The organism is Pseudomonas sp. HOU2, from assembly GCF_040729435.1.
Classification (GTDB): Bacteria; Pseudomonadota; Gammaproteobacteria; order Pseudomonadales; family Pseudomonadaceae; genus Aquipseudomonas.
The window spans coordinates 1,664,606-1,722,276 of the sequence record NZ_CP160398.1; the positions used below are offsets into that span (position 1 = coordinate 1,664,606).

Below are 57,671 nucleotides of genomic sequence, written 5' to 3' on the forward strand. Positions count from 1 at the left end.
TCCAGTGCGCCGGCGTCGACACCGCCGCCCTGCGCCATGTCCGGACGACCACCGCCCTTCCCGCCCACTGCCGCAGCAGCCTGTTTCATCAAATCACCGGCTTTGAGTTGGCCAGTCAGGTCCTTGGTCACGCCTGCAACCAGTACGACCTTTTCCTCATGGACACTGCCGAGCAGGATCACTGCGCGGCCGAGTTTGTTTTTCAGCTGATCGACCAGCGCCAGCAGCGCCTTGCCGTCCTGACCATCCAGACGTGCGGCCAGAACCTTCACGCCTTTGACGTCGACTGCCGAGTTCGACAGATCGTCGCCCGCGGCGCTGGCGGCCTTGGCCTGCAACTGCTCGAGTTGCTTTTCCAGCGCGCGGTTGCGCTCCAGCACAGCCGACAGCTTGTCGATCAGATTGTCGCGGCTACCTTTGACCAGGTTGGCCGCTTCCTTGAGTTGTTCTTCAGCAGCGTTCAAGTAGGCCAGTGCCGCAGCACCGGTGACTGCCTCGATACGACGCACGCCCGATGCCACACCGCCTTCGCTGATGATTTTCAGCAGGCCGATGTCGCCGGTACGGTTGGCGTGGATACCGCCACACAGCTCGACGGAGAAATCGCCGCCCATGCTCAGCACGCGCACGTTGTCGCCGTACTTCTCGCCGAACAGCGCCATCGCGCCTTTCTGCTTGGCGGTCTCGATGTCGGTCTCTTCGGTTTCAACCGCGGAGTTCTTGCGGATCTCGGCGTTGACGATGTCTTCCAGCGCCTTGATCTGCTCAGGCTTGATCGCTTCAAAGTGGCTGAAGTCGAAGCGCAGACGCTGGCTATCCACCAACGAACCCTTCTGCTGAACGTGCTCGCCCAGTACCTGACGCAGCGCAGCGTGCAGCAGGTGCGTGGCCGAGTGGTTCAGCGAAGTCGCGTGACGCACCTCGGCATCGACGTGGGTTTCCACTGGCGCGCCGATGGTCAGGCTGCCCGAATCCAGCACGCCGTGGTGCAGGAACGCGCCGCCGGTCTTGGTGGTGTCACGGACGTCGAAACGCGCGCTGCCCGCCTGGAGGAAACCGCAGTCGCCGATCTGACCGCCGGACTCAGCGTAGAACGGCGTCTGGTTCAGCACGATCACCGCCTCTTCGCCTTCATTCAAGACGTCGACCGACTGGCCATCTTTATAGATGGCGACGATTTTTGCCGAACCACTGGTGTCTTTGTAGCCGGTGAACTCGGTGGCCACATCCACCTTGACCAGGGTGTTGTAGTCCAGACCGAACGAGCTGGCGGAACGCGCACGAACACGCTGGGCTTCCATTTCACGTTCAAAGCCGACCTCGTCGACGGTCAGGCCGCGCTCGCGAGCGATGTCAGCCGTAAGATCCATCGGGAAACCGTAGGTGTCGTAGAGTTTGAACACCACGTCGCCCGGCACCACGGTGCCTTTGAGTTCCAGCAGATCCTGCTCGAGGATCTTCAAACCGTGCTCCAGGGTCTTGGAGAACTGCTCTTCTTCAGCCTTCAGTACGCGCTCGATGTTGCTCTGCTGCGACTTCAGTTCCGGGAAGGCTTCGCCCATCTCGGCGACCAGCGCCGCGACGATCTTGTAGAAGAAGCTGCCGGTAGCGCCCAGCTTGTTGCCGTGACGGCAGGCGCGACGAATGATCCGGCGCAGCACATAACCGCGACCTTCGTTGGACGGCAGCACGCCGTCGGCAATCAGGAAGCCGCAAGAACGGATGTGGTCGGACACCACTTTGAGCGACGATTGATCGCCATTTTCGCAACCGATCGCTTCGGCCGAGGCCTTCAGCAGGTTCTTGAACAGGTCAATGTCGTAGTTGGAATTGACGTGCTGCATCACCGCACTGATCCGCTCCAGGCCCATGCCGGTGTCGACCGACGGCGCTGGCAACGGATGCAACACGCCATCGGCGGTGCGGTTGAACTGCATGAACACGTTGTTCCAGATCTCGATGTAACGGTCGCCGTCTTCTTCCGGCGAACCCGGTGGGCCGCCCCAGATGTGGTCGCCGTGATCGTAGAAAATCTCGGTGCACGGGCCGCACGGGCCGGTATCGCCCATGGTCCAGAAGTTGTCGGACGCGTAAGGCGCACCTTTGTTGTCGCCGATGCGGATCATGCGCTCGACCGGCACGCCGATCTGCTTGGTCCAGATGTCATACGCTTCGTCGTCGGAGGCGTAAACGGTGACCCAGAGTTTTTCCTTCGGCAGTTTCAGAACGCCGGTCAGGAAGGTCCAGGCGAAGGTAATCGCGTCGTGCTTGAAATAGTCACCGAAGCTGAAGTTACCGAGCATTTCGAAGAAGGTGTGGTGACGAGCGGTATAACCGACGTTTTCCAGGTCGCTGTTCTTGCCACCGGCACGCACGCACTTCTGGCTGCTGGTTGCGCGGGTGTACGCGCGCTTTTCCTGGCCCAGGAAGCAGTCCTTGAACTGGTTCATCCCCGCGTTGGTGAACAGCAGGGTTGGGTCGTTGCCCGGAATCAAAGAGCTGGAGGCTACACGGGTGTGGCCTTGCTCTTCGAAGAAGCGAAGGAAGGCTTCACGGATTTCTGCGCTTTTCATTAGGTTCTTCCACGGAGGCTGCGGCCAAAGGCCTGTACGAAACGTCAACAGACGAAACGACGGCAAAGGGCCGCATTATATCGGCCCTTCGCGCGGGGTACAGCGTGTTTATACGATAGTAACGGTCAATTGGACGGCTAACGCTGTCACTTGCGCGAAAACTCGACGAATGTCGCGATCACTTGCTCGATTTGCGAGCGACTGACGTCCATGTGCGTGACCATGCGCAAGCGCGCCGCGGCGCTCAACTTGATCCCGCGTTCGGCGGCAAACGCCTTGAGCGCTTCAGCCTGATCGCCCATTTGCACGTAAACCATGTTGGTCTGCACCGGCTCGACGCTGAACCCGGCTTCGCGCAAGCCTTCAGCCAAAAACTGCGCGTTGGCATGGTCATCCGCCAGGCGCTCGACGTGGTGATCCAGCGCATACAGCCCCGCCGCTGCCAGCAACCCGGCCTGACGCATGCCGCCGCCGACCATTTTGCGCAGGCGGCGGGCCTTGCCAATCAGTTGCTCAGTGCCACACAGCACCGAGCCGACCGGCGCGCCAAGCCCCTTGGACAGGCACACCGACACCGAATCAAAATGTTGCGTGATCTCGCGGGCATCGACGCCCAGCTTGACCGCCGCGTTGTACAGGCGCGCGCCGTCGAGGTGCAGTTGCAAGCCTTTATCCTGAGTGAATCGGCGCGCTCGGGCCAGATAATCCAGCGGCAGCACTTTGCCCTGCATGGTGTTTTCCAGCGCCAGCAGCCGGGTACGGGCGAAGTGGAAGTCATCGGGCTTGATCGCCGCAGCGACCTGATCCAGATCCAGCGAACCGTCGGCCTGCACCTCCAGCGGTTGCGGCTGGATCGAACCGAGTACCGCCGCGCCACCGCCTTCGTACTTATAGGTGTGCGCCTGCTGGCCGACGATGTATTCGTCGCCACGTTCGCAGTGCGCCATCAGTCCCAGCAGATTGCTCATGGTGCCGGTCGGCACGAACAGCGCGGCGGCGAAACCCAGACGCTTTGCCAATTCCGCCTCCAGACGATTGACCGTCGGATCTTCGCCGTACACATCGTCACCGGTGGCCGCCGCAGTCATCGCGTCGAGCATGGCAGGAGTCGGTTGGGTGACGGTGTCGCTGCGAAGATCGATAACGCTCATGAACCTGGCCTCGGAGTCAGCAGGGGAAATCCCTTTTCGAAGGTGAATTACTGCGGTCATGGCGCGGATTAATCAACCCTTGAGCGAGTAAAAAGGCACTTATTCCTTGAGAGGGCACAACCCTGTGGGAACGCCGCCCGGAACAAGCCCGCTCCCACATGGTTCTGTGCAAGGCCGGAAAATATGTGATAAAAACGCTGCGCCGCCCGACAAAGGGCGGCAAAAACGTTCTCAGGGCGGGGTGCAATTCCCCACCGGCGGTAATTGCGCGCAATGCGCATAGCCCGCGAGCGCTTGGCGACGCGCACGGCAAAGGCTGTGATCGGCGACAAGGTCAGCAGACCCGGTGTGATTCCGGGGCCGACGGTCATAGTCCGGATGAAGAGAGAACGGGATTGACACCAAAGGGCCGCCTGCGCACTGCTGTGCTCGCGCGTACCCTTGAAATCCCTTTCGATTCATAACGCCCTGTTTTTCACACAAACAGGAGTCAGAACATGCAACCCACCGCTATCGACAGCAAAACCAAACACCCTCACGGCGAGCGCGTTGCGTTCATCCAGGCCTGCTGGCACAAGGAAATCGTCGACCAGAGCCGTAAAGGCTTCGTCGCCGAGATGCTGGCCCAGGGTTATCAGGAATCGGACATCGATTTCTTCGAAGTCGGCGGCGCCTTTGAAATGCCCCTGCACGCCAAGTTGCTGGCCAAGACCGGTCGTTACGCCGGTATCGTCGCCGCAGCCCTGGTGGTGGACGGCGGCATCTACCGTCACGAGTTCGTCGCCCAGTCAGTGGTCAGCGGCCTGATGCAGGTGCAGCTGGAAACCGAAGTGCCGGTGTTCTCGGTGTCCCTGACCCCGCACCACTTCCATGCCGGTGACGAACATCAGAAGTTCTTCTTCGAACACTTCGTGCACAAGGGTCAGGAAGCGGCGCGCACTTGCGCGGATACGTTGCAGAAGGTTCGTGCGTTGCGTCGCACAGAGCCGCGTGCAGTCGCCGTCTGATCCAAATTCAAAACCTGTAGGAGCTGTCGAGTGAAACGAGGCTGCGATCTTTTGATTTTCTAAAAACAAGATCAAAAGATCGCAGCCTTCGGCAGCTCCTACAGGGCTTTTTGTCAGATGAGGATGGCGTCAGGCGAGATGTTCGTCGGTGGTCGGTACGATCAGGATGCCCGCACGCAAGCCGTTCTTGACCTTGGGATTAGGGAAAATGATCCGCGCGCCCTCTTCCTCGATGATCCAGCGGGTATTGGCCAGGTCTTCGGCCAGCACATAACCCACATCCAGCTCGGAAAAGTTTTCGATGTCCGCCGGCAGGTTCAGGCGGAATGCATCGCTGTGCTTGATGATTTCCCGGGCGACGCTGAACAGCTGCAATCCATCCAGCCCCTCTGCCGCCAGATCCGGCTCATTGCCCTCGATGATCTGCTTCAGACGGGTTTCCAGCCGCGACACATCCACCCCTTCGTTCTGTCCGAACGGCCGTGCCTTGCCCAGCTCCAGGGTGAAAGCCTCGGCGCCGAGCTTGTCGTAGGTGTAGGAGCTGAACACGATCGACGGCTTGTTCTGCAGCAGTACCGCTTCCATGCCGGCAGCGCGTAAACGTGCCAGTTCGCGGCGCGAATGCTGACGACCGTCCTTCCACGGGTACAGCGCGAACTGTTCGATCTTCGAACCACGAATGGCGGTGTGCAGGTCGTAGTGCAGACGCTGACGGTCCGGCAGGCTGAAGAAACTCGCCGCCAGACGTTCCAGCTCACAGGCGCGGATGGCTTCGGAACCGCTGGTTTGTTCATGCCGGCCGTTGAACAGCCGATTGACGTCCTGCTCGACGAAGCGCTCGCCCTTGCGGATCGCTTCCGGGTTGCCGAACAGGAACAGAATGCGTGCACGCGGCTTCAGATCGCCGCGAGCGATGTCATGCAGCAGGCGGTCGAGCAATTCGATTGGCGCTGTTTCATTGCCATGGATGCCTGCCGACAGCAGCAGGTCCAGGCCATTGTCACGCGCTTCGGGCGGCCGGACTTCCAGCGCACCCTCGCTCAACCAGCGCATACGCACGCCTTCGACAGTCAGTTGAGTCTTCTCCGCCGGTTCGCGGCCGGCGAGGGTCAGTTCAAGCAGTTTGCCGAGGGCGAGCATAGAGCGGTTTCCTTAGTGATCGTGGTTGCAATCCGGGCCGTGCACGTGATCTTCGTCGCCGACTTCAGCCGGTTCCATTTCCAGTTGCAGACTTACCAGATTAGTTGCCAATGGGCGCAGCAGGAGGTTGGCGTACTCTTCGTCACCTTCCTCGACGTCCACACCGATCAACAGCTGGCCACGGCCGTCCTGCTGGATCCACAGCTCTCTGCCTTGCCACATGACCGCGACGCGGGTGCAGGAAGTTTCCAGTTGCTTGCCGTCGGTGTCTTCAAGGATCAGCTGCAGGGAATCGCTCATGTTTTTACTCTCTTGGGGAGACAAGCCGCGCGCCGCGTTCAGGCAACGCGCCGGCCATCAATTGATCTGGAAGGGATAAACCGCGCCCAGTTTAAGGATTTGCGTCAGTTCATCCAGTGCCGTCCGGCATTCAAGCAGCAACTGCGGGTCCGCCAGATCGCTTTCGCTCAGGCGGTCGCGGTAGTGCTTTTCAACCCATGCGGTCAACGAACCGTACAACGGGGCCGTCATGATAACCCCTGGGTTGACCGCCGCCAGCTCGGTTTCGTTGAGCGCGACGCGCAGTCGCAGGCACGCCGGGCCACCGCCGTTCTGCATGCTTTGCTTGAGGTCGAAGACTTTGACTTCGCGGATCAGACCGCCGGAGCTGGTCAGACCTTGCAGGTAGTTCCACACGCGTTCGTTGCCACGGCATTCTTCCGGCACGATCAGCAGCATCGAGCCGTCAGGACGCGACAGCAACTGGCTGTTGAACAGGTAGGAGCGCACCGCGTCGTCCACGGTGACCGCCGAACGCGGCACGCAGACCGACTGGAACTTGCCGCCAACCTTGGCCAGTTTGCCCTGCAGCTCGGCCAGCATCTGCTCGGTGTCGAGGAACGCGTCCTCGTGATAGAACAGCACCTCGCCGTTACCCACCGCGATCACGTCGTTGTGGAATACGCCCTGATCGATCACCGCCGGGTTCTGCTGCGCATAAACCACGCCCTCGTCACGCAGACCGTGCAGACGCGCCACCGCTTGCGACGCTTCCAGGGTCTGGCGCGCCGGGTACTTCTGCGGCGCCGGGTAACGGGTGTCGAACGCACTGCGCCCGAACACGAAGAACTCGACACCGGCCTCGCCGTACTCACGGCAGAAACGCGTGTGGTTGGCCGCGCCTTCGTCACCGAACTGCGCCACCGCCGGCAACGCGGCGTGATGGGCGAAGTGTTGCTGATCGGCAAACATCGCACCGAGCACACGACTGGTGGTCGGGTGTTCGATGCTGCGGTGGTATTTGCAATTGAGGTTGGCGGCGGTGAAGTGCACGCGGCCATCAGCGGTGTCGGCACTCGGGCTGACCGTGGCGGCGTTGGCCACCCACATGCTCGACGCCGAGCAGCTTGCGACCAGCAACGGCATGGCTTCTTTCGCGGCGCGCTCGATCACTTGCGCGTCGGTGCCGCTGAAACCCAGACGGCGCAGAGCGGCCACGTCCGGACGCTCCTGCGGCGCCAGCACGCCTTGCTGAAAGCCCATTTCCATCAGCGCTTTCATTTTCGCCAGACCTTGCAGCGCCGCTTCCTTCGGGTTCGAGGACTGCTGGCTGTTGCTCTGGGACGCAACGTTGCCGTAGGACAGACCACCGTAGTTATGGGTCGGCCCCACTAGACCGTCAAAATTGACTTCATAGGATTTCATCAGCGAGGCTCCACGAGAATCTGTTGTTATAGGCTTCAGTAACTATTCTTTAAGACCGCGGCGCGGCCATCGCTGGCAAGCCAGCTCCCACAGTGATCGCGTCGTACACAAAATGTGTGAACGCCTGCGATCCTGTGGGAGCTGGCTTGCCAGCGATAGGCATCACGCCATTTTCACGCCAGGCGTCAGGGCCGCCGGCAACACCAGGCTCGGCGTTTCCAGCGAGGCCACCGGGTACGCGCAGTAATCTGCCGCGTAGTAGGCGCTGGCGCGATGGTTGCCCGAAGCGCCGACACCGCCGAACGGCGCGCTGCTCGCAGCACCGGTCAGTTGCTTGTTCCAGTTGACGATACCGGCGCGGCTTTCCAGCCAGAACTGCTGATAACGATCCTCGGAATCCGACAGCAAACCCGCCGCCAGGCCATAAGCGGTGGCGTTGGCCTCGCTGATCGCCGCAGCGAAATCGGCGTAGCGAATCACCTGCAGCAATGGGCCGAACAGTTCTTCGTCCGGACGCTCGGCCACGGCGGTCACATCGAGAATGCCCGGAGTCAGCAACGCCGATTGCGCTTGCGGCTGAGTCATCGCCAACAGCGACACTGCGCCGTTAGCCAACAGATGTTCTTGAGCGTCCATCAGCGCTTTTGCCGCGCCAAGGGAAATCACCGAGCCCATGAACGGCGCTGGCTGCTGATCGAACGCACCGACTTCGATGGTCGCGCTGACTTCCACCAGACGCTTGAGCAGGCTGTCGCCCCACGCGCCTTGCGGCACCAGCAGACGACGGGCACAGGTGCAGCGCTGACCGGCGGAGATGAAAGCCGACTGAATGATCGTGTACACCGCTGCGTCCAGATCAGCCACTTCATCAACTACCAGCGGATTGTTGCCGCCCATTTCCAGCGCAAGAATCTTGTCCGGACGCCCGGCAAATTGCTGATGCAGGTGATTGCCGGTGCGGCTGGAACCGGTGAAGAACAGACCGTCGATGCCCGGGTTCGCCGCCAGCGCGATACCGGTTTCGCGAGCGCCTTGCAGCAGGTTCAACACGCCGGCCGGCAGACCGGCTTCGATCCAGCACTTGACCGTCAGCTCGGCGACTTTCGGCGTCAGCTCGCTTGGCTTGAACAGCACGCTGTTACCGGCCAGCAGCGCCGGCACGATGTGGCCGTTCGGCAAATGGCCGGGGAAGTTGTAAGGGCCGAATACCGCCACCACACCATGTGGCTTGTGGCGCAGTACGGCGGTGGCGTCGCCCAGCGGGCCGCTCTTCTCGCCGGTACGTTCGCGGTAGCTCTGCACCGAGATCGCGATCTTGTTGACCATGCTGGTGACTTCGGTCGCGGCTTCCCACAGTGGCTTGCCGGTTTCCTCACCGATGGTGCGGGCCAGCTCGTCGCTGTGGTTTTTCAGTGCCGCAGCGAAAGCTTCGAGCACGCTGATGCGCTCGTCCAGCGAACGCCGCGCCCATCCCGGAAAGGCCTGACGCGCTGCCTGCACGGCCGACTCGACCTGAGCGGCAGTGGCGCCCTCCCCCGACCACAGCACTTGCTGGGTCACCGGGTTCAGCGACTGAAAGGCTTCGCCCTGACCGGCCAGCCATTCACCTGCGATGTATAGCGAATTCATTATTTCGACTCCCGAGCAGCAGACAACGCCACGGCGCGCACTTGATCGCCGGCGTTGAGTTGAAGACGTTTGGCAGTCAGCGGATCAACCACCAGCGTGCCGGCAGCCAGACGGGCCGGCGCAGCAGTGATGCGGCAGTCTTCGCGCTTGCGGTTATGGATGATGAACGGCGTGGCGTCGTCACCCGGCGTACCGATCGCCAGCACCAGCGCTTCGCTGTCGCGGACTGCGCGGATCTTGCTGGTTTCGCACTCGATGGCCGGGCCGGCGTCGAAGATGTCGACGTAGCCCTGATAGCTGAAACCCTCGCCCTTGAGCATCGCCAGCGCCGGTTCGGTGTCCGGGTGCACCTGACCGATGACGTTACGCGCATCCGGCGACAGGAAGCAGGTGTACAGCGGAAATTTCGGCATCAGTTCGGCGATGAACGCCTTGTTGCCGACGCCAGTCAGGTAGTCGGCCTGGCTGAATTCCATCTTGAAGAAGTGCCGGCCCAGGCTCTCCCAGAACGGCGAACGACCGGCCTCATCGGAGACGCCGCGCATCTCGGCGATGATCTTGTTGCCGAACAGTTCCGGGAACTCGGCGATGAACAGCATGCGCGCCTTGGACAGCATGCGGCCGTTCAGACCGCTGCGGTAATCGGCGTGCAGGAACAGCGAGCACAGCTCGGAGTTGCCGGTCAGGTCGTTGGCGAGGAACAGCGTCGGAATCTCGCGGTAGATGTTCAGCTCCTGCGAGGCGCTGACGGTCAGGCCGACGCGGAAGTTGTACCACGGCTCGCGCATGCCCACGGCACCGGCGATGGCGGAAATCCCCACCACGCGCCCGTTGTCGTCCTCGAGCACGAACAGGTAGTCCGCATCGCCACGACCGGCTTCGCCGCGAAAGGTCTTCTCGGCCCAGCCGACCCGGTGAGTCAGGCGTTCTTCGTTGGCTGGCAAGGTGGTCAGGCCGGTGCCGGTGCTGCGGGCCAGGTCGATCAGCGCGGATAAATCGCTGCTGCGTACGGGACGAACAATCATGCTATCTCCTCAAACGGGCCGCCTTCGCCACCCGTGAAACTCGCTAAGGCGTTAAACCGCCACCAGGCGCACGCTGGCACCTTCACCGACGCCCAGGGCTTCGGCTGCTTCCAGATCCAGGGTCACCGGTTTGCCCGGCGCGTAGTCCAGCTCCAGCAGCACCGCGCGGTAATCCTGCAACTGCGCGTTGGCCACCAGATACTGGCGCCCGGCACCTTTGACCGGCTCGCCGATCTTCACCGGCACCACACGGCTCTGGGCGATCGAACGGATCCCCGAAACACGCGCATGCAGGGTCGGGCCACCGTCGAAAATGTCGATGTAGTGATCGGTCTCGAAGCCTTCGCGCATCAGGATGTCGAAGGTGATCTGCGCACGCGGGTGCACCTGGCCCATCGCTTCCTGAGCGGAATCCGGCAGCAGCGGCACGTAGATCGGGTAATGCGGCATCAGTTCGGCGAGGAACGTGCGGCTCTTCAGGCCACACAGACGCTCGGCCTCGGCGTAGTTGAGGTCGAAGAAGTTGCGCCCGATTGCATCCCAGAAAGGCGAGTCGCCGTTTTCGTCGCTATAGCCGACGATCTCGGTCACCACCGAATCAGCAAAACGCTCCGGGTGGCTGGCGACAAACAGCAGGCGGCCACGGGAGTTGAGCTCGGACCACGGCGAACCGACCAGCTCGCGTTGCACGTAGAAACTGGTCAGCAAGCTGTTGCCGGTCAGGTCGTGGCACTGCGAAAGCACGTGGATCTTGTTGTGGATCTTCAGTTCGCGGGAGGCGTGGACGAAAGTCTCGTTACGGAAGCTGTAGAACGGCTCCGAGTAACCGGCCGAGGCAACGATCGCCGAGCAGCCGACCAGTTTGCCGGTGGCGGTGTCTTCGAGGACGAAGAAATAGCTCTCTTCACCATTGAAGCTCACTTCGGCAGCGAACGAGGCTTCGCTTGCAGCGATCTTGTCGCTCAGACGTTCCACGTCATCCGGCAAGGAAGTGACACCAATCGGACTGTCCGCAGCCAGACGCTGTACCTCGCCCAGATCAGCCATTTGCGCAGGGCGCATCACCAGCATGGTGTCACTCCTTTCTCTTATAAAAATCACAGAAAAAACACCGGACATTGTGGGATCGAGCTTTTGTGGTGAGGGGATTTATCCCCGATGGGGCGCGTAGCGGCCCTCAAAAAGCTTGGGGCTGCTGCGCAGCCCATCGGGGATAAATCCCCTCACCACAAGCTCGCTCCCACAATGAATCTCACCGGTATCAAAAATTGGGTTCGACGCCCGAGAAACTCAGGCGCCGAAGGGTCTATCAGGCTTGCGTCAGTGCAGCAGCCGCGCGTTCGAAGCGGTCCAGACCGGCATCGATATCGGCGTCTTCCACCACCAGACTCGGGGCGAAACGGATCACGTCCGGGCCGGCCTGCAGAATCATCAGGCCTTCTTTTTCGGCGGCGTTGAAGATGTCCTTGGCCTTGCCTTTCCAGGCATCGCTCAGCACGCAACCGATCAACAGACCGAGGCCACGCACCTGCGTGAACAGGCCGTACTTCTCGCCGATCTGCTGCAGACGGGTCTTGAATTTGTCGTGCTTGGCGTTGACGCCGCTCAGCACCTCAGGGGTGTTGATCACGTCGATCACCGCTTCGGCGACAGCACACGCCAGCGGGTTGCCGCCGTAAGTAGTGCCGTGGGTGCCGACGACCAGATGTTTGGCCAGCGCTTCAGTGGTCAGCATCGCGGCGATCGGGAAACCACCGCCCAGGCTCTTGGCGCTGGTCAGGATGTCCGGGGTCACGCCGTAATGCTGATAGGCGAACAGGTGGCCGGTACGGCCCATGCCGGTCTGCACTTCGTCGAACACCAGCAGCGCGTTGTGCGCGTCGCACAGTTCGCGGGCACCTTGCAGGTAAGCCAGTTCGGCCGGCAGTACACCGCCCTCGCCCTGGATAGGTTCCAGCACGACCGCACAGGTCTTGTCGGACACCGCCGCTTTCAGCGCGGCCAGATCGTTGTAAGGAACGTGGGTGATGCCGGTGATTTTCGGACCGAAACCGTCGGAGTACTTCGACTGGCCACCGACGTTGACGGTGAACAGAGTACGACCGTGGAAGCTGTTGAGCGCGGCGATGATCTCGTACTTCTCGCTGCCGAAACGGTCGAACGCCACGCGACGGGCCAGCTTGAACGCGGCCTCGTTGGCCTCGGCGCCGGAGTTGCAGAAGAACACGCGCTCGGCGAACGTGGCGTCGATCAGCTTGTGCGCCAGGCGCAGGGCCGGCTCATTGGTGAACACGTTGGACACGTGCCACAGCTTGTTCGCCTGCTCGGTCAAGGCACCGACCAGCGCCGGATGCGCGTGGCCCAATACGTTTACGGCAATCCCGCCGGCGAAGTCGATCAGCTCGCGACCGCTCTGGTCCCAGACGCGGGAACCGGCGCCACGCACCGGAATGAAAGCGGCAGGCGCGTAGTTGGGAACCATTACCTGGTCGAAATCGGCGCGTTGTACCGCAGCGTGCTCAACGGACATCGGAGTCTCCTGAAGAGGAACACCCGCCTGAAACTGGCGAGCGATGGGGGGATTGTAAGGACAGTTTTCAGCCCGGCCTTGCCGCCAAGCGACAACTTCTTATAGCGCAAACCCCGGATTTTCCCGGGTTTACGGCAATGCGACATATAGCGTCGCAAAGGCGCAGTTTAAACTGCACGCCGTCATTTGCGCAGACGTACCGGGGATCTTAATCAAGAGAGTTTTGTGGCGTGCGGTATATATGTACCGCACATCGAATCAATGGCTGGTGTTTGCTACTGACCTTTTCCAGGCAAACGGCCTCATCCCATGATTCAAGAAACCACACCCGCCCTCGCGACGCTGCCCGACCCACTGCTGCGACCCCGGCAGGACGCACACTACCAACCGCTACTCCAGGCCATCCCGACATGGCTGAGCCAGGCGGCGGCACACAAGCGCGCGGCTTTGAAACGGGCCAGTCCGCTACTGCCCCCCAGCCTCAACCAGGCATCACGCACCGAGCATGCAAAACTGCGCGCGCTGAATGCCGCGCACTGGACCGCACACAACCGCGTCGAACGAAGCCTTGCCCGACTGCAAGACGCCAGAACCTTCGCCGAACCACTGCTGCGCGCCGAACTGGAAAAGCGCTTTGGCTTGAACCTGGATGTCAGGCAGACCTTCCTGCGCCTGTATCTGCCCGACCATGTTCCGTGGCTGCGCATCAAATCCGGCGCCGCACGCACCTGGACCGTCTCGTTGCTGGACGCCGCGCTGCACAATTTTGAGAGCAGCGAGACCGCCGCTGACGCCTTTGAGTCCGCCTCGGGCTATATCAGCCAGCCCTCCCCCGAAGGCCGGTTCAGCGTGCTGCCGAACATCCTCAAGGCGATGCCGATCCCTGACTTCACCCGCCTGTGTCGCGAACTGGATATCGGCCGCCGCTATAACACTTATCTGCGAGACAACCTGGGCGTCAGCAATCCGTTGGTTGCCGCCGTGTTGCGACCACAGGTTTGCGCCAGCGACAAAGCCGCACTGGTCGCCGCCCTGCAAATGGCCTATATGCAAAAGCTGCTGGGAGCCGATGTCCATCGGCTGATTCTCGGGCTGCTCGAGGGTTTGCAGCATTTGCGCCTCAATCGTCAGGCGTGGCATTGCCATGCGCTGACGATGATGAAAGTCAGCCTGACCGGCATCGTACTGTTCGCCCCGAATCTTGAAGCTGCACACGCAGCAGCGCGAGTTGTGGTTTACATTCCCGATGACCCGCACCACCCGGTCAAGGAGTACGCCAATTCCGCTGCCTTCGCTGAAGAGCTGGCGCAACGCTTGCGCGATCCGGACTATCAGATCTTCTTCAGCCGCTTCATCGACCACGCAGAACGCGGGGCTTTCTTCAGTCAGTTGCAGTCGCTGCTCAGCCCCGTCACCAGGCAACCGGTACCCGTCGGCGATCCACGCCCGACCTGGCGCGAGCATCCGGCCGCGCGACCTTTTCTGCAGATCGTCGCGACCCCGATCCAGGGTGAGCTGTGGATGTATCTCTACCAACGCAAGCTCGACAAGATGCTCAATGATGCCCGCGCCATCGCCGTCTCGACGGCCATGGTCGATCGCAAGGCGCGCTGGGCACTCTGGGATGCCTTTACGGAGATCGCACAGGCACTGCTCGATATCGCCGTGTTCGTCGCCTTGCCATTTGTGCCATTTCTCGGCGAGCTGATGCTCGCCTACACGGCCTACCAACTGCTCGACGAGACGTTCGAAAGCATCGTCGACTGGGCCGAAGGGCAATCCCGCGAAGCATTCGCGCATTTGATTGGTGTCGTGGAGTCCATGGTGCAGGTCGGCACTTTCGCCGCTGGCGGCGCGATCGCCGTCAGCGAGTTTCGCGCGGTTTTACCTGCCGATGTCGTCCAGTTTATCGACCGCTTTATTCCGGTGAAGGCAGCCGATGGCAAGCCCCGCTACTGGAAACCCGACCTGCGCCCTTACGAGTGGCCCGGCACGCCGCCCAAAGACGCCAGAACCGATGCGCTGGGCCTGCAAGCCCACCAGGGCAAGAACCTGCTGGCCCTCGAAGACAAGTTGTATGCCGTCAGCCTTGATGCCGAAACGGGCGCCTATCGCATCGACCATCCGACGCGTCCCGAGGCTTACAAACCCGCACTCAGGCACAACACCGCAGGCGCCTGGCAAACCGAAATTGACCAGCCACTGGGTTGGGATCGCGCCACTGTGCTGAGCCGCAGCAGTGCGCAGATGCAGCGCCTTCCCGCCGCTCTGCAGGAACGGCTGCTGAATATCAGTGGCTGCGAGGAAAACACCCTGCGCCAAATACACGTCGAGCGCGAACAGTTGCCACTCTTACTGAGCGATACGCTGCTGCGCTGGCAGATCGATCAGGACATTCAATTGTTCATCGAGCAGATCGGCAGCCCGCATGCCGAGGATTACCTCAAGGCCGACCCGGCCACCCAACTGCAACTGCTTTTCGACAACAGCGACTGGCCTGCTGACCAAGGCTTGCAACTGATCGACCGTCAGGGCAGAACATTGTGGCGCAGCCCTGTCGTCGATGTGCCCTTCGTACAAATCGAGGGCTCACGACTGGACGGTGGCGACCTGCTCAAGACCTGCCTGCAACGCCTGACAGAATCGCAACGAAGGACGCTGTTGAGCGAAGCAGTGCATACGCCCGCCCCCTCGGCGGAGGCCCGCACAAACCGCTTGCGGCGCATCGTCGCCGAGCTGGCACAGCGCAAACGCCAAAACCTGTTCGAGGATCGGTATCGCCAATTGCAGCGCGGCGCCAGCCCGCTGGTACAGGTACTGATGGATGCCGAACCCGGCCTGCCGAAGGCGTTGGCGCAGTCGATACTGGAAACGGCAAGTGACGGCGAATACCTGCAATTACAGCGTGGAACACTCTCCGAAAGACTGGTCGCTCTGACGCAGGAAACGGGTCTGCAAGTGCGCGCGACTCGAGCCCTCGAAGGACTGGAGCTGCAAGCGACGATCAATAATCTGGATACCGATCGGCTGGCCCTCCATTCGCTGCCAAGCTTGCCGGGCTGGTCGCCGTCGATCCGACTGGAGCTCAGGCACTACAGCCATAGCGGGCCACTGATCGACAGCCTCGGCGCACAGGACGCGCTCACTCGCAAAGTGCTGGTACTCACTGAACAGGGCGACTATCAGCCGTTCGACGCTACCGGTGAGTCGCTCAGCGTGCCGGGGTCTCTGTATGCGAGCCTGTTGCATGCTCTGCCCGACGCACAACGTTCGGCGCTGAACATTCACATCACGCAAGATCTGCTGCTCAGGCAACTGATTCGTGACCACGCGCTCGACCGTCAAGCGTTGCTGGAACTGTTCTCGCAAAACCCGATTCGCAAACCCGCCTACGATCCAACGGTGATGCGCCTGCGTGGCGGAACCAGCGGCTATCGACGCATGCCCGTCAACACGCCGACACTGCACGCCCATGTGCACTGGCTGCTGCCGCACCTGCTGCCCGAGGAGCTCAACGCATTCGTCGAGCGTCTGCAACGCCATCCGGACGGCCCGCGAGTGGAGTTGAGCCGTCTGATCGCTGAACGCAGCCGCCTCGGCGAGGTTCTGAATTCGTGGGCCGAAGGGATTCCCCTGGTTCATCCGGAGACCGGCGCCCGCCTCAACACCGAGCAACATGCGATCCAGCGCCATCGCCGACGGCAGATGCTGGTCGACATTCTGGACTGCTGGAAACAGCAGGTTTGCTTGCCGGAGAACACCGATCAGACCATTGATCTGCGCCTGTCACAGCCAATCCTGGGAGAGCTGCCAGCGCTGGAGGTGAACTTCAGTCACGTGGACTACCTGACCATCGAGGGTGTCGGCAGCACTCAGGGCGTGCAGCGTTTTCTGGACAGTTTCTCCGGCCTGCGCCGTCTGGCGCTGCGCAACTTCCGGCTCGGCGACCTGCCGGAGGCAGTCAGTCGCTCACCACAACTGCGCGAGCTGATTCTCAGCGACTGTGGCATCACCCTGACCGCCGAAAGCCAGGCAACGCTGGCGGCGCTGAACCAACTGAAAACCCTCGATCTGTTCAGGAATCCGCTCGGACTCACGCCCAATGTCGAAAAAATGCCCCGGCTGAATTACATCGATGTGTCGGAGACCGGCATATCCGAACTGCCAACCGGCCTGCTCACGCGCCCGCAATTGCGTACCGCGCTGCTCAACGACAATCAGATCCGGTCATTGCCTCCCGCCCTCTTCGAGCTGCCCAGCAATGTTCCGGAAGGCTTCGATCTGAGCGGCAACCCGATCGCCAGCGCAGACCGGGAGCGCGTCAAACGCCACTTCAACGACACCCGACAGGACTTCGGCGTAATGGCCGAACAAGCTGATTTGCTGCGCGTACAGACGCTGTACACGCACATGGATCGGGAACAGGCCAGTGAGTTCTTTTATCTGCTACCTGGCGACCTGGCCGAGGGGCGAGTCGAACTTGCACGACTTGAGCAGGAATACAGCGACTTGAGTAGCCACCTCGACACCTGGGCGATCGACCATCCTGCCCTGCACCCAATCAGTGGCGAGCCCTTCACGATTGAGCAAGTGCTGAATGAGCACGCCGCACGCAACGAATTCAAATCGCTCATTGAGCAGTGCTGGCGCCGGGAAACCGAGCAAGACGAAGCGGATCAGAATCTGCAGCCACTGCATGACTTGAACCTGACGACCATCATCAGCGGCGACTTGCCAGTGCTCAATGCCGACTTCAGCCATGTCACCCATCTGTACCTCAGAAGCCTGCCGGGCCAGACGTTCGGGGTCGACAGGTTTGTCGAGACGTTCGCCAGTCTCAGAGGACTGACGATTTATCAATATCGACTGGAACACATTCCGCCGGCGGTGTTTCGCATGGCTGACCTGACCTATTTGTCGCTCTCACAGTGCGAGCTGACGCTCACGCCGCAAAACGCCCTTGAGCTTGCGCAAATGGAGCGCCTCGATCATCTGGACTTGAGTGACAACCCGTTGGGCGAAACCCCGGATGTCAGCCAGATGACCAATCTGTCAACGCTGATGCTGGACAACAGCGGCATTACCGGTCTGCCGCCGGGCATGCTGCAACTCGAACATCTGGAAATCGCCGACCTGAGCGACAACGCAATCACCCAGGTTCCCAGCGATATTCTGGAGTTGCCAGAAGAGCGTGCGGACAAATTCAGCCTGCGGGGCAATCCGCTCTCTGAGCTCAGCCTGCAACGGCTGATCGCCTACTTCCGAAAACACCGCATCGATTTTGGCGTGGAAGCCGTCATCGAACGGGCAGAAATGGAGGTGTCCACGTCCGAAGATTCGGGGGTCGATGAGTGACGTTCCGCGGGGGGGCCGCCGGGGTGTGTCAACCGCGCTCCGGCGGCACCGACGACAGCTCGAACGGACTGCTGCTGCGCCGCTGGTTACGATCTTCACGCGGCGTGGCGCCGAAGAAGTTGCGATAGGCGCTGGAGAAATGCGGCCCCGAGGAGAAACCGCAGGACAGGCCGATCTGGATGATCGATTTGCTGGTCTGCATCAACATCTGCCGGGCCTTGTTCAGGCGCAGTTCCAGGTAGTACTGGCTCGGCACGCGGTTGAGGTATTGCTTGAAGATCCGCTCCAGTTGCCGACGGGACACGCACACGTGCTGGGCGATTTCGTCGGTTGTCAGCGGCTCTTCGATGTTGGCTTCCATCAGCAACACCGCTTGGGTGAGCTTCGGATGGCTGGAACCGAGGCGGTTCTGCAGTGGAATGCGCTGGCGTTCGCCGCCCTCGCGGATACGCTCGACCACCAGTTCTTCGGACACCGCACCGGCCAGTTCCGCACCGTGATCGCGAGCCAGCACCGCCAGCAACAGGTCGAGCACCGACATGCCGCCACACGCGGTCAGGCGATCACGATCCCAGTCGAACAGGTGACTGGTGGCGATGACTTTCGGGAAGCGCTCAGCGAAATCGTCCTGCCAGCGCCAGTGCACGGCCGCACGATAACCGTCGAGCAGCCCAAGCTGCGCCAACGGATAGACACCCGCCGACAGACCACCAATCACGCAACCGGCTCGCACCAGTTGCTTGAGCGCGCTGCTGAGGGCCGGGGCCAGGGTGGTCGGTGGCTCATCGGCGAGCAGGAACAGTTTCTGGAAGTTTTCCAGCTTGCCGGTCCAGGCTTCGCCGGGCAGTTGCCATGCGCCGTCGGCCGTCGCTTCGGTACTGGCTTCGGCCTGCAGGAACGACAGTTCGTACACCACGTCCGGATGCACACGCTGAGCAACCCGCAAGGCCTCCTCCGCCAGCGCCAGCGTCAGAGCTTTAGTGCTGGGCCAAATCAGGAAACCAATTCGATGGGCAGTCATGGGCGGGCAATCCGAAACGAAGAACGGTGATGAAGGCATGGGCCAATGCTAGCCCGTAAATGAACGCAAATCTCGAAACCTGCGAAGCTCCCACTGTAGGAGCTGTCGAGTGAAACGAGGCTGCGATCTTTTGATCTGCAAAAACAAGATCAAAAGATCGCAGCCTTCGGCAGCTCCTACAGGGGATCGGAGCCAGCCTTCAGGCTGCGAAGCATGCACTATTCGGGTGCATATCGGCAGCTCTGATTACTTGAGGCTACCCGACAGGAATTGCTGCAAACGCTCCGATTGCGGATTGACCAGCACTTCGCGCGGGTTGCCGCTCTCTTCCACGACACCTTTGTGCAGGAACACCAACTGGTTCGACACTTCACGGGCAAAGCCCATTTCGTGCGTAACCACCACCATGGTGCGACCTTCCTGAGCAAGGGCCTGCATGACTTTCAGCACGTCGCCGACCAGTTCCGGATCGAGCGCCGAAGTCGGTTCGTCGAACAGCATCACTTCCGGTTCCATCGCCAGCGCCCGGGCAATCGCCACACGCTGCTGCTCGCCACCGGACATGTGCCCCGGGAAAGCGTCCTTGCGATGGGCCACGCCAACCTTGTTCAGGTAGTGCTCGGCCTTCTCGCGGGCTTCGGCCTTGGACACGCCCAGCACGTGAACCGGCGCTTCCATGATGTTTTCCAGCGCGGTCATGTGCGACCACAGGTTGAAATGCTGGAACACCATCGACAGGCGCGAACGCATGCGCTGCAGCTGTTTCGGATCAGCGGCCTTCAGCGCGCCGTCCTTGTTCGCTACCAGTTTCAGCTCTTCGTTGTTGAGCAGGATCTTGCCCGCGTGCGGCTGCTCGAGCAGGTTGATGCAGCGCAGGAAAGTACTTTTGCCGGAGCCACTGGAGCCGATGATGCTGATAACATCGCCGGCTGCCGCTTTCAGGGACACGCCCTTGAGCACTTCGTGACTGCCATAGCGTTTATGCAGGTCTTGGACTTCAAGTTTGTACATGCGGTCGGTTCTCACAAAAACAGTCAGTCAGTCGTTGAGCAAGCGCCCGTGACGCAGCGCTTCGCGCCCCGCCACCTTGGCCAGCCAGAAACCGGGTTGGGCATAGCGCAGCCGTTCAATGGCAAACAGCACCCCGGACGTACCAGCACATACCGTGCTGACCCGATCGGACACAGGGTCGATCACTTCGAAAATCTCATCCCCGGCTTCAACCCACTCGCCGGGTTTACGCAGAAAACTCACCACACCGGGGTGCGGCGCCAACAGTAATTCAGTGCCTTCGAACGGCATGCCTTCGCACGGTTCGCTGGCCGGCTTCGGCCACTCGCCGGTGATCAGGCCCTGCTCGGCAAGGAACGCCAGAATACCTTCAGCCCAGGCCACCGCATCCGCGCGGTCGGTATTGGCCTGACCGCCCAGCTCGACGGTAGTCGCCAGGCACGCCAGTGGAATCTGCGCGTCCGGGAACTGCCGCGACAGACGCAGCCACGGCAACGAGCACGCTTCATCGAAGGAGCTGCCACCGGAATCTTCTGCCAACAGACCGACCTTCACATTCAGGTGCGCGGCCAGCGAACGCCACTGCGGCCAGTGCTGCGGCAACGCATACATGTGCAGCGCCGCTTCAGCGTCGCAATGCAGATCGAGCACCACATCGGCGGTGCAGGCGTGGCTGAGCAAAACGCGCTGCATGCCTTGCAACTGGCTGCTCGCCTCGGGCAGTGCCGCCAGATGATCAGCCATGGCCTGACGGATCAGCCGAATATTGGCATGCGGATCGTCACCGAGGCTGTCAGCCAATGCCGCTGCAACCGGTGCGCTCAGCTCGACGAAATCGCGGTTGAAATTCTTGCCGCTGCCCGCCTCGAAACGCCCCTGATGATTGCCTTGCAGCAATTGGCCGAGGCCCAGCGGGTTGGCGACCGGTACCAGCTCGATCACGCCGTTGAGCAAGCCTTGGGCTTCGAGTTCGCCGAGGCGCTTTTTCAGTTCCCAGGCGGTGCGCATGCCCGGCAGTTCGTCAGCGTGCAGGCTGGCCTGGATGTAGGCCTTGCGCTCGCCGCTGCCGAAGCGGAAGACCGCAATCTTGCGCTCGCTGCCCAGATGACTCCACGGCAATACGTGGTCGATGCGTTCCATATCAGTGCTTCCGCGGGGCCAGGTAGCTCAACCAGCGGCGCTCGGCCAGCTTGAACAGCTTTACCAGAATGAAGGTCAGGCACAGGTAGAACACGCCGGCGGTGATGTACGCCTCGAACGGCAGGTAATACTGCGCGTTGACGGTACGGGCCGCGCCGGTGATGTCGATCAGGGTCACGATGGACGCCAGACTGGTGGTCTGCAGCATCATGATCACTTCGTTGCTGTACTGCGGCAGCGCCCGGCGCAGGGCCGATGGCAGCAGGATGCGCTTGTACAGCTTGAAGCGCGACATGCCCATGGCCTTGGCGGCTTCGATCTCGCCGTTCGGCGTGGCCTTGAGGCTGCCGGCGATGATTTCGGCGGTGTAGGCGCTGGTGTTGATCGCGAAGGCCAGGCACGCACAGAACGTCGCGCTGGACAGCCACGGCCACAGGAAGCTTTCACGCACTGCTTCGAACTGGGCCAGACCGTAGTAGATCAAAAACAGCTGCACCAACATCGGCGTGCCGCGGATCACGTAGGTGTAGAGCCACGCGGCGCCGTTGACGATCGGGTTCTTGGAGACGCGCATCAGCCCCAGCGGCAGTGCCGCGAGCAGACCGAACAACAGCGACAGCGCGAGCAGTTTGAGGGTGGTCAGCAGGCCGCCGAGGTACAGCGGCATGGCCTCCCAAATGACGTTGTAGTCGAAGATCATAGATCAGCCGCCCTTACGCCTACCGAGTAGCGCTTCTCAAGGTGACGCAGCGCCAGCAACGAGACACTGGTGATCACCAGGTACATCGCCGCCACTGCGAGGAAGAAGGTGAAAGGCTCGCGGGTGGCATCTGCCGCCTGCTTGGCCTTGAACATCATGTCTTGCAGACCGACCACCGAAATCAGCGCGGTCGCTTTGGTCAAAACCAGCCAGTTGTTGGTGAAGCCAGGAATCGCCAGGCGAATCATCTGCGGCACCATCACCCGGAAAAACACCTGAAAGCTGCTCATGCCGTACGCCATGCCCGCTTCAGCCTGGCCCTTGGGGATCGCCATGAACGCACCACGGAAGGTCTCGGACAGGTACGCACCGAAAATGAAACCGAGAGTGCCGATACCGGCGGCCAGCGGGTTCAGGTCGATGTAGTCGTCATAACCGAGCATCGGCGCGACGCGGTTGAGCAGGTCCTGGCCGCCATAGAAGATCAGCAGGATCAGCACCAGGTCGGGAATCCCGCGGATCACCGTGGAATACAGATCGCCCAGCCACGCCAGCCAGCGAATCGGCGACAGGCGCAATGCGACCCCGATCAGCCCGAGAACGATGGCCAGGGCCATGGACGACAAGGCGAGCTGAAGCGTCAGCCATGCGCCATCGAGGATGACAGCCCCGTAGCCTTTCAACATGATTCAGGTCCTCGAAAGTTGGGATGAAAAAATGGCGCAAACCGCAGAGATCCTGTTGCTTGCGCCATTTCTGACTTGTCGCAGAGACGTGTTACTTGCCGTAGATATCGAAGGCGAAGTATTTGTCCTGGATAGCTTTGTATTTGCCGTTTTCACGGATAGCCGTGATGGCGGAGTTGATCTTGTCTTTCAGCGCGTCGCCCTTGCGCACCGCGATGCCTACGCCGTCGCCGAAGTATTTGACGTCGGTGAACTGCGGGCCAACGAAGGCGAAGCCTTTGCCGGAATCAGTGTTCAGGAAGCCGTCCTGCAGCAGGGTGGCGTCAGCCACGGTACCGTCGAGGCGACCGGCGGCCACGTCGAGGTAGATTTCGTTCTGCGAGCCGTATGGCTTGATCTCGGCACCCAGCGGGGCCAGGACTTCGCGGGCGAAACGCTCATGGATCGAACCACGTTGCACGCCGATGTTCTTGCCCTTGAGCTCAGACAGGTTGTCGCTGACAACGGTGCCTTGCTTCATGACCAGACGGGCCGGGGTGTTGTAGTACTTGTTGGTGAAGTCCACGGACTTCTTGCGGTCTTCAGTGATCGACATGGACGACAGGATCGCGTCGATCTTGCGCACTTTCAGTGCCGGGATCAGACCGTCGAACTCTTGCTCGACCCACTGGCACTTGACCTTCATTTCTTCACACAGGGCGTTGCCGATGTCGTAGTCGAAACCGACGATGCTGCCGTCCGGCGCTTTGGAAGCGAACGGAGGGTAAGCCGCTTCGATACCGATCTTCAGAGGTTTTTCATCAGCGAAGGAATTCAGCGACAGCACGGACAGTGCCAGGGCGCCAAGCAGCACAAGTTTCTTCATCTTGGGACTCCATCGGTAAAGGGCAAAAACGGCAGAGTGAGCGACAGCCCAATATGCGAATGGGTGAATCGGGAAAGCGGTGCAGCATCGGTGGGAAATTTCCCGGTGAAACCACCAGGGGTTTCAACGTCAGCCACGATGAGCGAGTGATCGGCATTCTAACGACAGGCCCGAAGCCGATATTTCTTCAATGCGACAACTAATTACAGATGCACAGAGAAACCCGCTTGAGCGCATTGACAGCCTTGCAAATTCATGCAAGAGCGAAAGACAGTGAACCGATCTATGCTGCAAATTGCGGGCCTATTATTCGCAAACCCTTCTAATCCGGCAAGCGCAGCGTTGTGTCTTATTTTTCACCGGGGGTTTTGAGGCTCTAAAACGGGGCATTGCGTTTCCCTTTGCCCCGCGACGGGGCGGGCGGTTACACATTTGGTTACTCGGATGCGGGTGGGTAACAGCGGGAAAGGTCTTACGCGGGAAATCGATAATTATTGGTTGGGTGGTTTGGCTCTCTGACAGGGGATTACTGCGGCGTCTGACAGATTGCTATCGCTGGCAAGCCAGCTCCCACACGGATTTCGATTGAGATTGAAATTCCGTTCACACCTGGGAAACCTGTGGGAGCTGGCTTGCCAGCGATGAGGCCAGTCCAGCCACCCCACAATTGCGCAGGAACTCAAACCTGCAACACACCACAAACCTGTGGGAGATTCTATGTTGCTCAGCAACCCTAGAATCTCAAACTGATCGGTATTCGCCCTGATTCTTCATCAGGGCGAATGCCACTCGGCAGAGCTTGCGAGCAAGAGCTACCAATGCCTGTGTTTTCGAGAAGCCTCTGGCCAGGTAAGACTCGTAAAAAGGCTTCCACTTGGTTGAGCGACACGCCGCCATTGCGGCGTTGTAGGCTAATCGACGGATCTCCGGATCTCCTTTTTTGCTCAGGAACCTCGGGCCGTTCTTTTTCCCCGAATCGTCCACCGTCAGATCCATACCCAAAAACGCGATGAACGCGTCGCTGTTGGCAAAGTCACCGCGCATATAGGTCGTTGCCAACCCAGTCGCAGTCAGCTCTCCCACGCCCTCGATTGCTTTGCAGCGGCCAATATTGTCATCAATACCGGCCTCTTTGCTGACTTTGCGCAGCAGGTTTTGAATGACCTTGTCGGATCGCTCGAATGCCTTTTGCTGAGCCGTACGTTCTTTCTTCAGCAAGGGTTCATCGGCCCAGCTCAACATCAGACCCGTATGGTTCTGAATCAGCGTCGCGCGTCTGTGCAGCAAGCTTTTCAGTACGGTGTAGGCTTTAGGAGGCGGGTTCCAAAGCCGCAGTTTGCTTTGTTCATTCGTCAGATAGCGTGCGAGCACGCGTGCATCGCATGGATCATTTTTGGCTCGCTGACCGACACCGCGACGATAGTGGCTGACTCGATAAGCATCCACCACATAGACCTGATGTCCCATCGCATGAGCCAGATCAACAGTCTCCAAATGGTAGATATTGGTGGCTTCGACAGCGATAGCGCTTTGCGCGGGCAGAGTTTTGAGCCAACGTTTGAGGGCGGCACGATCATTCTTGACCGCTTCAATGGTTTCCAGGTCGGCGCGATAGACAACGATTTCGGTCTTGGCGATATCGATACCAACAACCGTCTGCGAAGTAAGGATTGTCATGACGAATCCTCGGAGCTAGGGTTTAAGAGCTTGTTGGGGTCTACCGTTGCGCTGGCTTGTCTCTGTCGTCGGTTTACCGATGAATTCCTTATTGGCGCTTTGGGTAGAAGGGGCGGGACGAGAAGTCTCCCACGGTCTGTACTGGTCAGAGTCAGAATCGAGTCTGTAGTCCCGCCCACCCCTTCAAGTCTAAACATACAAGCGAGCCTGCTCGCGATGAGGCCAGCCCGGCCAGCACAAACCCTCCAGACACAAAAAAGCCCCGCCCGGCATCACCGGACAGGGCTTCTACAGAGCTAACGCTTACGCCACATTCATCGTCTTGTGCGTATCAATCAAATGCTGCACCACACCCGGATCCGCCAGGGTCGAGATGTCCCCCAACCCATCGTACTCAGCCGTAGCAATCTTGCGCAGAATCCGCCGCATGATCTTGCCTGAACGGGTCTTCGGCAACCCCGGAGCCCACTGGATCACGTCCGGCGAAGCAATCGGGCCGATCTCCTTGCGCACCCAGTTCTTCAGCTCCAGACGCAGTTGCTCGCTTGGCTCCTCACCATTCTTCAGGGTGACGTAGACATAAATGCCCTGCCCCTTGATGTCGTGCGGCACACCGACCACCGCCGCCTCGGCGACTTTCGGGTGGGCGACCATCGCGCTTTCGATCTCGGCGGTGCCCATGCGGTGGCCGGAGACGTTGAGCACGTCATCCACACGCCCGGTGATCCAGTAGTAACCATCGGCGTCACGCCGCGCACCGTCACCGGTGAAGTACATGCCACGGAAAGTCTTGAAGTAGGTGTCGACGAAGCGGTCATGGTCGCCATACAGCGTGCGCGCCTGACCCGGCCACGAATCGAGAATCACCAGATTGCCTTCAGCCTCGCCTTCGATAATGTTGCCGAGGTTGTCGACCAGCGCCGGCACCACGCCGAAGAACGGACGCGCCGCCGACCCCGGTTTCAGTGCATGCGCACCCGGCAGCGGGCTCATCATGTTGCCGCCGGTCTCGGTCTGCCACCAGGTATCGACGATCGGGCAACGCGACTTGCCGACATTCTTGTAATACCAGTCCCAGGCTTCCGGGTTGATCGGCTCGCCCACCGAACCGAGCAGACGCAGGCTGCTGCCATCCGCGCCTTCAACGGCAGCGGTGCCCGACGCCATCATCGCGCGGATCGCGGTCGGTGCGGTGTAGAGGATGTTGACCTTGTGCTTGTCGACGATCTTCGCCACCCGGGTGATGTCCGGGTAGTTCGGCACGCCTTCGAACAGCACGGTGGTCGCGCCATTGGCCAGCGGGCCGTAGACGATGTAACTGTGACCGGTGACCCAGCCAACGTCGGCGGTGCACCAGTAGATTTCGCCCGGACGATAGTCGAACACGCGCTCGTGGGTCATCGCCGCGTACAGCAGATAACCGCCGGTGGTGTGCTGCACGCCCTTCGGCTTGCCAGTGGAGCCGGAGGTGTAAAGGATGAACAGCGCCTCTTCGGCGCCCATCTCTTTCGGCGCGCAGACGGTGCCCGCCACTTTCATCAGGTCTTCGTACCAGATGTCGCGATGCTGGTTCCACTTGATGTCGCCACCGGTGCGCTTGCACACGATGACTTTCTGGATGCTGCTGGTTTCCGGGTTGGTCAGCGCGTCGTCAACGTTGGCTTTCAACGAGATCTTCTTGCCGGCACGGATGCCTTCGTCAGCGGTGATCACCACTTTCGAGCGGCAGTCGATGATCCGCCCCGCCAGCGCTTCCGGCGAGAAGCCACCGAACACCACCGAGTGAATCGCGCCGATCCGGGTACAGGCCAGCATGGCGACCACGGCTTCGGGGATCATCGGCATATAGATAGTCACCACGTCGCCACGGTGCACGTCCTGACCACGCAGGGCGTTGGCCAGTTTGCACACTTGTTCGTGCAGTTCGCGGTAAGTGATGTTGCGGCTTTCGGAAGGATCGTCGCCTTCCCAGATGATTGCGACTTGGTCGCCGCGCTCGGCCAGATGACGGTCGAGGCAGTTGTAGGAAACGTTCAGGGTGCCGTCGGCGAACCATTTGATGTCGACATGGTGATCGTCGAAGGAAGTCTGCTTCACCGTGGTGAAAGGCTTGATCCAGTCGAGGCGCTTGGCTTGCTCGCGCCAGAAACCGTCAGGGTTGACGACCGACTGCTGGTACATGGCTTTGTAGGTCGCCTCGTCAGTCAGCGTATTGGCCAGAACCTCGGGACGAACGGGATACAGAGAAGCCGCACTCATCTTTCTTACCTCGGTGAAATAGTTGTTTTTGTATGACCCCGTTGTAGCCGGGCCGGGCCCATAGAACCATTCGACGATGGTAGTAACAAGCCCCTACAAAACATCCAGTTACCCCTGACGCAAGCCCGGCGCTGCTTGTTCCAATACCCCTCAACCCCTGTGGGAGCTGGCTTGCCAGCGATTCAGGCGACTCGGTTATTCAGGCGAAACGCATCACCGGCAAACCTGGCCCCAGGCAATTTCGACCGATTGTTACCAAAACCGCGAAAAGTGTTTATCAAAACCCCACCTGTTTACCCCCACCCCACCTCCCTAAAATCCGCATCGCCGACAAGGCAAACGCGATTAACAACGTTACAGCCCCCACGAAGGCCGTTAATCCAGTTCTCAAGCAATAACTGCAAACGATGAAGTTCCACACGCAACCCTAAAAAGGTTGCGTGACCCCACTCGACCTCAAAAAGGTAAATCTGAAATGAAAGCTTTATTGGTTCTGGCCCTCAGCAGTCTGTGCGCAACCGCCATGGCAGACGAGGTCCCGACTGATGTCGCACAGCAACAACCGGTGATCGAGGAATACACTTACTCCACTCACCTGGACATCGCTAACGTAGTGTCCATGAGCGAAGTTCCAAACGTCTGCGAAGTTGTCCCGATGAAAATGGAATACGACGACTCCAAAGGTCAGCGTCATATCCTGCGTTACAGCGTGATGGGTAACGGCTGCACCAATTGATGATCGAGACTGCACCGAATCGGACCACTCAGCGTCTCATTTGAGGGTCGATTCCAGCCCGACTTCGGTCGGGCTCAGTTGTGTCTGGAGTCGCTCAAAAGGGTTGCAAAACACAAGATATAGTGAAAAACCCGGTTTTTTGCTCATTTCTTGAGCAACCGAAGCCTCGCAAAAAAATTAATGAAAAAAAATTCTCATAGGCCAATCCCAGCGAAAGCCCTGTAAACCCTCGCTCCAATCGAAATCACCCGGCCAATCGAACGGCCTGCGGTGTTTCGCCCTCCCCCACGCTCGCGTTTTTTTCCCTATAATGCCGCCCTAATCGGGTCAGCAATATTCCCTTACAGGGATCAAAGCCATTCTGAAGCCCCGCAACAGCCCAAACGCTGATCTGCGCCCGTCAGAGGCTCTCGGAAACCCGTACAAAATTCTGTTTTATTGCCTGCCTTGGCTGCCGCAAAAAACGATTCCTTAAGATCCAACGCGGTCTGTACGACCGTGTGAAAAACCAACCAATCAGGTTTCACACGGGGCGACAGGCCCTCACGCAGGAGACGACACGTCATGCTGAGCTGGGACGAATTCGACAAAGAAGACAGTGAAGTAGCAACCGTGAAAGGCGCCAACGCCGGCCACGCTACTGAAGCCAACATGGACCGCCTCGACAGCGCCGGCGGTGCCGCAGCGCTGGAAGCCCGCGCCGTGACCGCCGACGACTCGGCCGCCGTGGCCCGCGCCAAGGCCGCACTGGATTCCCTCGACGTCGCCGAAGGCCTCGCCGAACTCGAAGGCGCCTCCGCCCGTGTCGCCGTTGACGAAAAGCGCATGATCAACTGCCGCGCCGACCTCAACCAACTCGTACCATTCAAGTACGACTGGGCCTGGCAGAAGTACCTGGACGGCTGCGCAAACCACTGGATGCCGCAAGAAGTCAACATGACCGCCGACATCGCCCTCTGGAAAAACCCGGAAGGCCTGACCGACGACGAGCGCCGCATCGTGATGCGCAACCTCGGCTTCTTCTCCACCGCCGACTCCCTGGTTGCCAACAACCTGGTCCTGGCCGTGTACCGCCTGATCACCAACCCGGAATGCCGCCAGTACATCCTGCGCCAGGCCTTCGAAGAGGCGATCCACACCCACGCCTACCAGTACTGCATCGAATCGCTGGCCATGGATGAAGGCGAGATCTTCAACATGTACCACGAGATTCCGTCGGTCGCCAAAAAGGCAGCCTGGGGCCTGAAATACACCCGTTCGATCTCCGATCCGAAGTTCGAAACCGGCACCCCGGACACCGACAAAGAACTGCTGCGCAACCTGATCGCCTACTACTGCGTTCTGGAAGGCATCTTCTTCTACTGCGGCTTCACCCAGATCCTCTCCATGGGCCGCCGCAACAAAATGACCGGCGTCGCCGAGCAGTTCCAGTACATCCTGCGCGACGAATCCATGCACCTGAACTTCGGCATCGACGTGATCAACCAGATCAAAATCGAAAACCCACACCTGTGGGATGCCGAAATGAAGGAAGAAGCGACCCAGATGATCCTGCAGGGTACGCAGCTGGAAATCGAATACGCCCGTGACACCATGCCGCGCGGCGTACTGGGCATGAACGCGGCGATGATGGAGGACTACCTGAAGTTCATCGCCAACCGTCGTTTGTCGCAGATTGGTTTGAAAGAGGAATATCCAGGGACCACTAACCCGTTCCCTTGGATGAGCGAGATCATGGACTTGAAGAAAGAGAAGAATTTCTTTGAGACGCGGGTGATCGAATACCAAACTGGTGGTGCGTTGAGCTGGGACTAATAGTCTCGCTCGGTACGATTTGATGATTGCTGCTTGAGTCGCCAAGTCGAGAAAGCAAAAAGCCCCGATCTGATCGGGGCTTTTTTATGGACGATTGGTAATCGTTTTTTACGCCTACGTCACAGCGCTCAATCTCCTACAGCACTTACAGCCGCGTCCCATTGAAGCCAGCTACGAGCACTACTAAGCTCTATCGCAGGTGCCTAAGAAACACCCGACGTAGAAAGCTTGGTCAGTGACACAGACGTGTAATTCGTCGGTGGTAACTGCTTTGCTCGTTGGGATTTCTTAAGTCCGCTCTACGTTGGGTCAGGTCCTCCCAAAATCTTAAACGTAGAGGTCATAGATATGTCTGATCCGCTCCCGGTAATAGTGTTCTCTCGCCACAACCTTTCTCTCCATGCCCTTCTATTAGAAAACCAGCCTTGGTTCTGCGCCCGTGATATCGGCCGTTTGATGGGTTTCCATCTGAATGATCGTGTGGTCAACAAGCTAGATAGCGATCAGCGCCGCGTCATGCGGATTGAGTACTTTCGAGAGCCAGAACAGCAACTGATGCTCAGTGAGTCCGGGGTGTACGCGCTGTTGGTCTATCACTACGTTCCGGGTAATCGGTTGTTGCGTGAGTGGTTGACCAACGAGGTCGTACCAACCTTGCGCGATGCTGCGGATTCAGGAGATTCGAATCGGCCAATGTTGAGCTTGTTGGATTGGCCGGAGATGTCATTGAGTTTGCTGCATTGGCAAGATGAGGGCTGGATTCGGCTTCGGGATATGCCTTACCTTTTGAGGAATCAGACATATCAACGAACCGTGAAAAGCAATCGGTGGCGCGGAAAGGTCGTCCAGGCATTTCAATCGTTGAAACATTCGTTGAATTAGCCAAATGATGTGAATTTATCACTGAGCTCGATCGTCCAAATATTTCCCACAACGTACCAACCGAGGGTTTACAACTCTCGGTTAGCTATCGACATTAATGAATTATCGTAAAAACTAAAGAAAAAAAATAGAACTCGTCTCAATCCAGAACCCGATCAAGATAATACTTCAGCTCATCCTGCAGACCTCTCAACTCAGCTTCTAACTTTATGTATTCCTCTGCGACTTCCGCAACACCGCGTACTTCAGCCACACCAGAAACGACATAACGAGAAACACTTAAATCAAATTCTTTTCTTTCAATATCGGAAATACTTACACTTTCACTGCACCCTTTTACCGCCCTCTTCTCCCTACAAATATCTAGGATATTACTTAGCTCAAACGCAGGAGATGCAAACTGATCTTTGCTTAATTTCTCAGGGGCCCTTGCAAAAAAAACAGATTCACTCCGAGCTCTCTTATTAAAAAATATCATACACAAAGATACACTCGTGCCTTTTATCAAACCCGCAGGCAAAGAAACCACCATTTCTATCAAACCATCATTTACAATATTCCTCCTAATCTCCTTCTCTGCCCCACCTCTAAACAGCACTCCAGAAGGAACAATTACAGCCGCCCGCCCTATATCACTCAAACTAAATATAACATGTAGCAAAAACGCATAGTCCGCGTTAGCCCGAGGTGGAGCGCCATAGAAATCCATTCCACTGCTCGCAAACAAATTCCAATTCCAATCCTTCACCGAAAATGGAGGATTTGCTAAAACAACATCATATTTACGAGGTTCATACTGCGCCCATGAAAGCGAGTCGCCCGTATAAACAGAAAAATTATCAACCCCATGGATATATAGATTCCAAAAAGAAATTTTTACAGAAAATAAACTCTTATCCCTCCCAATAAATTCAGCGCAAACGTTACTATTTCTTTGATGCAAATAATCATTTGCGCGAACGAGAAACCCTCCTGTACCGCAGACAGGATCATATATTTTTTCATTATTTTCTGGATTAACCAACTCAACAGCAAAATCCACTAAATTGCGTGGCGTGTAAAATTCCGGGCCACCCCCACCCTTGGAGTTATACAACTCTAGGAGAACTGACTCAAAAATCCCAGCCAAATACTTACCATCGACAGTTTCAAAAAACAAAATTTCATATATTTTTTTTATAGAAACAATAACCTCTTTAGCACGCCTATTTTTTTCTACAAACGCCTCAAAAACATCGGACACACCGTTATCTTGAATAAAAAAAATGCTGTCGACTGCCCGAACCAGGCTCATAAAATCAGAAAAAAAATCTTCCTCACGCTGAGAAACTAGCGATGAAGAAGCAATATTGAATCCAAACTTCGAGCCGACCTCCACCACATCCACGTTAATGCACGCATATCTCAACACTAGAAATGCGAGTGCTATTTCTTTGCTTTCCCTTTGTTCATATGAATAAGATTCGACAACGGCTATCGCATCCGCAAAACGCTTATATAGTGTTTCAGCCATTACTCCCCCCTAAAATCATTAAGCATCTGATAACAAATCGTCTCTGTTAATTCGGCACCACGAATCAGCATCTCACTCAAAACCTCACGCTGCCTAAGCCAATTCTCATATACGGATGCAATTGATTGCTGACTTTCTTGCCCTGGGATAGTAATTACTATCGTCTTCAATGCCTTAACACTAATATGACCAACAGTGCTTCCTGTTCGCATGGAGTCAATTTGCGCCCTTCCTTTGCCACTATTCAGGAACCATAATAAGAAAAACGGGTTCAAATTTTCATGGCACGGTGTAATTATCGCTACTTGATTCGGTGTAGTCGTAGGGACTTCATTGCGCTTCAAATATAGCATGGTATCACTTCGATTCCCGCGCAAAGGAAGTAGTAACTCACCGCCACTCAAGCGTACTGTCAACCTTTCCTCCTCAACTGCCGCCCAAGGTAAGTCTCCTCCGGGGTAAACGCCTTCCTTTACGTCTTTAATTTGAAGTAATTTTGCAAAGCCGATCTCACCGTCCGTTTCCGACCTCCCCCTGAAGGTTTGCCCTGCGGTTATAGATGCAACGTCCCCCAGCCTAAAATCTTGAGCCATTATTTTTTCTCCATCACTTTCGAACTCATTTCCAGCTTGATCTCATACTGGGTCATATGCGAACTAGCCACATCATAGTCATTGCTGTGGTTCACCGTCACCACCAATGGCGGCGCAGTAAAAAAGCACGCAAAAAAAACCAAAGCCCGTGTATTTTTCTTAATTTTTTTGCTCATTTTCTAGCTCCTATTAAGGCGATGCGCACTGGGCCGCTCATGCAGTAGCACCAATTACTGCGCATCGCGAGATAAATAGTAGCCACTAGACGAGTGACCGTCAACAGTACAACACCCTACAACACAAAATTTCTTGATCGGATCGTTGCTGTCGATAGCTGTAGAGGCTGTAGAGGCTGTAGGCACATTCTGCTTTTTTTGTAGGAATTATCGTAGACAGCAGTAATGGCCGCTCAGTATCGTCCGGGGGTTTTCAACCCTCGGCGATTTTATGAGCGACAAGAAAAAAGACACTGACTGGAATGTTGCTGAGATTGAGGCAGCGGTTGACGCCTATCTGAAAATGTTGGAGCTTGAGCGAATCGGCCAAAAATTTAACAAAGCACATGAGAATCGTGTGCTGCGCGCATCTGCGCTGCACAACCGCACTGAAGGCTCAGTTGAGTTCCGCATGCAGAACATCTCTGCCGTTTTATTGAGAATGCATAGGGAATACATCAAAGGGTACAAGCCAGCCAGAAACGTTGGGACTAACGTTGAGCCAGCCATCCGAGCAGTGTTGATTGCCAAAGGGGTAACGCTTGGGGATCCAACTGTTCCGACTGCAGATGAAGAAGCACTAGAGCAGAGAGCTCTGGCGCTAGAGAAACTGCCTCTTGAAGACGAACCTGAGGGGATTGTGAAGCCGAAGCGCGCTCCCGCCCAAAGCACTGCATTTATACGTGATCCAAAGGTTAGAGCCTGGGTTCGTAAAAAAGCCAAAGGGATGTGTGAAGGTTGCGGTGAACCGGCGCCGTTCACTAAAAATGACTCGCCTTACCTTGAAGTTCATCACGTGAAGCATTTGGCGAATAAGGGCTCTGATCGAATCAGCAACGCTGTGGCGCTTTGCCCGAACTGTCATCGACGCTGCCATCACTCGAATGACAGCAAAGAGTTCACCGAATCGCTATACGCGAGGGTTAAACGGTTGAAGCGTGAGTAACTGAGGCAAAATTCTGTGGCGAGGGAGCTTGCTCCCGCTCGACTGCGTAGCAGTCGCCAGGCTCATAATTCAATCTGTCTAACCCATCGCATTTGCCAGTTTTAGGGCTGCTTCGCAGCCCAGCGGGAGCAAGCTCCCTCGCCATAGGGGTGATGTGGTGCCCGCAGTGGCGGGGTGAGGATTGAAATCTGGTTGATGTCTGGAATCGCCAGCAGGCTGGCTCCTACAGACTTTGCATCATCCTGAAAACAATCAGTGCAAGCCGCGCCGCCTCCCGCTATTAATACCCATCCCCCACTCAAGGATCCGAGCCCCACCATGAAATTCGATCTCGCCTACTGCCTCAGCCTCGACGACAAGTTGTCGATCTATGACGTGCGCGATCTCAATTTCGATGAGACGGTGGCGTTCGATTCGGCCAAGGAGCATTTCCAGTGTCCCAACGATGCCTGTCGTTTGGCGTTTGATGCCTCCAACGAGTTGGGCACGTTCAACGCCAAGAACGTGAATTACGTGCGTACGCCGCACTTCAAGAATCTGCCCGGTACACAGCATGTGGCGGGTTGCCCGTATGTGAGTTTGAAGGCGTCGGGGTCGGGGATTGAGGCGGCGGAGGGTGAGGTGGATGACGGGCGGGAGGAGCATTTTCCGTCGGAGTTGTTGCTGACGCGGCGTGAGTATGTGCGCAAGCCTGCTGCGCCTGCGGGTGCGGCGGATGTGTTGCGGGATGATCCGGTGCGGGTGGCGCACGTGAGCTCCAAGGAGTCGCCGGGGCGTGAGACGGCGCCGGACAAGACCAGTGTGTTTGCGCATCCGGTGGAGTGTTTTGTGTCGAACTTCGCCGACAAGGAATTGCTCAAGCGTATGCCGTTGAAGATCGGTGAGCACACGGCGCCTTATGGCTCGTTCTTCAAGAAGATCGAGTATCTGACGGACAACAAGGGGCTGATTTACTGGGGCAAGATCAAGGAGATCAAGGATTACACCCAGAGTTTTCGCATCGATTTCGAGCAGAAGGTCTGGTTCAAGCAGGCGGATGAGGCGAAGAAGAAGCCTTATTCGGTGAATGTGTACTTGAGCAAGAAGTTGATCGACAACTACCGCAAGCGCAAGGCGTTTCTGGAAGAGATCAAGCATGCGATCGACAGCGATAAGGAGTTGTTCTGTTTCTTCTATGGGGTGACGCCGGAGTTGAAGCAGGTGCCGAGCAAGAAGAACCCCGAACAGACGTTCGGGGTGTTCAGTGCCAACATCGAGAACCTGGATCACTTTATTGTGCGGGAGGCGCCGGGGTTGGCGTGACGTGGCGCCGCTACGTTTGAATACGCACTGGTAAATTTCGCGGCGACTTATCAAGGGGCTGTCACAGGAGTCGAGTGCGCCCGCAGGTTTCAGCTCTCCAGTGTTGCTTCGAAAGCACGAATCTCTTGTTGCGCCTTCCTGCGCCGTTTCAGAGCGCCGTGAATATCTGTTTCATCCGCTGCGCAGTATTGACGTAACCAGTGAGCGATCATTTCTTCATCCGGCCAGAAACACTCCTTTTGGCCTTTGCTTCTGGGCGTGTCGTTCATCTGTGCATCGAAGCCAATAGCAGCCCGTTCGCCCTGCGGTAAACACCCCCACTCCGCTGCGCAATCTTGAAAAAACCAGGCAATTTCATCGATGTGCTTTTGCGCACTGCGATGGCTGCGCCGATAAAACCTGTACTCCAGACAGGCCTCTTCCATTCGCTGCGGCATGATGCCGGCATCGACCCAGTTCATGAGATCGTGGTTGATCGCATCGCGCATTAACCCTTCCCGCCAGCGCTCGGCAAACCAGGCAATAAAGCCTTCTGTGTCAGCCTTCTTGGCATCGGCGAAGATCATGCAATAACGAGTTTCCACATGAATGACGAACAGTACATGCTTACGCTGCACGGTTATGGCGTGCACCAGCCACTGCTCGACGAAAGGGGCACACTCATCGTCCTCAATAACCGACGACGGCGGTTTAGGGTCTATCGGCGTGAGCGTTTTGCCCTTATGCACACGGCTAAAGAACTTACTGGCGGCCTCGGTGCAGTTGAAGATCAACATCTGTTTTCTCTACTAATACGGGTCAATGACGCTCATTCGTCATATTTGCTTTCTTCGGCCCACTCAATCTCATAAGGCTGGCGAACGGCATCTGAGATTCTCTCTCGCATATCTTCACTGAGTGCTGACAATTCCTCGTCGGTGAGCAAGTCGTGCGCGATCATCAACATCAAAGGCAGCACTACGTTTGAGCGATTCATCCGCCCATCGAAAACCGCCGCCATATCCTTGTCTCGACTTCGCATCATGCGATAAAGCGTCAGGTAGCGAGCATGCGCTGACAGCGTACTGTTTTGAGTGATGATCTGGGTCTCGGCCAATACGCCTTGGCAAAATCGATCCAGCGCTAACTTGCGCAGTTCTTTGAATGTCTTCCAGTCACTTTCCAAGATCGCCATATTGCCTCCACGAAGCAATTTTGAGTTGAGCCAGGGAAGGCCTCATCTTATAGACATGCCCAGTAAAACAAGAATCAGCAATCCAATATAGACCCAGGCATGCACCCGATCCGGTATCCGCCCGATCCACGGCGTGGCCAACCGAATCCCGACCAACGACCCCAGCGTCAGCACTGCAAACGCCAGCAAATCCACATACCCGACAAACCATGCGCCCAGATCCGTCTCGCTGAAACCGGCCAGCGCCATGTAGGTCAGCGTCCCGGCCACGGCCACCGGCACGCTCAGCGGGTTCGCCATGGACGTGGCCTGGGACATGCTCAACCCGCAGCGGCGCAACAGCGGCACGGTCATAACGCTTCCTCCTACGCCGAGGAACGTGGCGATGGCGCCGATGCCTACACCGCCGGCGGATGTTTCCTTGCGATCCAATCGGCGTGGGATGACGCCTTCGTTGCGGGTGAGGAAGCCGCGTCTGAGCAAGCAGTCGATGATGGTCACGCCGAGGTAGGCGACGAAGGCGTAGCGGATGACCTCGCCGCTGACCCACACCGCAGCGATCGCGCCGATGATCGCGCCCAGGGCGATGAAGCCGCCGAGCGGCCACAGGTAATGGCGGATCAGGTTGCCGGCGCGGCGGTGTTTGCCGGTGGCGATCAGGGCGTTGACGATCATCACGCAGGTCGAGGTGGCGACGGCAATGTGCATGGCCGATTGGCCGATGGGGTCGTCGGCGCCATGGCTGGCGCTGAGCATGCGGTAGAGCAGCGGCACGACGACGAAGCCGCCGCCGAAACCAAAGAGCACGGCGGTGATGCCGGTCAGGCAGCCGAAGAGAGTCAGCAGTAGGTAGAACATGGCGCGTCTTCCGGTGGTGGAGCGGTCTACGATAGAGCGACGCGGCTTGGCCTGCTTCAGCAACTCAGCCAATAATGTTTGCGTTTACGCCAATTATCCGGAAACGCCCGATGCGTAATGTTTCGATCAACCTGCTGGATGACACGCCGCGCCCGGTGGTGGCGATCGGTACGGATTATTCCCACGGCCATCTGTTGCCGTTTCATACACACCGGCGGGCGCAATTGTTGTACGGCGCGACCGGGGTGATGCAGGTCCGCACCCATGACGGCAACTGGGTGGTGCCGCCACAACGGGCGGTGTGGATTCCGCCGGGAGTGGCGCATGAGGTGCTGATGCTTGGGGTGAGCACGCGCAGTCTGTACATCGAGCCGGGGGCGGTGGACTTGGGCCAGCGCTGCCAGGTGATCAGCGTTTCGCCGTTGATGCGGCACTTGTTGATGGAAGCGGTGGAAGTGCCGCTGACTTATGACCTCGAAGGACGCGACGGCGTATTGGTTGACTTGCTGCTGCATGAACTGGCGCGCAGTGCGCCCCTGCCCTTGCACATTCCGCTGCCGACTGACGGAAAGCTCTTGGCTTTGTGTCAGAACTTTCTGGATCAACCCAACGCCCACCAGTCGCCACAACACTGGGCCGGGCAGTTGCACATAAGCTTGCGCACCTTCAACAGATTGTTTCGGCAGCAGACCGGGTTGAGCTTCAGCCAGTGGCGGCAACAGGCCTGCGTGGTGCTGGCGCTGGCGCGGTTGGCCGCCGGTGAGGCGGTGACGCGGATCGCCCTGGATTTCGGTTATGAGAGCCCGGCGGCGTTCTCGACGATGTTCCGGCGCATCCTCGGACAGGCACCGTCCGTCTGGTTGGAGGCGGCGAACTAGGGCAAATCAAAAAATGCGTTTGATCCCGGCCGAAAACAACTGTACAAAAACACAGTATATTTTCAATCAGCACTCTTGAGCCCGGAGCACACCATGGCCTCTCTTGCGATGAACCACATCCTCGAACGCATTGCCCTTTTCCAGTTCACCCCGACGCACTGCGTCCAGGCCCGAGCGATGCTGGGCTGGAGCGTGGAACAGCTGTCGCGCGAAGCGGAGGTTGCGGTGGACGACATTCAGCGGTTTGAAGCGCAGCAGGACGTGGCGGATGCGGCGCGGCTGGCGTTGGCTTACCGGTTTGAGGCACAAGGGTTGGTGTTCTTTCCCGGGTTTGCGCCGGGTCGCAAATTGAATCCCCAGGCCATGCAGCAGAACGTTGTAGAGCGTGGGGATTTTGCTTAGGTGCAATGATTACTTGAACGCAGGGTGCCGCAGCTCGGCAGAGGCTTGTTCATAGCTGTAGGCCATGGCGAACAGTTGCGGCTCGCTCCATGGTTCGCCGAAAAAGAACACAGACGTGGGTATGCCGTTAGCGCCCATGCCCGATGGCAGGGTTATCGCCGGGTAACCCGCCACTGCGGCAGAAAATTGCGAGTAACCATCCGCTTCGGCAACCATGGCGTCGAGGTTGTGCTCCCGCAGTTGCTCGTCGATGGCGTCCTTGAAGTTTTTACTGATGGCCAAGATCAAAGCGCTGGCCTGTTCGTGAGTCATGTCCAGCGCATGCATCGCTTCGAGCGTGGCCTGCCCATAGCCCTCCTGGCCGGGATTGAGCTGATTGAAGTCGATCAGGTCCTGCAGCGACTGGATCGGCAGGCCGGAACGGCTGACGAGATATTCAGGCAATTCGTATTTCATCGCACCCATCAGACCGGGTACGAAATTATCGATATCAGGTAAACGAACGGTCACTGGCACGAGCGTCGCACCTTGTTTCTCGAGTGTGGCCATTGCCTTTTGAAACTCCACTCCAGGAGTCAGGACCACGCCGCCCGTCCCCTCGTAAGCGGCGGGATAACCGATACGCTTGCTTTGCAGGGCATCGTTTGCGAGTAACGCCGTGTAGTCGATTCCTGTCGGGGCGGCCGATGTCGCGGAGTCCGCAGCATCCATGCCTTGCAACACGTTGAACATCATTGCCGCATCGCGGACAGTACGTGTCAAAGTACCAGGAGTGTCTTGCAGACGGGTGATTGGCACCACCCCGCTTCGACTGAACAGACCCAAGGTGGGCTTGACGCCAACCACACCATTGGCCGATGCCGGGCAAGTGATCGAACCGTTGGTTTCAGTGCCCAGGGAGATCGGCGCGAAACCGGCCGCCACGGCAGCGGCCGACCCCGAACTGGAACCGCAGATTTCCTCGCTCAATGCGTGTGGATTTTTCCCTTGCCCACCACGTCCGCTCCAACCATGGGGCAACTCCATCTCCCGCACATAAGCCCATTCGCTCATGTTGGCTTTACCCAGAATAATCGCGCCGGCATCCCGCAGCTGTTTAACCACAAAGGCATCGTTGGCTGCCGGCTGACCGACCATGGCCAAGGAGCCGGCACTGGTTTGCAGGCTGTCGGCGGTATCAAAATTGTCTTTGAGCAGTACCGGAATACCATGCAACGGACCACGCGACTGTCCCTCGTTACGCTCGTTATCCAGCGCGGTAGCCATTTCGATGGCTTGTGAATTCAGTTCGATGATGGCGTGGATAGCAGGGCCTTGCTTGTCCAGCTCGGCAATTCGCTGTTGAAAGTGTTCAACCAGTTCAACAGCAGTGAGCTTATTGTCGGCCATCATTTTGCTGAGTTCACTGACGCTGGCGTAATGAAGATCAGTGGCCGAATGGGCGGTGGCAGCGGCACCTGTCGCTGCCAGTGCGACCAATATGGATTTCGTCAGCGTATTCACGCGACGTTTAAAGAAGTTTTTCATGTACATCGTCCTTGTTTAGGCTCATCACGAGTGACTCATTCACTCGCGACCAAGCCTACCGAGGACATAGGAAAGAGCTGTCAGCTAGCTGGACTACCGACAGTAGGAAAAGTCATCCTGACTTGTAGCCGCTACCAGCAATTGGGGCGTTTTCCGACACATCTTGCTCCATATTCAGCCACCACGTGTGCCCCCGCTGCGGCTGCATCACGTTAAACGCCTCGCCCATTCGTGGCGTGGTGATCGAAACACTGCGTTCCCACGCCAGCGCCAGAATCCGATCAAACGGTTCATGCCAGGCGTGCATCGCCAGGTCGAAGGTGCCGTTGTGGATCGGAAACAGCCAGCGGCCCTTGAGGTCGATGTGCGCTTGCAGGGTTTCTTCGGGTTGCATGTGCACGTGTGGCCATTCGACGTTGTAGGCACCGGTTTCCATCAGGGTCAGGTCGAACGGGCCGTATTGTTCGCCGATGCGTTTAAAGCCGTCGAAGTAGCCGCTGTCACCGCTGAAGAAGATTCGCGTATCGCCATCGATCATCACCCACGAAGCCCACAACGTGCTGTTGCCGTCGAACAGGCCACGCCCGGAGAAGTGCTGCGACGGGGTGGCGACGAAGCGGATGCCGGCGATTTCGGTGCCCTGCCACCAGTCGTACTGGCGGACTTTGCTGGCGTCGATGCCCCACTTGATCAGGGTGTCGCCGACGCCCAGCGGGGTCAGGAAGTAGTTGGTCTTGGCCGCGAGTTTCAGCACTGCCTGGTAATCGAGGTGGTCGTAGTGGTTGTGCGACAGGATCACCGCTTCGATCGGCGGCAATTGGTCGATGCTGATCGGCGGCTGGTGAAAGCGTTTCGGGCCGGCCCATTGCACCGGCGAGGCGCGCTCGGCGAAGACCGGGTCGGTGATCCAGAATTTGTCGCGCATTTTCAGCAGCAGGGTCGAGTGACCGAGGCGGTAAACGCTGTGATTCGGTGCTGCCAGCAGGTCTTCACGGGTCAGCGCTTGCACCGGGATCGCAGCGGCCGGTCGGGTGTTGCGCGGCTTGTGGAAGATCATGTTCCACATGATCCGCAGCATCTTGCGCAAGCCTTCGCGTTGCACCGGCGCATGGTTGCGAAATAGCCCTTGATCCTGGCGAGAGGCTTCAGGCGTGGAAGTTTGATCCGCAGAGATATCTGGATTGGCCATGACTGAGAGACTCCAGAAAAACCGCGCAATTCACGGTTTTTCACGGTGGGACGATAAATGGCCAAGGCACGCACGCATCAGCCGAACTGTCTGGTTTTTAGGTTGCGCGGATTAACGCAACATTACACTGGGCGGTGTAGTTTCTAGGTTGCATGAAACTGGATGACAAGTAAACTGCCAAGTGTAATTCCACTCTTTCTCTGCCGAAGCGTACTTATGACAGCTCCAAAGCGCCTCACCGACCGCAAACGCGAAGCCATTATTCAGGCGGCGATTGCCGAATTCCGTGCCAACGGGTTCGAGATCACCAGCATGGACAAGATCGCAGCCACCGCCGGGGTGTCGAAGCGCACGGTGTACAACCACTTTCCCAGCAAGGAAGAGCTGTTCGCCGAAATTCTCAACCAACTCTGGGCACGGATCACCGACGAGCAAACCGTGACCTATCGCGCGGATCAGCCGCTGCGCGAGCAACTGCTGCCCATGTTGCTGGCTAAACTGCAGATGATGGCCGATGACAACTTTCTCGGCCTGGCGCGGGTGGCGATTGCCGCCACCATCCATTCCCCGGAGCGCGCGCAGGACATGGTGGCGCGCATGGGAGAGCGCGAAGAAGGCCTGACGGTGTGGATTCGCGCCGCTCAGGCGGATGGTCGACTGAAAACCGTGGAGGCGGAATTCGCCGCGCAACAGATGCAGGGTCTGTTGAAATCGTTCGGGTTCTGGCCGCAGATTTCCATGGGCCTGCCACCACTGGATGCGGACACGCAGAAAACTGTGGCCGAGTCGGCACTGGTGATGTTCCTGGCGCGATACCAGCTCTAGACCGCTCCTCTCCTGTGCCCACCACGATTAAATGGCTCGAAAGGACACTGATTATTCCCGGTGGAATAAATGACAATGTCCGACAATTGACCGACGAACGGTCAACCTGAATAGACACTTCAAAGTATTTCAGGATGAATCTGGCGCAGGACATCATGGAAAACCAACGCGGCAAGGGCCTGTCATTCGCCAGACGCATTTATCTGCCAAGGATCATCGGTCTGGGCGTCGGCTTTTTCAGCGTCGCGGCCGCGCTGTATCCGTTGCACATGCCGACCTGGCTCTGGGCGCTGCTGGTGTTCAACGGTTTTCTCTGGCCGCATCTGGCCTATCAGGTTTCAACCCGCTCGACCTTCCCCTACCACGCCGAACGCCGCAACCTGTTGTACGACTCGTTGTGCGGCGGTTTCTGGACCGCGTGTTTTCAGTTCAACCCGCTGACCACCGTGACCATCCTGTCGATGATGACCATGAACAATGTCGCCGCCGGTGGACGACGTCTGTTCCTGCTGGGTGCTCTGGCCCAAATCGCCGGCGTGTTGCTGGGCTGGTTACTGTTCGGCTTCAAGTTCAGCCTGACGATGACGCAGATCCAAGTCTGGGCCTGTCTGCCGATGCTGACCTTGTACCCCTTGGCCCTGGGCATGGTCTGTTACCAACTGGCGATCAAACTTGCACGACACAAACGTGCGCTCAGGGACCTGAGCCGCACTGACAGCCTCACCGGGTTGCTCAATCACGGCGCCTGGAAGGATCTGCTGCACACGCATTTCATGCTGTGCCGGCAACACCACACCCAGGACATTCTGGCGCTGATCGATATCGATCACTTCAAGACCATCAACGATAACTACGGGCACCTCGTTGGCGACGTCGTGCTGCGTGAGCTGAGCCAGGCACTCAACGGGCTGCTGGCCGAAGGTGAACGGGCCGGACGTTATGGCGGCGACGAGTTTTGCCTGATCCTGCCCGATCAGCCACTCAATAAAGCCGAGGCGCAAATGGAACGATTGCGTCAGGCGCTGGACCAATACCGGCACCCGGATGTTCCAGCACTGCGCGTCAGCCTGAGTATCGGTCTGGCCCGCTTTCAGCCGTCGTTCAGCGACGCGATCGCCTGGCTGGATGACGCCGACAAAGCGCTGTATACCGCCAAACACACGGGGCGCAACACCATCAGCGTGGCGCTGAGCAGTCCGGGCTAAGAAGACGCTCCTCTTCTCAGTCTTGAAAAAACTGCAAACATGTTGATTCGCAATTTCTTGTACAACTTAAATCAGTTTGTATAAGATCTGCTCGTCAGCCTGGATGCTGGCACTTTGCAGTCAATGACCAATGCCGACCCGGCATTGCTCTGCCAGCGCGGAAACAGGGACACAAACCTCGTCTTTCCCTACTTCCAGGTACTGCCCTTATGTTTTTCAAACGCCACCAGTCCGAACTCAACGACCTTCAACACACCATCACCGAACAGAACGGCCTGCTTGAAGCGATCAATCGCTCCATGGCAGTGATCGAGTTCGATCTTGAAGGCGTGGTGTTAAAGGCCAATGACAACTTCCTCAAAACCATGGGCTACCGCGCCGAGCAGGTGATCGGCCAGCCTCATCGCTTGTTCTGCACCCCGGAGTTTGGCCGCAGCGCGCAATACACCGAACTGTGGTCGCGCTTGAAAAACGGTCAGTTCCAGTCCGGCACCTTCGAGCGGATAAACAGCCAGAGCCAGCCGGTCTGGCTGGAAGCCAATTACAACCCGATCAAGGATGCGTCGGGACGCGTGGTTAAAGTGGTCAAGTTCGCAATGGACGTGACGACCAAGGTCCAGCAGGAAAGCGAGGCCAACGCCAAGCTGCAGGCGATCGACCGGGCAATGGCGGTGATCGAATTCGACCTCAACGGCGGCATTCTCACCGCCAACCAGAATTTTCTGACGCGCATGGGTTACACGCTCGCCGAACTCAAGGGTAAACATCACCGCTTGTTCTGCCGCGCGGAACTGGTCAACAGCAGCGCCTACGAGGATTTCTGGCGCCGGTTGAATCAGGGTGAGTTGTTCCAGGGCCAGTTCGAACGTGTCGACAAGCGCGGCCAGAGTGTGTGGCTGGAGGCCAACTACAACCCGGTGTATGACGCCGCCGGGCGTTTGTGCAAGGTGGTGAAATTTGCCACGGACGTCACCGCCCGCGTCGAGCAGCACGAGCACGATGCGCGCAGCGCCAGCGCCGCTTATCACATCTCGGTGGAAACCCGGAAAGTCGCCGAGCAAGGCACTCAGGTGATCCAGCAGGCGGCCAGCGAGATGCGCGAAATCGCTGACGATATCGCGCAGTCATCAACGCTGATCGCGCAACTTGGCGAGCGTTCGGAGCAGATCACCGCGATCGTCAACACCATCCGCGCGATTGCCGACCAGACCAATCTGCTGGCGCTCAACGCGGCGATTGAAGCGGCACGCGCCGGGGATCAGGGGCGCGGGTTTGCGGTGGTGGCGGACGAGGTGCGGCAACTGGCGGCGCGTACCAGCGGCTCGACGGCGGAGATTTCCAACATGATCGGTTTGATCCAGAGCGAAACCCGGCAGGCGATCAAGAGCATGGAAGGCACCCGCGGGCGGGCGGCGCAAGGTGTAGAACTGGCGGACCAGGCCGGCAGCGTGATTCTGCAGATCCGCGATGGCGCCAGTGAAGCGGTACAGGCGGTGAGCATGTTTGCCAATGAACGGGTGCCGGGCTAAAAGACCGCGTCGCGGCTTTCGCGGGCAAGCCCGCTCCCACAGGGAAATGCGTTCCAATGTGGGAGCATGTTTGCCAATGAACGGGTGCCGGGCTAAAAGACCGCGTCGCGGCTTTCGCGGGCAAGCCCGCTCCCACAGGGAAATGCGTTCCAATGTGGGAGCATGTTTGCCAATGAACGGGCGCCGGGCTGAGAGACCGCGTCGCGGCTTTCGCGGGCAAGCCCGCTCCCACAAGGATCGAGTCGATCATCTAACCTGTGATCAACCCAGAACCTGTGGGAGCGGGCTTGCCCGCGAAGGGGCCGTCAGCCTCAGCACAAGGCTATAGTGACCCAAAGCCCCTGAAGCCTGCCGAGCCCATCATGACCACAGAAAAACCCGAAACGCCCACCACCGCCCCTGTCGACCATCTGCGCTTCCACCGCCCCCACGCCCACCTCAACACCACTTTCGGCGACGACAAGTTCGCCCTGCGCGCCGAGGCCTTTGCGCGGTTCTTCGGCACGCCGGCGTTTCTCGGCGCGCAAACCCTGATCGTGCTGTTATGGGTTGTACTCAACGTGACGGGCATCACCACTTTCGACGTGTACCCGTTCATCTTGTTGAACCTCGCGTTCAGCCTGCAATCGGCTTATGCCGCGCCGCTGATCCTGCTGGCACAAACCCGCCAGGCCGCGCGGGACAAAGCGCAAGCGGACGCCGATGCGCAACACCGTGAAGCGCTGGCGACGGCCAACACCGAGCGTCAGGCGCAAGCGGCGAACACCACCGCACAATTGCTGGAGCTGCTGGAGCAGAACACCCAGCTCACCGAAATGACCAAGAGCCTGACTGAACGCATCGAAGGCCTGACCCGCGAACTGCATGCGCACATCTGCCAGAACCCGCAACGCTGATCACGGCAACCGCAGCGCCCGCCCCAACTCATCGAACAGAGTGACCACCGAGCGCAACGCCCGGCAGTCCGGGCGGGTCAGCAGCCACAGCGCGGTGTCGTAGCCGTGCAACGGTTCGCTGAGGGCCTGTAAACCTTCGGTAATGAGAAAGTCCGGCAACGCCGCCACGCCGAGTCCGCCGCGCACCAGTTCCGTCACCGAGAGCATGCTGTTGCAGCGATAACTCGGGGTCACGCCGGGCAACTGTTGACGCCGCCAGGCGACGGTCGGGTGATCCGGCAAAAACTCGTCCGGAGCGATCCAGGTCAGCGCCGCCAAATCCGATGCATCGACGTTTTGCAGATAGCGCGCACTGGCGCAGACCCGGTAGGAAATCTTCGCCAGTTGCCGTCCGACCAGATGCTCCGGCGGTGTACGCGTCAGGCGCAGGGCGATGTCGGCATCGCGGCGGCTGAGGTTGGCGAAATCGTTGGAGGTGCTCAGTTCGAGGGTCAGCGCCGGATAGTTCGGCATGAACTGCGCCAGCGCCGGCAACAGCAGACCTTGCAGCACCGAATCGGTACAGGTCAGACGCACCGTGCCGCTGACCACTTCCCCGCCCTGCTCGACACCGACCCGCGCCGCTTCCAGTGCCTGCTCGGCGCGTTCGGCCTGCTCGGCCAGGGTCTGCGCGAGGGTGGTGGGCAGGTAACCGGCGCGGCTCTTTTCGAACAATTGCTGGCCCAGCGCTGACTCCAGACGCCGTACCGCGCGAAACACCGTCGACACGTCTACCCTGAGCAGCTGCGACGCCCGGGCCAGAGAGCCGCCGCGCACCAACGCGAGGATCAGCGCCAGATCCGGGTAGTCGAGCCGATAGTGCATCGCTGCATTGATCACTTGGGAAAACGCCAATATTGAGTGCGTGAACGCCAATCTATAGTGAGCCCCGGTGATCGACAACTGCACACCCTCACGGTGGTGAGGGGATTCATCCCCGATGGACTGCGCAGCAGGCCTTGTTTGAGGACCGCTTCGCGCCCCGTCGGGGATAAATCCCCTCACCACAAAGGTTCACTCACTCAGATCAAGGAAATCCCATGGACGCCATTTCCATCGCCCTGATCGGCGACTACGACCCGCAAGTCACCGCCCACCAGGCGATTCCCCTCGCCCTCGGGATGATCGCCGAGCAGTCCGGGCGCAATGTGCAATTTCAGTGGCTGCCCACCGAGCAGATTCTCGCCGACACCGCGCTGGATCACTTCGACGGTTTCTGGTGCGTCCCGGCCAGCCCCTACAACAGTGAGGCCGGGGCACTCAGGGCCATCCGTTTTGCCCGCGAACAACAGCGCCCATTCCTCGGCACCTGTGGTGGTTTTCAGCATGCCGTGCTGGAGTTTTCCCGCAACGTGCTGGGCTGGGCCGATGCCGAACATGGCGAGACATCACCGGATTCGCCGCGAGCGGTACTGTCGCCGCTGACCTGTTCATTGGTGGAAGCGGTGGACAGCATTCATCTGGTCGCCGGCTCGTTGATCGCCAAGGCGTACGAAACGTCGGAGATTCATGAAGGCTATCGCTGCCGATTTGGTGTGAATCCGCAGTTCGAACAAGAATTGCTGACTCATCAGCTACGCGCCGTGGGGCACGATTCGGCGGGCGACTTGCGCGCCATCGAGTTGACCGACCATGTGTTTTTTGTCGCCACGCTGTTTCAACCGGAACGCGCGGCGCTCAAGGGCCAGGTTCCGCCGCTGGTGCGAGCATTTGTCGATGCGTGTGCGGAGCAACGCCCATGAAGCCGAACGAGCCTTGCTTTGCGGTGATTTTCACCTCGACCCGCACCGAGGGTGACAACGGTTATGCGGCGGCCTCCGAGCGCATGATGGAGCTGGTCAGCCAGCAACCGGGGTTTCTCGGCATTGATTCGATTCGCGGGGAAGACGGGGTGGGGATCACCATTTCCTACTGGCAGAGCGAGGCGGCGATTCTGGCCTGGCGCGAGCATCCCGAACACCGGGTGATTCAGGCGCGCGGGCGGGCGCAGTGGTATTCGAAGTTTCAGACCCGGGTGTGTCGGGTGGAGCGGGAATACCGGTTTGGGCAGTGAGCTTGATGGCGTTCCCACTGGCCTCATCGCTGGCAAGCCAGCTCCCACAGATACAGCGTGATCTTCAGAACAACGCAAAACCTGTGGGAGCGTGGCTTGCCCGCGAAGAGGCCAGTAGCGTCAATACAAAAACTTCAGCCCTTCACCAGACTGCGCACCGCCACAATCTCCGGCACCTCAACCTTGCTCATGTACACCCGCAACGGCTCGGTGATGTTGATCCGCTCATCGATGTTCTGATCCAGCAGCAACTGAATCAACTCGCGTTTAAGCGTCATGGTCTGCGACGTCGCTGGCGCCCAGACAAATTCGCTGGTGGGAATAATGCCGTCATCGGCCACGTCCATGCCGAACGAATCTTCGCTGAATCGCACGATGTACTGGCCGGTCTTGCGGTTGAGGCCGACAAAACCCTTGAGGTCATCGGCGGCCTGACAGATGAGTTGGGAAGTGATGCGCATGGTAAACCTCACGAAAAATCATCGATGGTTTACACGCAGGGCAACGGAATCGGCGCGCCCTCTGCCGGAGCGTCTGCCGAGGGCAAGCGTACTGCAAACCGTGCCACAAAAGTGCAGGAAAAATCGCTTTTAATACGTTTATGTCGGTCTGGCGATAGCACGCAATCGATTCAGTTGTTAAAAGGTACGTCTTTGAAAATGCCCTGCGAAAGGAACTCGAACATGCCCGCCACTTTCACCAAAAGCGCCCTCCTGCTGAGCCTGATGCTCGGTCTCGGTCAGGCCCACGCCGCCCAGACGGACATCGACGCGCTGGCCGCCGCCCACGGCATCCCGCACCCGGCGGTGATCGCGCACCGTGGCGCATCCTTCGACGCACCGGAATCCACCGCCGCTTCCTACAAACTGGCCCGCGACCTCGGCGCCGACTACCTGGAAATGGACTTGCAGCGCAGCAAGGACGGCGTGCTGTTCGCCCTGCACGACAACAACCTGCAACGCACCACCGACGTCGCGACCAAATTCCCGGAGCGCAAGGACAGCCCGGCCAACGCCTTCACCATGGCCGAACTGAAAACCCTCGACGCCGGCAGCTGGTACAACAAGGCCTACCCGGAGCGCGCACGTGCGACCTACGCCGGGCTGAAAATCCTGACCCTGGACGAGATCATCGACATCGCCCAGGCCAACCCGAAACACAAGCCAGGCCTGTACATCGAAACCAAGGAACCGCAGCTGTTCCCGGGAATCGAGCATGACCTGAAAGCGAAGCTGCAGGATCGCGGCTGGCTGAGCCCGGCGGGTTCGAAACTGGCCAAAAGCGAGCTGGGCGTCGGCCAGGGCAAAGGCAAGGTGATCCTGCAGACCTTCGAGAAAAACAGCCTCGAACTGCTGCAGAAGGAAATGCCGCAAGTGCCGAAGATCCTGTTGCTGTGGGTCGGCGAAGGCAGCATCGAGCCGAAATCGAAGGTGACCTTTGCCGAATCTGGCGAGAAGGACAAAAACGTGTTCTACGGCAAACAGGAGCCGAAGTCCGACGCCGAGTTCAAGCAATGGGTTGATTTCGCCAAGGCTCACGGCGCCATCGGCACCGGCCCTTCGGCGAAGCTGACCAAGGGTGGCGACCAGAGCTATTCGGATCTGGTGCAACCGTGGATGAACCAGTACACCCACGATCAGGGCATGCTGGTGCACGTGTACACCGTCGATGAGCCGGTGGACTTCGAGAAAGTCATGGCGGCCGGGGTTGATGGCATCTTCACCAACCGCGCCAGCGAACTGTTGAAGTTCTACAAGCGTCCGGCCGGTGCCAGTGTTGATCAGGTGTTGAAGAACAACGGGTTCTGATCAGCAAAACCGAGGCGCCTTCATCGCGGGCAAGCCACGCTCCCACAGGTTTTGTGTCAGGCATGGTTTGCCCGTTTTGTATTCGGGGGTTTTAAGGGTGAATTAAGTTGCGGTGGTTAATCTGAGCCCACTTCAACGAACAACCCAAGGAATGACCCGATGAAAACTTTGACTGCCCTGTTTACCGCTGCTGCCCTGACCCTCACCGCTGGCCTGGCCCAGGCCGATGTACGCGTCGACCAGATCCCGCAACTGGTGAAGGAAGGCAAGATCAAGTCGCTGGAGTCGATGAACGCCGAAGCGCTGAAACTGCACCCCGGCGCAACCATCACCGACACCGACCTGGACAACCACTTCAACGGTTACGAATACGAAGTCGAGCTGAAAACCGCCGACGGCAAAGAGTTCGACGTCGACTTCGATGCCACCACCGGCAAGGTGCTGAGCAACAAGCAAGACACCTGATACACCGCCAAAGCAAAGCCGCACGATCAACGATCGTGCGGCTTTTTTGCGTCCGTTGGCCGGCGAATCACGCGGATGCAGCCTGAAGGGATGCCAAAACCGCCATCAGACCGCTAGTATGGCGACCATCAGATAACGATTGCAGCCGAGAGCGATGGGCATGGGGCAGACAGCGGCAGCAGACATCGCGACAATCGGACGGATCAGCGCGGTTCCGGCGATCCTTCAGGTGATCCGCGAACTGACCGGCCTGCGCTTTGCCGCAGTGGCACGGGTCAACGAGGATTCGTGGACAGCCTGCGCCGTCCTTGATCAGCTGGATTTCGGCCTGCAGGTCGGTGGCGAGCTGGATCTGGTCACCACCCTGTGCCACGAAATCCGTCAGTCGCATGTCTCAGTGGTGATCGACAAGGCCAGCGAAGACCCGCTCTACCGCGATCATCACACCCCGCGCCTGTACAAGTTCGAGAGCTATATCTCGGTGCCGGTGTTTCGCACTGACGGACGGTTTTTCGGCACGATCTGCGCGCTCGATCCAGTCCCGGCGCAACTGAAGTCCAGCAGCATCCAAAGCACCATGGAATCGTTCGCACGGATGCTCGCGTTGCAGATCGAAGCCGAGGAAAACGCGCAGCTCACCGAAACCGCGCTGTTGCAGGAACGCGAAACCGCCGAGCTGCGCGAGCAGTTCATTGCGGTACTCGGGCATGACTTGCGCAACCCGTTGTTCGCCATCAGCGCCGGTGCCGAAATGCTCCTGCGCAAACACCCGGATCCGGCCATCGAGGTGCGGCTGCGCAATATCCTTGGCAGTGCGCAACGGGCGACACGACTGGTGGACGACGTACTCGATTTTGCTCGCGGGCGCCTGGGCAATGGTATTCCGGTCGCGATCCAGCCCTGCGCCGACTTGACCGACGCGGTGCAACAGGTGGTGACGGAGATCCGCAATGTGCATCCGCAGCGCACCATCCACACTTGCATCGGCGACTTGCAGGGCGTGCCCTGCGACCGCGGCCGGATTGCCCAGTTGCTGTCGAACCTGCTGGCCAATGCCGTGACCCATGGCGACCCGGAGGGGGATATCGAAGTGATCGCCCAGGTCGAGCACGGTGCGTTGATGCTGGCGGTGAAGAATCAGGGGCACATTCCCGAGGTGATCCTGCCGCACCTGTTCCAGCCCTACTCCCGCCCGATCGGCAGCACGCCTCAGGCCGGGCTCGGTCTGGGGCTGTACATCGCCAGCCAGATCGCCAAGTCCCACGGCGGGCATTTGCATGTGGCGTCCACCGCACAGAGCGGCACATTGTTCACCTTCAGCCTGCCCACAATCTGAGACACACCACAAATCCCCTGTGGGAGCGAGCTTGCTCGCGAAGCTGTTGTGTCTGCCACACATGAGTCGACTGGCACACCGCTTTCGCGAGCAAGCTCGCTCCCACATTGGTTCTGCAGTGTTCCAAAGTTGTCAGGCCGAAGTGCTGACCAGCGAGCCCGAAGTGCTGCCGCCCGACTCCTGCAACGCCTGCAATAACGCCGCCGTGGCGGTCTGCAACGAAGCCGAAGTGCTGGAAATTTGCGACTCGGCGGAGGCCACGTCAGCCGCTTTGGCATCAGCGTCTTCCTGCTTGGCCTGAGCCGCTTGCAATGCCTGCTGTTGTTCCTGCAATTGCTTTTGCAACTCGGCGATCTGCTTGCGCAGTTCTTTCACCGAATCCGATTCATCGCTGCTGCTGGAACTGCTGTCACCCGCCGGCGCTGCGCCACCGCCGGCCGCCACTTTGCTGGTGTCGGCGCTGACGCCCGCACTGCTGGTTGCAGTGGTCGAGGTGTCATCACTGGCGTCGCTGATTTTGGTTTTGCTGATGGCGGTGCTGACGGTCTGGTTGATCGAAACTGAGGTGATGCTGACCATGGGATGGCTCCAATGCCGGTTTTAGATAACCGGCCATCGGCGGCACTCGCAGGGATTTGAGATCGACTGTGTACCGACTCGGTAACCGAACCGGTACACGTCGGCGGACGTCAGGCGCTCAGGCGTGCGGTGACTTCGTTGAGTTGCCCGGACAGGCCATGCAGGTTCTGGCTGGCGCTTTCGGTGCGCTGCACGCTGTTGAGGTTGGTACTGGCGATCGAGGTGATCTCGGTCAGGTTGCGCGAGATGTCTTCGGCCACCGAGGTCTGCTCTTCGGCGGCGGTGGCGATCTGGCGGTTCATGTCGCGGATCGCTTCCACCGCGTGGGTGATGCGCTCGAGCATCGCACCGGCCTGGGTCACTTGCTCGACGCTTTCATCGCTGCGCGCCTGACCGCTTTCGATCGCTTGCGCGGCGTCCACGGCACCGGTCTGCACGTTCTGAATGATCTGGTTGATCTCGATGATCGACTCGGCCGTGCGCTGCGCAAGGTTGCGCACCTCGTCGGCGACCACCGCGAAACCGCGCCCGGCTTCACCAGCCCGCGCCGCTTCAATCGCCGCGTTGAGCGCCAGCAGGTTGGTCTGTTCGGCGATGCCGCGGATCACTTCCAGCACTTTGCCGATGCGCCCGCTGTCGCTTTCCAGACGACGAATCACTTCAGCGGTGTTGGCAATTTCACCACGCATCTTGGTGATGGTGTGGATGGTGCCCTGCATGACCTTTTCACCCTGCTGGGCGGACTGGTCGGCATCGTCGGCAGCGCGCGCCGCATCCGCCGCATGACGGGCGACTTCCTGGGCGGTGGCGGACATTTCGTTCATCGCCGTAGCCACCTGATCGGTGCGGTTGAACTGCTCGTTGGTGCCGCCGGCCATGGTCGTGGCGATGGCATTCAGTTCGCCGCTGGCGCTGTCCAGATCAGTGGCGCTGCGTTGCAGATGAGTGAAGGTTTCGGCGAGGAAATCACGCAGGGTATTGGCCGCGGCGGCCAGGTTGCCCAGTTCGTCCTGACGGTCGTTGGCGACCCGCTCGGCGAGGCGCCCACGGCTCAATTGAGTGACGTAATCGATCAGCTTGCGGATCGGATCGATCAGGTTGCGGTTGACCAGCCACAGGCTCAGCAAACCGATCAACAGGCCCGAGCCGAGCATCACCACAATGCCCAGCAGCACGGTGCTGTCAGCACTGGCGCTGATCTGCGCCGACTGTTCGGTACCCTGCTTGCGCAGCTCGGCGACCAGTTCGCTCATCTGATCGCTGGTGGCACGGTCCACGCCTTTGACGGCGTTGTCGCCAGCCGTTGGATCACCACCAGCCGCCACGTAGGCATCGCGCCCTTTCTGGTACGCGGCGCCGAGTTGACGATGTTCGTCACGCAGGCGTTCGATGCGGCTTTTCAGCGCCGGCTCAAGGCCTTTCTGCCCGGCCAGTTCACCGAGGATGTTCTGCACATCGCGCTGACGGTCTTCGAACTGGCTCCAGTATTTGCCCAGGTCCGCCGGTTGCTTGCCGCGCAGCAAGACGTTTTTCCACTCCTGCACCTGCACCTTGAATTGCAGGTTGGCCTCGTCGATCAGTTGTGAGGTGTGCAACGGGCCGGCGATCAACTGGCTGTAGTTCTGCACGCCGTTGGACAGGTAGTGAAAGCAGGCCAGTGCGATCAACAGCATCGCCAGCAGGCTGCCGCTCAGCAGGGCGAGAATTTGCGCTCTCAGGGATTTTTGCAGCATCGCAAGATACTCAAGGACAGGGATGAGGCACGCCCGGTAAGGCGTGAAATTTTGCCGGACATCCGTGTCGGCGCGCCTTGGCTCATGGCCAAGCGCGCGCAACGTAACCTAAGCGTGATCGGCGTACCAGAGCGCTTCTTGAAGAAAATCCGACCGCCGGTAAGCCGCTGATTTGACGTCATTTTGCTGTCACACAAACGTCATGTGACATTGCGATGATCCGGCTCAGGTGAATCTGAAAACTCCGCGCCAGACGCCCTCCTCGCAGCGAGCCTCCATGAACCACAGCCTCGACCTCAGTCATCGCGATCCTGATTTGTTCGGTCTGCTTTACGGCTTCCGTTTTCGTCCCGGTGAACGTGGCCGCGAAGTCGATTCGGCGACCGCCCTGCGTTGTCTGCAAGACGACAGCGACAGTGATGAATTCCTCTGGCTGCACCTGAACCTGGCGCACGCCGCGTGCGAGCGCTGGATGAAAAGTCATCTGCAATTGCCTGAAGAGTTTTTCGAGGCGCTGCACGAAGGTTCGCGTTCGACACGCATCGAGCACGTCGACTCGGCACTGCTGGCGGTGGTCAACGACGTAGTGTTCAACCTCAGCAGCATGGTCTCCTCGGACGTGTCGACGCTGTGGGTTTGCGTGCGCAGCAAACTGATCGTCAGCGCACGCCTGCAACCGCTGCACTCGGTGGACAAACTGCGCTCGTCGGTGAAGGCCGGCGAATGCTTTCGTTCGCCGTCGGAGCTGCTGGTGCACCTGCTGCGTGATCAGGGCGAAGTGCTGACGCAGATCGTGCGCAAGACCAGCATGAGCGTCGATCAGGTCGAGGACGAATTGCTCTCCTCACGGCTGTCGACCAACCGCGCCGAACTCGGCGCCAACCGCCGGGTGCTGGTGCGCCTGCAACGGCTGTTGGCGCTGGAGCCGGGCTCCTTGCTGCGCCTGCTCAACCGGCCGCCGCCGTGGCTGCAGAAGGAGGATGTCAAGGAGCTGCGCAAATCCACCGAGGAGTTCGCACTGATCATCAACGACCTCACTGCCTTGGGCGAGCGGATCAAACTGCTCCAGGAAGAGATCGCCGCCAACCTCAACGAACAGAGCAACCGCACACTGTTCACCCTGACCGTGGTGACGGTGCTGGCGTTGCCGATCAACATCATTGCCGGTTTCTTCGGGATGAACGTGGGGGGTGTGCCGCTGTCGACGGATCCCGAGGGCTTCTGGATATTGGTGGCGCTGGTGGCGACGTTTACCGTGATTGCCGGGCGCTGGGCGTTTCGCAAGCGTGGGGATTACTAGGGCAACACCGTCCCCTGTGGCGAGGGAGCTTGCTCCCGCTCGGCTGCGCAGCAGTCGCAAACCAGGCGAAATGGTTTCTCTGATACAGCGCGGTGAATGGTTTCAGGGGAGCTTCGCTCCCCAGCGGGAGCAGGCTCCCTCGCCACAGGGGAACTCATCTTTAGACCAGCGGTGAGCTAATCCGCCAAACACTGACCTGCCGCAGTCTCTCTGTAATATTTAGCAACGATCATGACCGACACTCCTTCCCTCGCTCAGGATTGTCCGCTCATGGCTACTCCCTCCCTGACCGCCCGCCAGACGTCCGCCCCCAGCGGCAGGCCAGCCCTCGACAAGAAAACCGGCCCGTTCACCTACGTGATCTTTTTCGCGGTGCTCGCGATGGGCATGCTGTTCACCGCTTACAGCCTGATGCACGACATGCACGAGCTGGGCACCACCGTCACCACCTGGACCCCATTCCTGCTGCTCGGCGTGGCGCTGCTGATTGCGCTGGGCTTCGAGTTCGTCAACGGTTTCCACGACACCGCCAACGCAGTCGCGACGGTGATCTACACCCACTCGCTGCCGCCGAATGTGGCGGTGGTCTGGTCGGGTTTCTTCAACTTCCTCGGGGTGTTGCTGTCCAGTGGCGCCGTGGCGTTCGGCATCATCGCCCTGCTGCCGGTGGAGCTGATTCTGCAGGTCGGTTCGTCTGCCGGTTTCGCGATGATCTTCGCCCTGCTGATCGCAGCGATCCTGTGGAACCTCGGCACCTGGTGGCTGGGCCTGCCGGCCTCCTCTTCCCACACCCTGATCGGTTCGATCATCGGCGTCGGCGTGGCCAATGCCTTGATGCACGGGCGCGACGGCACCAGCGGCGTGGACTGGGCGCAGGCGACCAAGATCGGTTACGCCCTGCTGCTGTCGCCGCTGGTGGGCTTCGGCTGCGCGGCGCTGTTGCTGCTGGCCATGCGCGCCTTCATCAAGAATCGCGCGCTGTACAAGGCGCCGGAAGGCAACAACCCGCCACCGTGGTGGATTCGCGGTTTGCTGATCGCCACCTGCACTGGTGTGTCCTTCGCCCACGGCTCCAACGACGGGCAGAAAGGCATGGGCCTGATCATGCTGATTCTGGTCGGCACCTTGCCGATGGCTTACGCGTTGAACCGCACCATGCCCGCTGATCAGGCGTTGCAGTTCGCCGCTGTCGCCGAAGTCACCCAGCAAGCACTGGTGAAAAGTGCCCCTCAACCGGCACCCGCAGATCCGCGCCCGGTGCTTTCTGATTACGTGCGCAGCAAGCAAGCCACGCCACAACTGATCCCCGCCCTCGCCGCCCTCACCGGGCACATTGGCGAAGAGGTCAAAGGCTATGGCTCGCTGTCGAAAGTCCCGGCCGAAGCCATGGGCAACGTGCGCAACGACATGTACCTGGCCAGCGAAAGCATTCGCCTGATGGACAAGAACAAGGTCGGCAACTTCGACGCCGACACCACTGACAAACTGCAACTGTTCAAGCAGCAGATCGACAACGCCACACGCTTTATTCCGTTGTGGGTGAAGATCGCCGTGGCCATCGCCCTGGGCCTCGGCACCATGGTTGGCTGGAAACGGATTGTGGTGACGGTCGGCGAGAAGATCGGCAAGACCCACCTGACCTATGCCCAGGGCGCCTCGGCGGAAACCGTGGCGATGCTGACCATCGGCGCGGCGGACATGTTCGGCTTGCCGGTGTCGACCACCCACGTATTGTCATCGGGCGTGGCCGGGACCATGGTCGCCAATGGCGGTGGTTTGCAGATGAAGACCATCCGCAATCTGCTGATGGCGTGGGTGCTGACCTTGCCGGCGGCAATCCTGCTGTCGGGCAGCCTGTACTGGCTGTTCACCCAGATCTTCTGATCACCACAACCCCCTGTAGGAGCTGCCGAAGGCTGCGATCTCTTGATTTTGCCTTAAAAAAACAAGATCAAAAGATCGCAGCGTGCCGCAGCTCCTACAGGGGGAGTCGGTCAGAGCGTCGAACGAATCACCTCCCCCAACCACTCCATGAACACCCGCACCCGCAATGGCAAATGCCGCTGCCGCGCATACAGGATGGCAATGCCCATCGCCGGCGCTGTGAACTGCGGCAACACAGTCACCAGCTCCCCATTATCCAGATGCGGCTGCATGCCGGTGCGCGGCACCTGAATCAGGCCGAAGCCGCCCAGGCAGGCCGACTCATAGGCATCGGTGCTGTTAACCGTGACACTGCCGGCCATCGGCAATCGCCGCACCTGTCCATCCTGTTCATACACAAAGCCTTCCGAGCGCGAACCGAGCACGCCGACGTAGTGCACCAGCCGATGCTGCGCCAGATCCTCCAGGGTCTGCGGTACGCCGTAGCGCTCAAGGTACGCGGGGCTGGCGCAGTTG

Annotated in this window: 50 protein-coding genes and 1 riboswitch (2 of these 51 running past the window's edge); of the genes, 20 read left to right on the top strand and 30 right to left on the bottom strand. The window is 59.1% G+C overall.

Going from position 1 to position 57,671, the window contains the following annotated elements; all coding sequences use genetic code 11:
- On the bottom strand, window positions 1-2,573 hold the 5' portion of the coding sequence (alaS, locus tag ABV589_RS07490; RefSeq protein ID WP_007963082.1) for an alanine--tRNA ligase. Its footprint begins 46 nt before the window's first position; the window shows 2,573 of its 2,619 coding nt (coding positions 1-2,573); it begins with the start codon at window positions 2,571-2,573; its stop codon lies off the left edge, out of view.
- A gap of 146 nt (window positions 2,574-2,719) precedes the next feature.
- Complete coding sequence (gene ltaE / locus ABV589_RS07495) at window positions 2,720-3,724, bottom strand: low-specificity L-threonine aldolase (protein WP_367085427.1); 1,005 nt, start codon at window positions 3,722-3,724, stop codon at window positions 2,720-2,722.
- A gap of 223 nt (window positions 3,725-3,947) precedes the next feature.
- Window positions 3,948-4,119: riboswitch (FMN riboswitch) on the top strand.
- Between the two features lie 102 nt (window positions 4,120-4,221).
- Here ltaE and ABV589_RS07500 point away from each other — a divergent pair.
- Entirely contained in the window at window positions 4,222-4,731 is a 510-nt protein-coding gene (locus tag ABV589_RS07500) for a 6,7-dimethyl-8-ribityllumazine synthase (RefSeq protein ID WP_367085428.1), read from the top strand.
- 129 nt (window positions 4,732-4,860) lie between these two features.
- Here ABV589_RS07500 and astE read toward each other — a convergent pair whose 3' ends face one another.
- The 7 genes from astE to ABV589_RS07535 form a co-directional block, all read right to left on the bottom strand.
- A complete protein-coding gene (astE, locus tag ABV589_RS07505) occupies window positions 4,861-5,871 on the bottom strand; it encodes a succinylglutamate desuccinylase (protein ID WP_007963089.1) in 1,011 nt (336 codons plus the stop codon).
- A gap of 12 nt (window positions 5,872-5,883) precedes the next feature.
- Window positions 5,884-6,171 carry a topoisomerase II gene (locus tag ABV589_RS07510; protein ID WP_367085429.1) on the bottom strand — a complete coding sequence of 96 codons (288 nt, stop codon included), beginning with the start codon at window positions 6,169-6,171 and terminating at the stop codon, window positions 5,884-5,886.
- 57 nt (window positions 6,172-6,228) lie between these two features.
- Window positions 6,229-7,575: an N-succinylarginine dihydrolase gene (astB, locus tag ABV589_RS07515; RefSeq protein WP_367085430.1), complete on the bottom strand. Its 1,347-nt coding sequence runs from the start codon at window positions 7,573-7,575 to the stop codon at window positions 6,229-6,231.
- Window positions 7,576-7,737: 162 nt separating this feature from the next.
- Window positions 7,738-9,207: a succinylglutamate-semialdehyde dehydrogenase gene (astD, locus tag ABV589_RS07520; protein ID WP_367086177.1), complete on the bottom strand. Its 1,470-nt coding sequence runs from the start codon at window positions 9,205-9,207 to the stop codon at window positions 7,738-7,740.
- The gene (gene astA, locus ABV589_RS07525) at window positions 9,204-10,229 is read right to left on the bottom strand and encodes an arginine N-succinyltransferase (protein ID WP_367085431.1); all 1,026 of its coding nucleotides are present in this window, start codon (window positions 10,227-10,229) and stop codon (window positions 9,204-9,206) included. Before astA ends, astD begins: the two co-directional genes overlap by 4 nt.
- A 51-nt stretch (window positions 10,230-10,280) precedes the next feature.
- The gene (gene aruF, locus ABV589_RS07530) at window positions 10,281-11,300 is read right to left on the bottom strand and encodes an arginine/ornithine succinyltransferase subunit alpha (RefSeq protein WP_007951057.1); all 1,020 of its coding nucleotides are present in this window, start codon (window positions 11,298-11,300) and stop codon (window positions 10,281-10,283) included.
- Window positions 11,301-11,538: 238 nt separating this feature from the next.
- A complete protein-coding gene (locus ABV589_RS07535; protein ID WP_097085830.1) occupies window positions 11,539-12,759 on the bottom strand; it encodes an aspartate aminotransferase family protein in 1,221 nt (406 codons plus the stop codon).
- A 309-nt stretch (window positions 12,760-13,068) separates the two neighbouring features.
- Here ABV589_RS07535 and ABV589_RS07540 point away from each other — a divergent pair, with 309 nt between their 5' ends.
- Window positions 13,069-18,114 (top strand): DUF6543 domain-containing protein, encoded by a 5,046-nt coding sequence (locus tag ABV589_RS07540; RefSeq protein WP_367085432.1) that lies wholly within the window; start codon window positions 13,069-13,071, stop codon window positions 18,112-18,114.
- Between the two features lie 28 nt (window positions 18,115-18,142).
- Here the strand turns inward: ABV589_RS07540 and argR are convergent, their stop codons facing one another.
- From argR to acs, 8 genes are all read right to left on the bottom strand, one after another.
- On the bottom strand, window positions 18,143-19,135 hold the full coding sequence (gene argR / locus ABV589_RS07545) for a transcriptional regulator ArgR (RefSeq protein ID WP_007963098.1): 993 nt from the start codon (window positions 19,133-19,135) through the stop codon (window positions 18,143-18,145).
- A 246-nt stretch (window positions 19,136-19,381) separates the two neighbouring features.
- Complete coding sequence (locus ABV589_RS07550) at window positions 19,382-20,146, bottom strand: ATP-binding cassette domain-containing protein (protein ID WP_003227281.1); 765 nt, start codon at window positions 20,144-20,146, stop codon at window positions 19,382-19,384.
- A gap of 27 nt (window positions 20,147-20,173) precedes the next feature.
- Window positions 20,174-21,286, bottom strand: a complete 1,113-nt coding sequence (locus ABV589_RS07555) for a M14 family metallopeptidase (protein WP_367085433.1) — start codon at window positions 21,284-21,286, stop codon at window positions 20,174-20,176.
- 1 nt (window position 21,287) lies between these two features.
- Window positions 21,288-21,986: an ABC transporter permease gene (locus ABV589_RS07560; protein ID WP_003227285.1), complete on the bottom strand. Its 699-nt coding sequence runs from the start codon at window positions 21,984-21,986 to the stop codon at window positions 21,288-21,290.
- Window positions 21,983-22,672, bottom strand: coding sequence for an ABC transporter permease (locus tag ABV589_RS07565; protein WP_003227287.1), 690 nt, complete (start codon window positions 22,670-22,672; stop codon window positions 21,983-21,985). Before ABV589_RS07565 ends, ABV589_RS07560 begins: the two co-directional genes overlap by 4 nt.
- 91 nt (window positions 22,673-22,763) lie before the next feature.
- Window positions 22,764-23,537 (bottom strand): ABC transporter substrate-binding protein, encoded by a 774-nt coding sequence (locus ABV589_RS07570; protein ID WP_367085434.1) that lies wholly within the window; start codon window positions 23,535-23,537, stop codon window positions 22,764-22,766.
- A 741-nt stretch (window positions 23,538-24,278) separates the two neighbouring features.
- On the bottom strand, window positions 24,279-25,214 hold the full coding sequence (locus tag ABV589_RS07575; RefSeq protein WP_367085435.1) for a transposase: 936 nt from the start codon (window positions 25,212-25,214) through the stop codon (window positions 24,279-24,281).
- A 303-nt stretch (window positions 25,215-25,517) separates the two neighbouring features.
- The gene (acs, locus tag ABV589_RS07580) at window positions 25,518-27,473 is read right to left on the bottom strand and encodes an acetate--CoA ligase (protein ID WP_108589287.1); all 1,956 of its coding nucleotides are present in this window, start codon (window positions 27,471-27,473) and stop codon (window positions 25,518-25,520) included.
- Window positions 27,474-27,948: 475 nt separating this feature from the next.
- Between acs and ABV589_RS07585 the strand changes: the two genes are divergently transcribed.
- The 3 genes from ABV589_RS07585 (at window position 27,949) to ABV589_RS07595 (ending at window position 30,906) form a co-directional block, all read left to right on the top strand.
- Window positions 27,949-28,209, top strand: coding sequence for a DUF2790 domain-containing protein (locus ABV589_RS07585; protein ID WP_108589286.1), 261 nt, complete (start codon window positions 27,949-27,951; stop codon window positions 28,207-28,209).
- A 564-nt stretch (window positions 28,210-28,773) separates the two neighbouring features.
- Window positions 28,774-30,024 (top strand): ribonucleotide-diphosphate reductase subunit beta, encoded by a 1,251-nt coding sequence (locus tag ABV589_RS07590; protein ID WP_003227292.1) that lies wholly within the window; start codon window positions 28,774-28,776, stop codon window positions 30,022-30,024.
- 348 nt (window positions 30,025-30,372) lie between these two features.
- Window positions 30,373-30,906: a Bro-N domain-containing protein gene (locus ABV589_RS07595; RefSeq protein WP_367085436.1), complete on the top strand. Its 534-nt coding sequence runs from the start codon at window positions 30,373-30,375 to the stop codon at window positions 30,904-30,906.
- A 139-nt stretch (window positions 30,907-31,045) separates the two neighbouring features.
- Here the strand turns inward: ABV589_RS07595 and ABV589_RS07600 are convergent, their stop codons facing one another.
- Genes ABV589_RS07600 through ABV589_RS07610 form a run of 3 tightly spaced genes read right to left on the bottom strand, consistent with a single transcriptional unit; the run spans window position 31,046 to window position 33,188 of the window.
- A complete protein-coding gene (locus ABV589_RS07600; protein ID WP_367085437.1) occupies window positions 31,046-32,419 on the bottom strand; it encodes an N-6 DNA methylase in 1,374 nt (457 codons plus the stop codon).
- Window positions 32,419-33,012, bottom strand: coding sequence for a restriction endonuclease subunit S (locus ABV589_RS07605; RefSeq protein ID WP_367085438.1), 594 nt, complete (start codon window positions 33,010-33,012; stop codon window positions 32,419-32,421). Before ABV589_RS07605 ends, ABV589_RS07600 begins: the two co-directional genes overlap by 1 nt.
- Window positions 33,012-33,188, bottom strand: coding sequence for a hypothetical protein (locus ABV589_RS07610; protein WP_367085439.1), 177 nt, complete (start codon window positions 33,186-33,188; stop codon window positions 33,012-33,014). Before ABV589_RS07610 ends, ABV589_RS07605 begins: the two co-directional genes overlap by 1 nt.
- Before the next feature lie 271 nt (window positions 33,189-33,459).
- On the opposite strand from ABV589_RS07610, the gene ABV589_RS07615 reads away from it, so the two are divergent.
- Together ABV589_RS07615 and ABV589_RS07620 are read left to right on the top strand one after the other, a co-directional pair.
- Entirely contained in the window at window positions 33,460-34,173 is a 714-nt protein-coding gene (locus tag ABV589_RS07615) for an HNH endonuclease (RefSeq protein WP_367085440.1), read from the top strand.
- 318 nt (window positions 34,174-34,491) lie between these two features.
- Window positions 34,492-35,475, top strand: coding sequence for a hypothetical protein (locus ABV589_RS07620; RefSeq protein ID WP_367085441.1), 984 nt, complete (start codon window positions 34,492-34,494; stop codon window positions 35,473-35,475).
- 89 nt (window positions 35,476-35,564) lie between these two features.
- On the opposite strand, the gene ABV589_RS07625 is transcribed toward ABV589_RS07620, so the two are convergent.
- From ABV589_RS07625 to ABV589_RS07635, 3 genes are read right to left on the bottom strand one after another with little or no spacing between them, the layout of a single operon-like run.
- On the bottom strand, window positions 35,565-36,251 hold the full coding sequence (locus ABV589_RS07625; RefSeq protein ID WP_367085442.1) for a hypothetical protein: 687 nt from the start codon (window positions 36,249-36,251) through the stop codon (window positions 35,565-35,567).
- Window positions 36,252-36,283: 32 nt separating this feature from the next.
- A complete protein-coding gene (locus tag ABV589_RS07630) occupies window positions 36,284-36,649 on the bottom strand; it encodes a hypothetical protein (RefSeq protein WP_367085443.1) in 366 nt (121 codons plus the stop codon).
- Window positions 36,650-36,691: 42 nt separating this feature from the next.
- Complete coding sequence (locus tag ABV589_RS07635; RefSeq protein ID WP_367085444.1) at window positions 36,692-37,507, bottom strand: sulfite exporter TauE/SafE family protein; 816 nt, start codon at window positions 37,505-37,507, stop codon at window positions 36,692-36,694.
- A gap of 110 nt (window positions 37,508-37,617) precedes the next feature.
- Here ABV589_RS07635 and ABV589_RS07640 point away from each other — a divergent pair, with 110 nt between their 5' ends.
- The gene (locus ABV589_RS07640) at window positions 37,618-38,385 is read left to right on the top strand and encodes a helix-turn-helix transcriptional regulator (RefSeq protein ID WP_367085445.1); all 768 of its coding nucleotides are present in this window, start codon (window positions 37,618-37,620) and stop codon (window positions 38,383-38,385) included.
- Between the two features lie 93 nt (window positions 38,386-38,478).
- Entirely contained in the window at window positions 38,479-38,787 is a 309-nt protein-coding gene (locus ABV589_RS07645; protein WP_367085446.1) for an XRE family transcriptional regulator, read from the top strand.
- Window positions 38,788-38,796: 9 nt separating this feature from the next.
- Here ABV589_RS07645 and ABV589_RS07650 read toward each other — a convergent pair whose 3' ends face one another.
- Complete coding sequence (locus ABV589_RS07650; protein WP_367085447.1) at window positions 38,797-40,314, bottom strand: amidase family protein; 1,518 nt, start codon at window positions 40,312-40,314, stop codon at window positions 38,797-38,799.
- 112 nt (window positions 40,315-40,426) lie between these two features.
- On the bottom strand, window positions 40,427-41,503 hold the full coding sequence (locus ABV589_RS07655) for an MBL fold metallo-hydrolase (RefSeq protein WP_367085448.1): 1,077 nt from the start codon (window positions 41,501-41,503) through the stop codon (window positions 40,427-40,429).
- A gap of 216 nt (window positions 41,504-41,719) precedes the next feature.
- On the opposite strand from ABV589_RS07655, the gene ABV589_RS07660 reads away from it, so the two are divergent.
- The 4 genes from ABV589_RS07660 to ABV589_RS07675 all read left to right on the top strand — a co-directional run bounded on the left by ABV589_RS07660 (window position 41,720) and on the right by ABV589_RS07675 (window position 45,958).
- The gene (locus ABV589_RS07660) at window positions 41,720-42,328 is read left to right on the top strand and encodes a TetR/AcrR family transcriptional regulator (RefSeq protein WP_367085449.1); all 609 of its coding nucleotides are present in this window, start codon (window positions 41,720-41,722) and stop codon (window positions 42,326-42,328) included.
- A gap of 155 nt (window positions 42,329-42,483) precedes the next feature.
- A complete protein-coding gene (locus tag ABV589_RS07665) occupies window positions 42,484-43,533 on the top strand; it encodes a diguanylate cyclase (RefSeq protein WP_367086178.1) in 1,050 nt (349 codons plus the stop codon).
- A gap of 209 nt (window positions 43,534-43,742) precedes the next feature.
- Window positions 43,743-45,062, top strand: coding sequence for a PAS domain-containing methyl-accepting chemotaxis protein (locus tag ABV589_RS07670; protein WP_367085450.1), 1,320 nt, complete (start codon window positions 43,743-43,745; stop codon window positions 45,060-45,062).
- Between the two features lie 362 nt (window positions 45,063-45,424).
- On the top strand, window positions 45,425-45,958 hold the full coding sequence (locus tag ABV589_RS07675) for a DUF1003 domain-containing protein (RefSeq protein ID WP_367085451.1): 534 nt from the start codon (window positions 45,425-45,427) through the stop codon (window positions 45,956-45,958).
- Here the strand turns inward: ABV589_RS07675 and ABV589_RS07680 are convergent, their stop codons facing one another.
- Window positions 45,959-46,900, bottom strand: coding sequence for a LysR family transcriptional regulator (locus ABV589_RS07680; protein ID WP_367085452.1), 942 nt, complete (start codon window positions 46,898-46,900; stop codon window positions 45,959-45,961).
- 137 nt (window positions 46,901-47,037) lie between these two features.
- On the opposite strand from ABV589_RS07680, the gene ABV589_RS07685 reads away from it, so the two are divergent.
- A complete protein-coding gene (locus ABV589_RS07685) occupies window positions 47,038-47,739 on the top strand; it encodes a CTP synthase (protein ID WP_367085453.1) in 702 nt (233 codons plus the stop codon).
- Window positions 47,736-48,050, top strand: a complete 315-nt coding sequence (locus ABV589_RS07690) for an antibiotic biosynthesis monooxygenase (protein ID WP_027612609.1) — start codon at window positions 47,736-47,738, stop codon at window positions 48,048-48,050. Before ABV589_RS07685 ends, ABV589_RS07690 begins: the two co-directional genes overlap by 4 nt.
- Before the next feature lie 134 nt (window positions 48,051-48,184).
- Here the strand turns inward: ABV589_RS07690 and ABV589_RS07695 are convergent, their stop codons facing one another.
- On the bottom strand, window positions 48,185-48,511 hold the full coding sequence (locus tag ABV589_RS07695) for a DUF2025 family protein (protein WP_367085454.1): 327 nt from the start codon (window positions 48,509-48,511) through the stop codon (window positions 48,185-48,187).
- A 222-nt stretch (window positions 48,512-48,733) separates the two neighbouring features.
- Between ABV589_RS07695 and ABV589_RS07700 the strand changes: the two genes are divergently transcribed.
- The 3 genes from ABV589_RS07700 to ABV589_RS07710 all read left to right on the top strand — a co-directional run bounded on the left by ABV589_RS07700 (window position 48,734) and on the right by ABV589_RS07710 (window position 51,659).
- Entirely contained in the window at window positions 48,734-49,858 is a 1,125-nt protein-coding gene (locus tag ABV589_RS07700) for a glycerophosphodiester phosphodiesterase (RefSeq protein ID WP_367085455.1), read from the top strand.
- A gap of 159 nt (window positions 49,859-50,017) precedes the next feature.
- Window positions 50,018-50,323: a PepSY domain-containing protein gene (locus ABV589_RS07705; protein ID WP_007963131.1), complete on the top strand. Its 306-nt coding sequence runs from the start codon at window positions 50,018-50,020 to the stop codon at window positions 50,321-50,323.
- Between the two features lie 160 nt (window positions 50,324-50,483).
- On the top strand, window positions 50,484-51,659 hold the full coding sequence (locus tag ABV589_RS07710) for a GAF domain-containing sensor histidine kinase (RefSeq protein ID WP_367085456.1): 1,176 nt from the start codon (window positions 50,484-50,486) through the stop codon (window positions 51,657-51,659).
- 132 nt (window positions 51,660-51,791) lie between these two features.
- Here ABV589_RS07710 and ABV589_RS07715 read toward each other — a convergent pair whose 3' ends face one another.
- Together ABV589_RS07715 and ABV589_RS07720 are read right to left on the bottom strand one after the other, a co-directional pair.
- Window positions 51,792-52,238: a hypothetical protein gene (locus tag ABV589_RS07715; RefSeq protein ID WP_367085457.1), complete on the bottom strand. Its 447-nt coding sequence runs from the start codon at window positions 52,236-52,238 to the stop codon at window positions 51,792-51,794.
- A 110-nt stretch (window positions 52,239-52,348) separates the two neighbouring features.
- On the bottom strand, window positions 52,349-53,971 hold the full coding sequence (locus ABV589_RS07720; RefSeq protein ID WP_367085458.1) for a methyl-accepting chemotaxis protein: 1,623 nt from the start codon (window positions 53,969-53,971) through the stop codon (window positions 52,349-52,351).
- A gap of 277 nt (window positions 53,972-54,248) precedes the next feature.
- On the opposite strand from ABV589_RS07720, the gene ABV589_RS07725 reads away from it, so the two are divergent.
- Both ABV589_RS07725 and ABV589_RS07730 read left to right on the top strand, forming a co-directional pair.
- A complete protein-coding gene (locus ABV589_RS07725) occupies window positions 54,249-55,271 on the top strand; it encodes a transporter (protein ID WP_367085459.1) in 1,023 nt (340 codons plus the stop codon).
- Between the two features lie 270 nt (window positions 55,272-55,541).
- On the top strand, window positions 55,542-57,155 hold the full coding sequence (locus tag ABV589_RS07730; RefSeq protein WP_007963137.1) for an inorganic phosphate transporter: 1,614 nt from the start codon (window positions 55,542-55,544) through the stop codon (window positions 57,153-57,155).
- 110 nt (window positions 57,156-57,265) lie between these two features.
- On the opposite strand, the gene ABV589_RS07735 is transcribed toward ABV589_RS07730, so the two are convergent.
- Window positions 57,266-57,671, bottom strand: the final stretch of a protein-coding gene (locus ABV589_RS07735) for a LysR family transcriptional regulator (RefSeq protein WP_007963138.1). Its footprint extends 491 nt past the window's final position; only the last 406 of its 897 coding nucleotides appear in the window; its start codon lies beyond the right edge, outside the window — the gene reads right to left on this strand; its stop codon occupies window positions 57,266-57,268.

Coding starts and splice junctions, on each gene's coding strand:
- ABV589_RS07640 (WP_367085445.1), top strand. CDS start 37,618: ATGCGTAATGTTTCGATCAACCTGCTGGATGACACGCCGCGCCCGGTG.
- ABV589_RS07675 (WP_367085451.1), top strand. CDS start 45,425: ATGACCACAGAAAAACCCGAAACGCCCACCACCGCCCCTGTCGACCAT.
- ABV589_RS07720 (WP_367085458.1), bottom strand. CDS start 53,971: ATGCTGCAAAAATCCCTGAGAGCGCAAATTCTCGCCCTGCTGAGCGGC.
- ABV589_RS07685 (WP_367085453.1), top strand. CDS start 47,038: ATGGACGCCATTTCCATCGCCCTGATCGGCGACTACGACCCGCAAGTC.
- ABV589_RS07710 (WP_367085456.1), top strand. CDS start 50,484: ATGGGGCAGACAGCGGCAGCAGACATCGCGACAATCGGACGGATCAGC.
- ABV589_RS07715 (WP_367085457.1), bottom strand. CDS start 52,238: ATGGTCAGCATCACCTCAGTTTCGATCAACCAGACCGTCAGCACCGCC.
- ABV589_RS07645 (WP_367085446.1), top strand. CDS start 38,479: ATGGCCTCTCTTGCGATGAACCACATCCTCGAACGCATTGCCCTTTTC.
- astA (WP_367085431.1), bottom strand. CDS start 10,229: ATGATTGTTCGTCCCGTACGCAGCAGCGATTTATCCGCGCTGATCGAC.
- ABV589_RS07540 (WP_367085432.1), top strand. CDS start 13,069: ATGATTCAAGAAACCACACCCGCCCTCGCGACGCTGCCCGACCCACTG.
- astB (WP_367085430.1), bottom strand. CDS start 7,575: ATGAAATCCTATGAAGTCAATTTTGACGGTCTAGTGGGGCCGACCCAT.
- ABV589_RS07615 (WP_367085440.1), top strand. CDS start 33,460: ATGAGCGACAAGAAAAAAGACACTGACTGGAATGTTGCTGAGATTGAG.
- ABV589_RS07500 (WP_367085428.1), top strand. CDS start 4,222: ATGCAACCCACCGCTATCGACAGCAAAACCAAACACCCTCACGGCGAG.
- ABV589_RS07635 (WP_367085444.1), bottom strand. CDS start 37,507: ATGTTCTACCTACTGCTGACTCTCTTCGGCTGCCTGACCGGCATCACC.
- ABV589_RS07695 (WP_367085454.1), bottom strand. CDS start 48,511: ATGCGCATCACTTCCCAACTCATCTGTCAGGCCGCCGATGACCTCAAG.
- astE (WP_007963089.1), bottom strand. CDS start 5,871: ATGCTCGCCCTCGGCAAACTGCTTGAACTGACCCTCGCCGGCCGCGAA.
- argR (WP_007963098.1), bottom strand. CDS start 19,135: ATGACTGCCCATCGAATTGGTTTCCTGATTTGGCCCAGCACTAAAGCT.
- ABV589_RS07665 (WP_367086178.1), top strand. CDS start 42,484: ATGGAAAACCAACGCGGCAAGGGCCTGTCATTCGCCAGACGCATTTAT.
- ltaE (WP_367085427.1), bottom strand. CDS start 3,724: ATGAGCGTTATCGATCTTCGCAGCGACACCGTCACCCAACCGACTCCT.
- ABV589_RS07655 (WP_367085448.1), bottom strand. CDS start 41,503: ATGGCCAATCCAGATATCTCTGCGGATCAAACTTCCACGCCTGAAGCC.
- ABV589_RS07650 (WP_367085447.1), bottom strand. CDS start 40,314: ATGAAAAACTTCTTTAAACGTCGCGTGAATACGCTGACGAAATCCATA.
- ABV589_RS07570 (WP_367085434.1), bottom strand. CDS start 23,537: ATGAAGAAACTTGTGCTGCTTGGCGCCCTGGCACTGTCCGTGCTGTCG.
- ABV589_RS07690 (WP_027612609.1), top strand. CDS start 47,736: ATGAAGCCGAACGAGCCTTGCTTTGCGGTGATTTTCACCTCGACCCGC.
- acs (WP_108589287.1), bottom strand. CDS start 27,473: ATGAGTGCGGCTTCTCTGTATCCCGTTCGTCCCGAGGTTCTGGCCAAT.
- ABV589_RS07590 (WP_003227292.1), top strand. CDS start 28,774: ATGCTGAGCTGGGACGAATTCGACAAAGAAGACAGTGAAGTAGCAACC.
- ABV589_RS07670 (WP_367085450.1), top strand. CDS start 43,743: ATGTTTTTCAAACGCCACCAGTCCGAACTCAACGACCTTCAACACACC.
- ABV589_RS07700 (WP_367085455.1), top strand. CDS start 48,734: ATGCCCGCCACTTTCACCAAAAGCGCCCTCCTGCTGAGCCTGATGCTC.
- ABV589_RS07600 (WP_367085437.1), bottom strand. CDS start 32,419: ATGGCTGAAACACTATATAAGCGTTTTGCGGATGCGATAGCCGTTGTC.
- ABV589_RS07565 (WP_003227287.1), bottom strand. CDS start 22,672: ATGTTGAAAGGCTACGGGGCTGTCATCCTCGATGGCGCATGGCTGACG.
- ABV589_RS07660 (WP_367085449.1), top strand. CDS start 41,720: ATGACAGCTCCAAAGCGCCTCACCGACCGCAAACGCGAAGCCATTATT.
- ABV589_RS07575 (WP_367085435.1), bottom strand. CDS start 25,214: ATGACAATCCTTACTTCGCAGACGGTTGTTGGTATCGATATCGCCAAG.
- ABV589_RS07535 (WP_097085830.1), bottom strand. CDS start 12,759: ATGTCCGTTGAGCACGCTGCGGTACAACGCGCCGATTTCGACCAGGTA.
- ABV589_RS07560 (WP_003227285.1), bottom strand. CDS start 21,986: ATGATCTTCGACTACAACGTCATTTGGGAGGCCATGCCGCTGTACCTC.
- ABV589_RS07595 (WP_367085436.1), top strand. CDS start 30,373: ATGTCTGATCCGCTCCCGGTAATAGTGTTCTCTCGCCACAACCTTTCT.
- ABV589_RS07625 (WP_367085442.1), bottom strand. CDS start 36,251: ATGTTGATCTTCAACTGCACCGAGGCCGCCAGTAAGTTCTTTAGCCGT.
- ABV589_RS07630 (WP_367085443.1), bottom strand. CDS start 36,649: ATGGCGATCTTGGAAAGTGACTGGAAGACATTCAAAGAACTGCGCAAG.
- ABV589_RS07725 (WP_367085459.1), top strand. CDS start 54,249: ATGAACCACAGCCTCGACCTCAGTCATCGCGATCCTGATTTGTTCGGT.
- ABV589_RS07550 (WP_003227281.1), bottom strand. CDS start 20,146: ATGTACAAACTTGAAGTCCAAGACCTGCATAAACGCTATGGCAGTCAC.
- ABV589_RS07620 (WP_367085441.1), top strand. CDS start 34,492: ATGAAATTCGATCTCGCCTACTGCCTCAGCCTCGACGACAAGTTGTCG.
- ABV589_RS07510 (WP_367085429.1), bottom strand. CDS start 6,171: ATGAGCGATTCCCTGCAGCTGATCCTTGAAGACACCGACGGCAAGCAA.
- ABV589_RS07705 (WP_007963131.1), top strand. CDS start 50,018: ATGAAAACTTTGACTGCCCTGTTTACCGCTGCTGCCCTGACCCTCACC.
- ABV589_RS07605 (WP_367085438.1), bottom strand. CDS start 33,012: ATGGCTCAAGATTTTAGGCTGGGGGACGTTGCATCTATAACCGCAGGG.
- ABV589_RS07730 (WP_007963137.1), top strand. CDS start 55,542: ATGGCTACTCCCTCCCTGACCGCCCGCCAGACGTCCGCCCCCAGCGGC.
- ABV589_RS07555 (WP_367085433.1), bottom strand. CDS start 21,286: ATGGAACGCATCGACCACGTATTGCCGTGGAGTCATCTGGGCAGCGAG.
- ABV589_RS07585 (WP_108589286.1), top strand. CDS start 27,949: ATGAAAGCTTTATTGGTTCTGGCCCTCAGCAGTCTGTGCGCAACCGCC.
- aruF (WP_007951057.1), bottom strand. CDS start 11,300: ATGCTGGTGATGCGCCCTGCGCAAATGGCTGATCTGGGCGAGGTACAG.
- ABV589_RS07610 (WP_367085439.1), bottom strand. CDS start 33,188: ATGAGCAAAAAAATTAAGAAAAATACACGGGCTTTGGTTTTTTTTGCG.